This is a genomic window from Tessaracoccus pujii (assembly GCF_055326215.1).
In genome coordinates, this window is the sequence record NZ_JBUZNP010000006.1 from 1 (window position 1) to 57,671 (window position 57,671).

Genomic DNA, 57,671 nt, shown 5'->3' on the forward strand with positions numbered 1-57,671 from the left:
TGAGTATTCGGTCTTCTGAGCGCCAGCGGTATTGCGGTTGAGCGCCATCCGTCGCCGTGCGGGTTCGTGGGGTTGAGCGCCACCGGTTCGTGTCGGTGAGCGCCGGGTGCGGGGTTCGTAGGCTCCTCCTGCCGTGTGGCCTATCACGCGGCAGAAGGAGTGATTGGGATGGTACGCAAGATCAAAGCGAAGCTGGTGCTTCGGCTCCGCGAGGAGGGGTTCTCGGGCAGGCAGATCGCCGCGCAGGGCATGTCACGCCATAGCGTGACCGCGGTCATCGAGGCCGCCGAGCGGGAGGACGTCGGCTGGGACGACGTCGCCGACCTGGACGAGGCGCAGGTGTATGCCCGTCTGTTCCCGGGCCGCGGGGAGCATGAGAGCGTCCATGCGCAGCCGGACTGGCCGTCGGTGCATCGCGAGCTCGCCCGGGTCGGGGTGACGTTGAAGCTGCTCCATGGCGAGTACGTCGACCGATGCCGCGTCGAGGGGTCGACGGCGATGGGCTATGACCGGTTCTGCAAGAACTATCAGCAGCATGTCCTGGTCAGCGGGGCCGCGTCGCGGATCGGTCACAAGGCCGGGCAGAGCATCGAGGTCGACTGGTCCGGGCCGACGATGCAGCTGACCGATCCGGTGACCGGGCAGCAGCAGCGCGTCTACTTGTTCGTGGCCACGTTGCCGTTCTCCCGCTACGCGTTCGTCGAGCCGGCCCTGGATATGCGGCAGGACACGTGGCTGCGGGCGCATGTGGCGATGTTCGACTGGTTCGGCGGCTCCGTCCCGCGGATCGTTCCAGACAACCTGAAGACCGGCGTGATCAAACACCCCGCCGAGGGTGAGGTGGTCCTCAACGACGCCTACCGGGAGTTGGCTGCGCACTACTCGGCTGCGGTGCTACCCGGCAGGGTCCGGAAACCCAAGGACAAGGCCAGCGTCGAAAACACCGTCGCGCATGTCGCGACGTGGGTGATCGCCGGGCTCCGGGACCGCCGCTTCGCCACGCTGCCCGAGCTGCGCGCCGCGATCTACCAGCGGGTGGAGGCCTACAACCGTGAACCCTTCCAGAAACGCCAAGGCTCCCGGCTGAGTGTGTTCGAAGCGGAGGAGAAGCCGCTGCTGCGGCCGCTGCCCGCGGTCGCGTTCGAGATCAGCCGCTGGGTCTACGGGCGACGAGTCCAGAAGAATGGGCATGTCGTGTGGGAGAAGAACTTCTACTCCGTGCCGTATTCGCATATTGGTCGCAGTGTCGATCTGCGGGTCACCGACACGATGCTCGAGGTGTTCACCGGTCACACGCGGCTGACCAGCCACCTGCTCGCACCACCAGGCGTGTTCAACCAGTACCGCACCCACGACGCCGATCTGCCCGAGGGGCCGCGCTACCGGCAATGGGACGCGGCCAGGGTCCGCCAGTGGGCGGGCCGGGTCGGGGAGAACACGCTGACCGTGGTCAACCGGATCTTCGAGTCCGTCCCGGTCGATGAGCAGGGCCTCGATGCCGCGCTGGCGGTCCTGCGGCTCACTCGCCGCTACTCGACTGAACGCCTCGAAGCAGCCTGCCAGATCGCCTTGGCGTCCAGGGTCCGCTCGCCCCGCTACGCCCATCTGAGGCCGATCCTGGAAACCAACCAGGACCACACCCGCAGCCGAGGGCCGGGGATCGAACCGGAGAACGGCGGCGGTGGGCCGGTCGGGTACGTGCGTGGGGCCGACTACTACGGAGGCGCACGATGACCCGGATCGATACCGAGACCAAACGCAAGCTCCGCGAGATCGGCGCCACCTGCCTGGTCGACGCCCTGGAAACCCAGGACGACACCCTCACCCTCGGGATGGTGTTCGAAGAACGCATCAAGCTGGCCGTCGACGACGCCCACGCCACGTTCACCCACGGCAAGGTCGAAGGCCTGATCCGCCGGGCGGGGCTGCGTTACCCGAACGCGGACTTCCGCCGCCTCGACCTGGTCGAACAGCGTGGCCTCGACCGCGGGGTGATTGCCCAACTGGGCACCTGCACCTTCATCACCAGACAGCAGAACGTCGTGTTCCAAGGCTTCACCGGATCCGGGAAGTCCTACCTCGGCTCCGCGCTGGCGAAACAGGCCTGCCAGCACCGGTATCGGGCGCACTACATACGCATGCCCGACCTCGAAGAGGCCTGGGCTGCGGCCAGGGACCGGCCCGCCGGGAAGGAGAAGTTCCTCCGCAAATACGCCGCGTTCACGCTGCTCGTGATCGACGAATGGCTCCTCGACCCGCCCGACGACAGCACCCGCAGCATGCTCCTGGAACTGCTTGAACGCCGCTACGACGCAGTCTCCACCGTGTTCTGCACCCAGTACGCGAAGAAAGACTGGCACCAGCGCCTCGGCTCCGGAGTCCACGCCGATGCGATCATGGACCGCATCGTCCACAACACCATCTGGATCGAAACCGGCGGCACCAACATGCGCGAACACACCGCCACCGCATAACCCAGAGCCGGTGAGCGCCACCACGACCCCCGGTGGCGCTCACCGGCACTACCCCCGGCGCTCGACCCCAATATCCAGTGGCGCTCAAGCGCGATAACCAACGGCGCTCACACGGTCAAATACTCACCTGAACTGGCAGGAGGCAAAGTTCACCGAGCAGGAGATCCTCGAACGGATCGAATTCCGCCACTACGTCGAAGTGCAGTTCGACCGAGGGGATTTCGGTTGGGTCGCCGAGGAGGGCAGCGTTCCTGTGGGGGTGGCATGGGCCGTATTCCTCCCCCGCGACGATGCGGGCTACGGGTTCGTCGACGAGCGGACTCCGGAAGTCAGTTTGTGGGTGAGCGCAGGTCATCGTCGCATGGGGATCGGCAGAAGCCTGCTACAACGCCTTCGAGCAACAGCCTCGTCTCGGCACATCGCCACGCTCAGCCTGTCGGTCGAACCCGATAACTACGCCCGAAAGTTGTACCTCTCGGAGGGCTACATCCCGGTGGCAGGGCGCGAAGACGATGGCGTCATGGTCTGCCCCACGCTTCCTGCAACCCGAGCCTGAGACGCATTCAATCCGGCAGGATGGACCGCGCTCGCCGCGGCATGTGCGGATGTTCGGCAGTCCCACGGCCGACCGGTTCGGAGCCCAGCGAGCGTGCCGTCGTGTCAGTCGGATGCCCGCAGCAGCGCCTACACCTTCGGAAGTCCGTGTGACCAATCGGCATCGAGGAGTTGGCTGATCAGACCTACGTACTGCGCCCGATCGAAAGCCAGATCCCGATCCCCAGGCCAGTCCTGCCCCGGATCATAAGGCGCGTACGGCTTGTAGCTGACCTGCCATCCGATGTCGCGCCAAAGGACACTCTCTGAAGTCACGTCGATCCAGGTGCTGAGCGCTCCGCAATCGAGGTCCCCGCAATAGCAGTAGAGCAGGCCCACCCGACCGTCCTCGAATGCCGTACCTGCAGGAGCACAAGGCGTGCCACGCAGGTGCAGGAACCGATCGAGCCTCGTCCGGTGGAATCGGGGCTCGAACATCGGAGGCGCGATGGCGTCTCCCCGAAGTCGGAGCAGGTTCTCGGTCCGCATGTGCTCGTCCTCGGCATCCCGGGCCTGAAGCATCGTGACAACCCTGTCATCGGCACTGGGCGAGTACAGGCGACGCAACGGCACCCCGTCCACCGTCCACTCCAACCACGGGTACGTCGGCTCCAGCAGACCGGACTCAACTCCACGAGAGTCAAGCTGCGCCACCCGCACGCCCAAGGTGCTCATGGCCAAACGATATGCCTAGGCGCACAACAGCACAGTCTGCGACCCGCCTGTCTGGACGCCTCGAGTCGGCCTCTGAGGCCGAGACGGGACAAGACCTCGTGCTGAAGTCCGGCTACCGGCGTTCGTAGATGTAGCGGCGGTGGCCCACGGCAACCACAAGGACGAGCAGCACACTGTCGTGGACCTCGTAGACGATCCGGTAGTCACCGGTCCGGACACGCCATTCGCCGTCACCGCCAACCAGCTTCTTCGCACCGCTCGGGCGCGGTTCGCTGGCAAGGAGTTCGATCGCCGCCTGGACCCGCCGCTGGGCGGCGCGGTCCAGCTTGCGTAGCTGTCGAACCGCAGCGGGCGCGACCTCGATCCGATAGCTCATGCCAGGCCGAGGTCGGCCTTGACCTGCTCCCAGGGGATCGCCGACCCACCATCGCCGATCTCGACACGTGCCGCGCGGACAGCCTCGAGATCGGCCAGGTCTTCCGCGGCCGCAATCAGCCGATCCAGATCATCGGCATCGATGACCGCGGCCACCCGCTGCCCCCGACGAGTCAGGTACACCGGGTCGTGACCGACGCGTGCCGCGTCCACGACATCGGCGAGGCGTGCGCGGGCGTCGCTCACAGTCATCTCAGTCATGCCACCCATGGTAGCCGCTGGAACAGCCGAAACGTACAATTCAGCATCTCCATTTGTCACGAGACGAACGCGCGACTCTCGGCATGAGCGTGAAACTGGCCCTGGCGCATTCGGGCAGCACCCCGGAACGAAAGCCGGTCATTCGCCTTGAGTCGACTGTGGCGGATCCGAGAGGGCCACCACGATCGCATCGCGGACATCGCGCGTTCGTCGCGGCTCCCGGTTCCCGACCACGCCGACCGTCACGCCCCGCACCTCCGCCGTAGCCGGGGTCCACGCCGAACCGCCGCGGGCGTCGTCGGCCCGCACGCAGAACGTGTGCCTGAGCTCCGCGCCCTCCGCGACCTTCGCATTCACCTCCGGCGAATCCGTGGCCGCCATGACGTACCAGGTGCCGTCGAGGTCGGCGTCGGCGAACTCCCGTGCCAGCCACGTCACGCGTCCCGCCGCGACCAACGCCTCCAGCGCCCCCGTGATCTCCGGCGAGACCACCCTGACCCGGGCGCCCGACTCCACCAGCCGCGACACCCGCCGGCTGGCCACCTTGCCGCCCCCGACGACGAGCACGTCACGCCCACCGAGCATCAGACCCGCCAGGTAGGCCGGCGACCCGCCCTCCGACACCGGCAGCGTCTCCCGGTACCGCTCCGCGACCACGTCGGCCAGTGCCGCGCAGGCCCCGATCACCTCGGCCACCCGCACCTCCGCGTCCGGGTGCGCGCCCTGCCACTCGGCGGCCTGCTCGCGCGTCCAACCCTTGAGCCGCCCCGCGAACAGCCAGTGCCCCATCACGACGATCCGCCGCGCCCCGTGCGCGTACGCCCGGTCCAGCACCTCCGGCAGCGAGGGCCTCGTCACCTGGATGAACGCCGCCTCGACGTCGGCCCACCCGCCCCGCTCGAAGAGCAGCCGCGCCACCCGGAGGTGGTCCGCGTTCGCCTCGGGCACCAGCGCGCCGCGGCCAACGAACACCACCGTCGTCTCCCCCGGTGCCCACTCCCCCGCCGCCTCCACCAGCCGCGTCTCGACGGCCTCGATCAGCCGCGGCTCCGGGCCGAGGTGGCGCGCGTACTCCACGCGGCTGCCCGGCACCCGCGCCGTCGCCTCCGCGATGAACTGCGGGATGTCGGAGCGGACGTGGCCGCCGGTGCCGAGCATGAGTGGCACGACGACGGCGCGGCGCCCGCCGTCGGCCAAGGCGTCGACCAGGGCGTCGGGGATGGTGGGCTCGGCGAGCTCGACGTAGCCGACCGTGACCGGGACGCCGGGCAGCCGCTCCGCGACCAGGCCGGCCAGCTCCTCGCACTGCGCCACGCCCTCCCCCAAGCGGGTGCCGTGGGCCGCGATGATCAGCGGCACGCTCATGCGTCCACCTCCTCCGCCGCGTCCGGCATCCACTGGTAGTCCCGCGGGGTGACGATCAGCCGCCTCCCGCCGCCCGAGGTGACGAACCTCGTCGTCGACGATCCCACCACCACCAGCGAGTTCATGTCCACCCACTCGGGCTGGAACTCGGCCAGCGTGCTCATGATCACCTTCTGCCGCGGCCGGCACGCCTGCTGCACCACCGCGACGGGGGTCTCCGGCGAGCGGTGCGCGCCGAGGATCTCCAGCGCGCGCGGCAGGTGGGCCGTGCGGGTGCGGGAACGGGGGTTGTAGAGCGCGACGACGAAATCGCCGACGGCCGCGCCCTGCAGCCGTCGCTCGATGTTGGGCCACGGGGTGTGGAGGTCGGACAGCGAGATGGTGGCGTGGTCGTGGCCGAGGGGGGCGCCGAGGATCGCGGAGACGGCGAGGCTGGCGGTCACGCCGGGCACGATGTCGACGTCGATCCCGTCGGTGCCCTGCTCGAGGACGGGGCTGGCCATGGCGTAGACGGCGGGGTCGCCGCCGCAGACCAGGGCCACGTTCTCGCCGGCACGCGCGGCCTCGATCGCGGCGGACGTACGCGCCTCCTCCGTGCCCATCTTGGAGGCCATGACGCGGACGCCGGGGCGGATGAGGTCGCGGATCTGCTTGACGTACGGTCCATAGCCCACCACGAAGGTGGCCTGCTGCAGGCGCTCCTTGGCGCGCGGAGTGAGGAGGTCGCGGACGCCGGGGCCGAGGCCCACGACGCTCAGCCTCCCGCGGGCCGGAATGCGGCCGACGGCGCACGTCGCGTCGGTGCTGCGCTGCTTCTCGACGATCAGCTCGGCGCCGTGCGCGAGGACGGACGCCTCGGCCACCGACGGCGTGCCGACGTGCCCCTCGACGATCGCGCTGGGCGTCGGCACCGGCTGAGCGGCCAACTCCTCGGCCGGGTAGTCGATCAGCTTCACGCCGAGGTGTTTGACGAGCTGGAGCAGCCCGATCTCGCCGGCCTTGAGGTCGACGGTGGTGATCGCCGCGACGGATTCCAGGGCGAGGCCGTGGTCGGCGAGGGTGCGTTCGAGGAGGTCGCGGAGGTGGGCCACGTCGGTGCCGCGGTTGCAGCCCATCCCGACGACGAGGCTCTTCGGGTGGAGAACCACGGTCGAGGCTGCCGCGGGTGCGATGGTGTCCGTCACGACGATCCGCGCGACAGCGTCCTCAGCGTCCGCCGACACGTTGGAGGGCAGCGGCGGCAGGGGCCACGGCTGAGATTTCTCCAGCCGCACGGGGCGACCGTCGAGGATCGCGCGGGTCACACCCGCGACATCGCCGCTGTACGCCCAGCCGAGCGTGTCGAGGGCAGGGATGTTGAGCGCATCGGTGGCGGTGGTGAGCACCGGCGTGCCCCCCGTCGCCTCGGCGATGCGCCTGGCCAGCTCGTTGGCGCCGCCCGCGTGTCCGCCCACGAGCGGGACCGCGAACCTGCCCGCCTCGTCGACCACCACCACGCCCGGGTCTTGACTCTTGTCCGCGAGCAACGGGGCCAGGATCCGGGCGGTGGCGCCGAGCGCGAGGTGGGAGACGATGAGGTCGCACTCGCGCCAAGCCCGCACCAGCCCCTCTGCGGCGGGCCCGTCGTATCGGCGAGTCGGTGCGCCGAGGGCGGCGTCGATCGCATCGGCGTGCCGGCGAGCAGCCGCTGAGTTGGTGAGCTGCCCGACCACCGGCCCGTCACCGTCGCGCTCCGCGGGGGCGGAGTCGTCGAGGATGAGCACCACGTTCGGCTCCACCACCTCCGCGATGGCGGCCTCATCGGCGGTCAGCTCGCGCACCCGCTGATCCGGTTCCCCGAGGCGCTCCGCGACCACGTAGCGTCGCGGCCACCCGGCAAGTGCCGCGGCCAACTCGCGGACCCCGGCGCCGGGCCCGGTCAACACCGCGACCTTCGGATGCCGCCGGGCCGCCGCCACGGCGTCGTCGACGGGGCGGCCGTGGGCGGAGACCACGACGGCGTCGTCCCAGGGCAGCGCGACGGCGGCGAACGCGGCCGCCACCGAGCTGACAGCCGGTGTCACCGTCAGGGCAAGCCCTTCCTCGCGAAGGCGGCGGACGATGCCGTGGAAGCCCGGGTCGCCGCTGGCCAGCACCAGCGCGTCGTCGCCGTCGGGCAGTGCCTTCAGCCGTTCGACGGCGGGGCTGAGCGCGCCGAGGACGACCCGCCGCTCGTCGGGCACGCCGAGGGCGTCGAGGTGGCGCCGCCCGCCGACGACCAGCGCGACCCGTCCGGCGAGACTGCGGGTGGCCGGCGAGATCTCGCCGAGGTAGCCGTGGACGTGGATCATCGGTCCTCCTCCAGGACGCCGCGGGTTCCGTGAGCGCGCAGGTCGGCCTGCGCCCCGGGTTCGGCCGCGCGGTACTCGTGCCGGAAGCCGGGGTGGTAGAGGTGGCTGCGGGTGGCGAGCGGGCCCTCCGCGAGTGCCGGTCCGACGAGCACGACGGTGTGCTTCCACAGCTTGTGCTCGCGCATGGTCTCGGAGAGGTCCTTCAGCTCGCAGCGCAGCATCAGCTCGTCAGGCCAGGAGACCTGGTAGCCGACGATGCACGGCGTCCCGGGCGGGTAGCCGCCGGCGAGCAGCTCCTCCTGGAGCGCCTTGTTACGGGCGGCCGACAGGTAGAGGGCCATGGTGGTGCCGTGGGCGGCGAACCCGCGGACGGTCTCGCGCGGCGGCATCGGGGTGCGGCCGCCCTCGAGGCGGGTGAGGACGAGGCTCTGCGACACCTCCGGCACCGTGAGCTCCACCTCCATCCGTGCGGCGGCGGCCGAGTAGGCGGAGACGCCCGGGATGGATTCGAACTCGAGGCCGAGGCTCCGGATGAGGTCGCGCTGCTCGGCGGTGGCGCCGTAGATGGCCGGATCGCCGGTGTGGACTCGGGCCACGAGGAGGCCCTCGTCGCGGGCCCTGCGGTAGAGGGGCTCGATGTCCTCCAGCGCCGCCGACGCCGAGTCGACGAGCTCCGCGCCCGGCTTGGCGCCCGCGACGATGCCGGGGTGGACCAGGCTGGAGGCCCAGATGATGATGTCGGCCTCCGCGATGACGCGGGCGCCGCGGACGGTGATGAGGTCGGCCGCACCGGGGCCGGCGCCGACGAAGACCACCCGGCCGGTCACAGCCGGCCCCCCGTCGTCGCGCGGGTGGGGGCCGCCAGGACGGTGGAGAAGTAGGGGGCTGATTCGCCGTCGGCCAGGTCCGAGAGGCGGACGAGGCGCTGGTTCGGCAGCGATACGTCCACGCCCATGATGGCGTCGCGTTGCTCGCCGCGCAGCAGCTCCGCGACCTCCGGCAGCCGGCGTCCGCCCTTGTAGGCGACTGTGGAGTCAGCCACGGCGAGCACCTCGCGGAGGCGGTCCAGCCCGGCCGTGACCGGCACGAGCGCGAGCACCTCCTGGCCCTCGACCAGCGGCGTGCGGCTGGCTGCGGCCAGCGCCTGCATCGCGGTGATGCCGGGGATGACCTCCACCTCCACGTCGGGCAGCTGCTCGACGACGTGCGCGGCGAGGTAGGAGAACGTGGAGTACACGCTCGGGTCACCGACGGTGGCGAACGCGACGGTCGCGGCGCCGTCGGCAAAGGCGTCGACGGCGGCCTGGGCGGAGGTCAGCCACGCCTGCTTCCGTCGAGGGGAGATTCCCGACTTGTCGGCCATGGAGAAGGGGACGCGCACGATCCGTGTCGCGGCGTCGGGGCAGGCCGTCGCGACGATCCGCTCCGCCCGTCCGGGCCCGTTGCCGGACTCCTCTGTCGCGGGGACGAGGATCGCGTCGGCGGCCTCGAGTGCGCGCACGGCCTTGACCGTGATCAGCTCAGGGTCGCCGGGGCCGACGCCGACGCCGATCAGTCGTCGCGCAGGAATAGGGGGAATGGTGGGTACGGACATCTGCCGTGGCCTCCTTGGGATCGCTCGCCCGAATGGTTGGCCGCGCAGGCTCGAGTTCCTGACTCCCCCGTCGGGGTCACAGTGGCGGCACCGCCCCGGATTCCCACCGGGTTCCTCGACGTCGCCTGCACGCGGAGTCAGTCTGTCAGAGGCCCCCCGGGGGTCCTGTTCTGGGGTCGGCTACGCCCGTGGTCCGCCCTGGTCAGCCGCCTATCGGGGCTATACGCGGTTTCTGTTCCTCGAGCTGGGTCCTCAAGCACATAGATCGGTCGAGATCGCACCTGGAGGAACAACAGCCGCACGACTAGTTCACGAGCTCGGAAGAACGTCAGCGTGCCAGGCGGAACAGGCCCTCAAGGTCGGCGTGCGCCTCAAGCCCGTCGGCGACCGTCTCGATCATCGACTCCCGCCGCGCCGCGAAGCCGGGCGCCTCCGTCGGCGTCCACCCAATCCCGGCCGCAGCCGCGACCTCCGCGAGCCACGCCCGACGGAACCCGTCGGATTCCAGGGACCCGTGCCACATCGTCCCCCACACGGCACCGGACCGGACGCCCTCGAGGAACTCCTCGTGCCCGTCGTCGGCCCGCACCCGCCCGTGGTGGATGACGTAGCCCTCGACGTCGTGGCCCCGCCACCGGCCAGCCGGTCGGCCCAGCACCTTCTCAGGATGGAACACCGTGTCCGCGGGCAGCAGCCCAAGCCCGGGCACCGCACCCGGATGGCCTGCCTCGACCGGGTCCGTGATGGTGCGCGTCAGCATCTGGAAGCCGCCACAGATGCCCAGCACCGGCTGCCCCGCCTCGGCCCGCGCCTCGATCGCCGCCGCGTTCCCCGTCTCCCGCAGCCACGCCAGATCCGTCAGCGTGGACCGCGACCCCGGCAGCACCGCCAGGTCCGCCGCGGCCACCACCCCGGGATCTGTCGTCACCACGACGTCGACCCCCGGCTCCTGCGCCAGCGCATCGACGTCGGTGGCGTTGGAGATGCGCGGCAGCCGGACGACGGCGACCCGCAGCGTCGCGCTCCCCGCTGGCGTGGCGGGCCGGGCGTCGCCGCGCCACCGTCCCACCTCGAGCGCGTCCTCGCCGTCGAGCCACACGCCCGCCAGCCAGGGCAGTACCCCGAACGAGGGCAGCCCGCAGCGGCGGGTGAGCTCGGTGAGCCCGGGGTCGAGGATGGCCTGGTCGCCGCGGAACTTGTTGATCAGATACCCCGCCAGGAGCGCGCGGTCCTCGTCATCGAGGAGGCCCCAGGTGCCGTAGATGGAGGCCAGCACCCCGCCGCGATCGATATCGCTCACGAGCACCACCGGCAGGTCAAATGCCCGGGCCAGGCCCATGTTGGTGTAGTCACCCTCGCGGAGGTTGATCTCCGCCGGGGAGCCGGCGCCCTCGCAGATCACCAGCTCGTGCGCCGCGGCCAGCTCCCGGTACGCCTCGTGCGCGGCCTCGGCCAGCAGGCGCCGGCCCGTTGCGTACTCCCCCGCTTCCAGGGCGCCCGCGGGCTCGCCGCGGAGGACGACGAAGGAGCGCCGGTCGCTGCCGGGCTTGAGCAGTACCGGGTTCATCGCCGACGTGGGCGTCTTGCCCGCCGCGATCGCCTGCAGGTACTGCGCCCGGCCGATCTCCGCGCCGTCGGCGCACACCATCGAGTTGTTGCTCATGTTCTGCGCCTTGAACGGCACCACGTCGATCCCGCGACGGCGCGCCGCCCGGCAAAGGCCGGTCACCACCAGCGACTTGCCAGCGTCCGACGACGTCCCCGCGATGAGGATCCCGGTCATCTCTGTCTCCTTGCTGCTGCCAGGGCGGCCAGTCCCGTCGCCATCGCCGTCACCACGCCCACCAGCCGCGCGGCCCTCCGCACCTCGGCCGCGCGGGGGCGCGGGCCGTCGCCGAGGAGGCCCCGCTCCTCGACGCGGGAGAAGTAGACGTTGCGGCCGCCGAGCTGCACGCCGAGGGCGCCGGCCCAGGCCGCCTCGCACCAGCCGCCGTTGGGCGAGGGGTGGTTCCGCGCGTCACGGCGCAGCACCCGCCACGCCTCCGCCGTCGACCCTCCGACGACGGGCGCGGCCACGCAGGCGAGCACGCCGGTGATGCGGGCCGGCAGGTAGTCCAGTGCGTCGTCGAGCCGGGCGGAGGCAGTGCCGAAGCGGGCGTAGCGGTCATTGCGGTGCCCGACCATGGCGTCGAGCGTGTTGACCGCGCGGTGGGCGAGGAGGCCGGGGATGCCGGCGACCGCACCCCAGAACAGCGACGCGACCACGGCGTCGGCCGTGTTCTCCGCCATGGATTCGACGGTGGCGCGGGCGAGTTCGGGCTCGTCGAGGCCGGCCGGGTCGCGGCCGCAGAGGTTGCCGAGCCGGGCGCGGGCGCCGTCGAGGTCGCCGTCGTCGAGGCGGTCGGCCATCAGCCGACCCTCGCGGGCGAGGCTGCGGGCGCCGAGGACGGCCCAGGTGGCGAGCGCGGTCGCGGCGACGTGGGCGACAGGGTGTCGGCGCGTGGCGCGCTCGGCGACGACCCCTGCCGCGACGACCGGCGCCACCGTCGCCGCAGTGAACGCGGCGCCGCGGGCGTGGTCGTCGGCGTACAGGGACTGTTCGACGCGGCCCGCGAAGGTTCCGAACCACGCGACGGGGTGGTGCCGGGCCGGATCGCCGAGCACGGCGTCGGCGGCCACCCCGAGGACGATGCCGAGCGCGCGCGTGATCACGGCGCCGACGCTAGCAGTAGCCAGAGGCGGCCCGGGCGGGCGCCTCGGCAAGGCCCCCGGAGACCGCTACTCCAGGAACTCCAGGAAGGCGTCCATCGCGCGCGGGCCGTAGACCGTCGCGGGGCCACCGCGCATGAGGATGGCCACCCCGAGCGCCTCGGCCACCTCGTCGGCGGTCGCGCCCGCGCGCGCCGCTCCGCGGGCGTGGCTGGCGATGCACCCGTCGCACTTCTCCGCGACCCCGATCGCAAGAGCGATGAGTTCCTTGGTCTTCGTGTCGAGCGCACCGGGGCCGAGCACCGCCTTGTGCATGGCCGAGTAGCCGGCGTAGACCTCGGGGATCCTCGAGCGAAGCTCCTTCGCCGGCGCCTGGAGGTCCTGCAGCACCTTCGTGCCGTATTCGTGGGTGGTCATGTCTCTCCTGACTGCCGTAGTGCATGGATGAGCCTTGACCAATTATCTGCCTGCGGGGGCACCTACGCCCACGGCCGGCGAGAATTCTGCCGCGGCTTCGGCGGTCAGCAAGACTGGGCCCATGACAACGCTTGCTCCCCAGATTCCCCTGACCGGCGGCACTGCGATCCCGGCGATCGGCGTCGGCACCTGGCCGCTCAACGACGACGAGGTCCGGGCCATGTGCCTGACCGCGTTCGAGCTCGGTTACCGCCTCGTCGACACCGCCGAGAACTACCGCAACGAGGCCGGCGTCGGCCAGGCGGTGCGGGAGTCGCACCTCCCACGCGAGGACCTGTTCGTCACCAGCAAGATCAACAAGAAGTGGCACGCCGACGCCGTCGCGGGCGTCCAGGGCAACCTCGAGCGGCTGCAACTCGACTACGCCGACCTGGTCCTCATCCACTGGCCCAATCCGGACCAGGACCTCTACGTCCGCGCGTGGGAGGGCCTTATCCAGGCCCGGGAGCAGGGCCTCACGAGGGCGATCGGGACGTCGAACTTCAAGCCCGAGCATCTGCAGCGGCTTATCGACGCGACGGGTGTCGCGCCGGAGGTCAACCAGATCCAGTGCAATCCGTTCACCGACCGCCTCGCCGAGCGGGCGTTCCACGAGACGCATGGGATCGTCACGGAGTCGTGGGCACCGCTGGCCGCCGGCACCGGGTTGATCGGGCATCCCAGCGTCTGGGAGGTCGCGGACGCGCACGGCGTCTCGTCCGCCCAGGCCGTCCTCGCCTGGCACATCCAGCAGGGCCTGCTGCCGATCCCGAAGTCGTCGAACCGGGAGAGGCTGGCCGAGAACTTCGCCGCTCTGAATCTCCGCCTGACCGACGACGAGGTCCGGACCCTGACCGCGCTCAAGAGCTCTGAGTACCACCTGATGGACTCGGACCACTTCGGCCACTGAACCCCCACCCGCGGGCGGAGGAGCGAGGAGCGCAGCGACGCGCCTCGACGAAAAAGTCCCTTGTCAGCCGATGTTTCTTAGGCTTCGAGGCCGCTTCGCAGCACCTCCTTCAGCGGTGGGCGACACTGGTGGGGGGGCGCCACGCGGCGCCTCAGCCAGCGGTAGGGTCGCGCAGATCCGAGGGTTCACGCAGAGCGGTGGGTGAGGGGGACCGGTCGCGGTGGGTCGGGCGTTGGGCAAGGCACGCCGCGTTTGGGCGTGCCGAGGGAGCCCATGGGCGAGGCCGGTCCCCCTCAGCCGCCGCGGGACCGGACCCAGGTCCCTGGGAAGTCACCCTCAGTTTCGACGCACGCTGCGCCGCTGCGCGGCTTGGCGTGGCTCAACCAGCGGGGGTGGCTTGGCCCGGCTCAACCCGCGGGTGGGCGAGACTCAACCCAGGTTCAGCGAGACCGCGTCAGATGCGCGACAACAGGTCCTGGACCGCCGCCCTCGCCTCCATCGCGTTCTGCCCGCTGATCTCGCGGAACGCCTCAATGATCTCCTCGGTGAGGTCGAAGTCGCGGCGGATCAGCCAGCTCTGCTGCAGCCCGTCCCACACGGCGACGAACTGGCGGGCCATCCGCACCGGGTCGCGGTCCGGATGCGCCAGACCGGCCTCCTGCCGGGCCTTCATGAGGTCCACCATCTCCGCCATGACCCGCTCGTAGTGCCGCTGGAAGAACGCGTGGGCCGGATGAGCCGGATCCTGCGCGGCCGACGCCAGCGCCACCTGCAGCCGGAGCCGCTTGTCCTCGCCCGGCGAGCGGTGGGCAAGCTCGTCGATGAGGTCGCGGAACTCGTCGGGCGGTGCCAGGGGACGCTCGGCCTCAGGCCCGGACGCCCCAGGCACCATGTACCCCTCGAAGTACTCGATGGCCGCCACCAGCAGGTGGTCGCGGGTAGGGAAGTGGTAGAGCATCGTCCGCTCGAGCATCCCCGCCTTCGCCGCGACCGCGGCAGTTGTCAGCTGCGGATGCCCCACCTCCATCACCACGTCGTAGGCGGCCTTGGCGATGGCCGCCCGCTTCTCCGCGGACTTCGCGTACGGTCCACGCTTTGCCGGGGTCGTCGACATCGCCACCTCCTCAAATCTTTCCCCTCCCCAAACCTTGAACCCTCGACCCGCCCCGAGTCAACCCTTGACCGATCTTGAACTATGCTGTTCACTACGAATTGAGATCACCGTCGACGCAGACCCCGAAGGACCCCCATGACCACCAGTCCCGCCTACCGCGACCCTGCCCTCCCCGTCGAGGAGCGCGTCGAGGATCTCCTCGGCCGCCTCACCCTGGAGGAGAAGGCCGGCCAGTTGACGCAGTACTTCTACTTCGGTCAGCTCGACACCCCGAAAGTCTCCGCCGAGGATCTGGAGGCCATGGCCACCGAGCAGCGCCAATTCCTCGACTTCCCGAGGATGGTGGACAAGGAGATCGACGCCGGCCGCGTCGGCTCCCTGCTGTTCGTCCGCAGCGCAACCCTGGCCAACCACCTGCAGCGCAAGGTCATCGCCGGCAACCGGCACGGCATCCCGGTGCTCTTCGGGTTCGACGTGATCCACGGCCTGCGCACCACGTTCCCGGTGCCGATCGCGGTCGCGGCGAGCTGGGACCCTGAGGTCGCGGAGAGGGGCCAGAAGATCGCGGCCCGCGAGGCGCGCGCCGCCGGCATCCACTGGACGTTCGCGCCCATGGTGGACATCGCCCGCGACCCCCGCTGGGGCCGCATCATCGAGGGCGCCGGCGAAGACCCCTGCCTCGGCGGGGCGATGGCGGCCGCGCAGGTGCGCGGGTTCCAGGGCGACGGCGGCGCCGAGTCCGTCATCTCGGGTCCGAAGCACTTCGCCGGCTACGGCGCCGCCCGAGGCGGCCGAGACTACGAGGACTCCGACATCTCCGACGCCGAGCTGCACAACATCTACTTCCCGCCCTTCAAGGCGGCCATCGACGCCGGCGCGAGGAACATCATGAGCGCCTACATGGACCTCAACGGCGTGCCCGCAAGCGGCAACCGCTGGCTCCTCACCGATATGCTCCGCGACGAGCTCGGCTTCGACGGCTTCGTCGTCTCCGACGCCAACGCCGTGCGCTCACTGGAGACCCAGCACTTCGCCCGCGACCTCACGGACGCCGGGGCCCGCGCCGTCTACGCCGGGCTCGACATGGAGATGGCCATGGTCGACGCCGCCTACACCCGCCTGCCACAGGCCGTGGCGGACGGGCTGGTGGACGAGGCCACCGTCGACCTGGCCGTGCGCCGCGTCCTCACCGCCAAGTTCACCGCGGGGCTGTTCGAGCAGCCCTTCGTCGACGAGGACGCATCCGCCGGCATCCTCGGGGACGTCTCGCACCGAGATGCCGCGCAGGAGGCCGCCGAGCGCACCGCCGTCCTGCTCAAGAACGACGGCGCCCTGCCGCTCGAGGCTCCGGCCTCCATCGCGGTGCTCGGCGATCTCGCCGACTCCGCCCGCGACATCCTCGGCCCCTGGATCTTCGACTTCGACGCCTCCGAGTCGGTCACCATCCTCGACGGCCTCCGCCGCCGCGCCGGGGTCGCGACCCGCGTGGAGTACGCGCCGGCCACGGCCTGCGCCACCCGCGTCTACCCCTCGATGTTCGACAGCCACGAGGCCGGCACCCTGCCTCAGACCCCCGAGGGCTTCGACGAGGACGCCGAGCTGGAGCGCGCCGTCGCGCTGGCCGCGGAGTCCGAGGTGGCCGTCGTGGTGGTGGGTCAGCCGCAGAACATGATCGGCGAGAAGGCCTCGGTCTCCACCCTCGACCTCCCCGGCCGCCAGTTCGAGCTCCTGCAGCGCGTCCACGCCACCGGCACGCCGATGGTCGTGCTCGTGATGTCCGGCCGCCCCCTTGACCTTCGATGGGCCGACGCGAACGCCGACGCCATCGTCGAGGTCTGGTACCCGGGCGTGCGCGGCGGAGACGCCATCGCGCGGGTACTGTTCGGCGACGTCTCCCCCGCCGGCCGCCTGCCCTTCACCTGGCCGCGGCACGTGGGCCAGGTGCCGATGGTGCATTCGCACTACCGCACCTTCCAGCCGGAGGACGCGGACAAGCGGTACTGGGACGAGGAGAGCACCCCGCTCTACCCCTTCGGGTACGGCCTCTCGTACGCGACGGTGGAGTACTCGGACCTGCGGGCGCCGTCGATCGTCGCCGTCGGGGAGACGGCCACCGTCTCGGTCACGCTCACCAACACCTCCGAGGTGGACTCCGACGAGGTGGCGCAGTTCTACATCCACCAGCGCTACGGCACCTCCACCCGGCCGGTGCGCGAGCTCAAGGGCTTCCAGCGCGTGCACCTGCCCGCGGGCGCGACGGTGGACGTCGAGTTCGCGCTCGGGCCGGACCAGCTGCGCTACTGGAGCGCCGCCACCCGCACCTGGGTCCAGGACGCGACCGTGATCGACGTCTTCGTCGGCGGCAGCTCCGCCTGCGACCTGACCACCACCCTGGAGATCACCGCCTGATCGGCCTGAACCGTCTGCAACTTTCTACCCAGAGAGCGGCATCTGTGTATATGCACAGATGCCGCTCTCTACGTAGGAAGTTGCAGCGTGTGACGGGTGGCCTACCCCCGCGACACCGTCGCGGCGTCCTTCACCTCGCCGATCAGGCGTTCGACGACGTCCTCCAGCATGGCCGCGCCTACCGTCTCCTCGCCCTCGGTGACGAGCGCGAAGTGCGTGCCGCCGGCCTGCATCGCCGCGAGCGTAGCCTCCAAAGTGGCGTCCTTGGCGATGGTGGCCAGCGGGCGGATGACCCGCTCGTCCAGCGCCGAGCCCATCTCCGCGTCCGTCAGCCCCAGGAAGTCCTTGAGGTGGACGTACCCGTCGATCTGGCCATCGGCCTCCGCGACGGGGAACCTCGAGTAGCCGGTGCGGACGAAGGCCGCCTCCACGTCCGCCGGGGTGGAGCTTCGGCGCACTGTCGCCAGCTGGTCCAGCGGCACCATGACCGCCTCGACGGCATCCGTGCCGATGCTGACCGCACCGCTGAGCAGCCGGTGCTCGCGATCCTCGAGCAGCCCCTCCTCGCGCGACTCCGCGATGAACGCCGCCACCTCGTCGGCCGTGAACGCCGAGGTGACCTCCTCCTTCGGCGCCACCTTCAGCAGGCGAAGCACCGCATTGGCGATCCAGTTGAGCAGCCAGATCAGCGGCCGCAGCACGAAGACGATGCCGAAGAGGATGGGTCCGAGGATCATCGCCGAGCGCTCCGGGCCGGAGATGGCGATGTTCTTCGGCACCATCTCGCCCAGCACCATGTGGAGGAACACGACGATGGCCAAAGCGATGATGAACGCCACGGTGTGCAGCGCGGTGCCGCTGATGCCGATCGCGGCCAGCGGGATCTCCAGCAGATGTGCGACGGCGGGCTCGCCGATGGCGCCCAGGCCCAACGAGCACATGGTGATGCCCAGCTGTGCGCCGGCCATCATGAGGGAGACCCGCTCCATGGCCCGCAACGTGATCCGCGCGGACCACGAGCCCGCAGCCGCCCGCGGCTCGATCTGGGAGCGGCGAGCCGCGATGAGCGCGAACTCCGCGCCGACGAAGAACGCATTGCCGATGAGCAGCGCGACGGCGATGAGAATGGCGGTGGAATCAAGCATCGGGCTCACCCTCCTCGACGCCGGCGAGATCTTCGATGGTCAGCACGAGCCTGTCGACGCGCCAGCCGTCGAGCCGCGTGACGTGCAGCCGGGCGACGGCTGGAGAAGGGAGCCCGTCGTCGTCGGTTCTGGACTCGTCTCGAACATGCAGCAGCACCTCGTCGCCCACCCGTGCAAAGCGGCCGAGCTGCTCGGTGATCAGGCCGCCGAGGGTGTCGGATTCGCGTCCCTCCGGCAGTTCGATGTGCAGGGTCTCGCCGGCCTCGTCCGGCCGGAGCAGACCGGACAAGGACCAGCGCCTCTCACCGAGCTGACGGTGGGCGCGGGTGGGGCGGTCCTGCTCGTCGTCGATCTCGCCGACGATCTCCTCCACCACGTCCTCCAACGTCACGATGCCGTCGGTGCCGCCGTACTCGTCGACGACCACCGCCATCTGCACGCCTAGGCGCAGGACGTCGAGCACCGAACCGAGCGGCATCGTCGACGGCACTGCGCGGATGGGCCGGATGAGGTCCTCGACGGACCTGCTCGCGCGCTCTGCCGCCGGGATGGCGAGGGCGTCCTTGAAGTGGACAACGCCGCGCACCTCGTCGACGCTCTCACCGATGACCGGGAACCGGGCGTGACCCGTGGCGCGGACCGCGTCCAGGACATCGACCGCGGTCTCGTCGAGCTCGAGGAACCGGACGCGGGGTCGCGGCGTCATGGCGTCGGACGCGGTGCGCTCGTCGAGCGCCACGGAGTGCTCGAGCCGGCGGGCGAGGTCCTCGCCCAACATGCCCTGCTGCGCGGAGCGCGCCGCCAGCGACCCCAACTCCTGCGCGGACCTCGCGGAGGCGAGCTCCTCCTGAGGCTCCATGCCCATCGCGCGCACGATGCCGTTGGCGGCGCCGTTGAGGAACCAGAGCAGCGGCCCGCTCACCCAGGTGAAGCCCCGCTGGAACCCGACCACCGCACGCCCCACCTTGAGCGGCTCGGCAATAGCCCAGTTCTTGGGCACCAGCTCGCCGAACACCATCTGCACCATGGTGGCGATCAGGAAGGCTGCGGTGAAGGCCACCACGGAGGCGGTCTCCGCGGGCAGGCCCGCAGCACGGACCGGGACCTCGAGCAGCGCCGCGATCGAAGGCTCCGCGATGAAGCCGACCACCAGGGAGGTGATGGTGATGCCCAGCTGAGCGCCGGAGAGTTGCGTCGACATGGTGCGAAGCGCCTCGCGCAGCGACGTCGCCTTCGGGTCCGTCTCGGCGAGCCGCGCGACGGTGGGGCGGTCAACCGTCACCAGTGCGAACTCCGCGGCCACGAACATGGCGTTCGCGGCGATCAGCACAACCACGGCAAGGAGTAGTAGCCACTCGGCGATCATCGTCCCCTCACCCCCGTCGGGGGGTTCGGCGACTTCTGGGCGGCCCCTGAGGGCAAAGGACTATGGCCTTCTCTCACGCGTCGATAGTACGTGACCCTCGGTGGAGGAACGCTCGCCCGAGACACGCACCGCCGTCCACGCCCCACGCGCCCACCCCAGGCCGACCAGCGCCACACCCACCAACACCGCCGCCACACCCGGCAACCCCAGCTGGGCCCCCAGTAGCCCCGCGAGCGGATAGGTGACGAGGAAGCACGCGTGCGAGAGCGAGAACTGAGCGGCGAACACCGCGGGGCAGGTCTGCTCCGTCGAGTTCCTACGCAGGAGCCGCGACGACGGCGTGAGCACTGCTGAAGTCGCGGCCCCGATCACGAACCAGAGCCCGAGCAGCAGCGGCCAGGCGAGGCCGCCGTCGACCCAGGCGAGCACCACGGCAGCCGCCCCCAGCCCCACGGGGAGGACCGACGCACCCACCAGCATCACCCGACGATCTGGCAGCCGGTCGAGGAGCCGCGGCACGGCCAACGCCACGACCATCGATCCGGCGCCGTACGCAGCCAGCATGACGGCCAGGTCACCCTGTTCCCGCCCGAGGTGCATGCGCACGATCACCACGGTGTTGACGATCACCATCGCCGTGGTGGCCGCGACGACGAGGTTGATCCCCAGCAGGCCGCGGAGTTCCCGGTTGGCCCAGAAGTGCCGGGTCCCGCTGGTGAGGCGATCCAGGAACGGCGCCGGGCCAGGCGGCCGGACGCTCGGCACCTGGGCGAACGCAACCAGGATCGCCGAGCCGATGAAGCCCACAACGGTGCCGACGAAGAGATCCTGGTACCCCACCACCGCGAGCAGGGCTGCAGCGATCATGGGGCTGACGAGGGCCTCCATGTCGTAGGCCAGCCGCGACAGCGACAGCGCCAGCGTGTACTCCCGCTCCGCGGGCAGCACCGTCGGTATGAGGGCCTGGAAGGCTGGCGTGAACGTGGCCGACGCCGACTGAAGCAGGAAGATCAGCGCGTAGATCTGCCACGCCTCGCTGACGAACGGCAGGCACAGCGCGACGCCGGCGCGGACGAGATCGGCCGTGATCAGGAGGGGCTTGCGCGGCACCCGGGCGACGACGGCGGACATCACCGGGGCGACGGCCACGTAGGCCACCATCTTGATGGTCATCGCCAGCCCCATCACCGCGCCGGCACTGCCGGGCGAGACGTCGAACGCCAGCAACCCCAGGGCCACGGTGAGCAGACCGGTGCCGAGAAGCGCGATCACCTGGGCGGAGAACAGGTTCCGGTACGTGCGGTTGCGGAGAACGCTGAGCATGTTCGGACCCCCTCAGTCGACCGGGCCGGCTGCGTCCGGTGCAGCGGCCGCCGCCGAACGGTCCCCCCGCAAGGCGGCCTCGCTGTGGTGGAGCGGCATCTGCCCAGCTGCGGCGACGGAGTGCTCGGCCTGCTTGACCGCCTCCAGGATGACGCGGAGCGCATGTTCGTCGGAGAGTTTGTAGAGCACCCGCGTGCCGTCCTGCCTGGTGGTGACCATGCGCGCCATCCGCAGGCGCGCCAGGTGCTGCGAGACCCCGGACGGATTCTTGCCCACGGCCTCGGCCATCTCGCCGACAGACAGCTCTGTGGCGGCTTCGAGCTCGAGGATGAGCCTGATCCGCGTGGGGTCCGACAGCAGCCCGAGCACCTCGGCGGCGAGGTCGACGAATTCCGAGGGGACGTCGCGAGTCTTCTTATCCGCATGCATACGCAGATTCTAATACATTCCGCCTCAGGAGTCCCGCCCCCGAAGCGGCGGGCACCACCTCCCGGGGTCGACTCGAGAGCCGGCAGACAGATCCGCCGTCGACGGAGCTACAGCAGCTGCAGCGTCGTCAGGCAGGTGGGTCCTTCGGAGTCGGAGGAGAAGCGACTCTCCGCGCGCTGGCCGTCCTTCGTCACGACGACGGTGCCTTCGACGTCCTTCGGGATCCAGAAGCCCACGAACCCGTTGGCGTACGTCGTGGCATCCTCGTCGACCAGGACCTCGCCGTCGTCGGTGGTGATGGTCACGTGCACGTCCTCGTCGGCAAGCTCCCCGCGACACGTGCCGAGGTTGTGGAAGTAGCACTCGTGCGTGGTGGTCTCGTACGGCGCCATGGAGAGGTAGAACCCGTCACCGTCCAGCGGCATCGCGGCCTCTGTGGTGCCGTCGCTGAGCAGCACCTCGTCGTAGCGGACGGATGCGGCCAGCGGCAGCGGGCGTGGCGCGTCGAGCTGGTCGAGCGCCTCCACCACCTCGCGGCCGCTCTTCCCCTCCAGGCCTTGGGCGGCGAGAAGCGGGGCCGCATCCCCAGCTGCGACGCTCGCCACCGTCGACGACGGGCGCGGAGACTCGGCGGCCTCGGGCACGGAACACGCCGAGAGGGTGACCGCGGCGAGCGGGACGACCACGAGGGCAATCGGGCGGAAGGGGCGCATGGTGTCTCCTGAGATGGTGTGTGATTTCTGTCAAGTTCGGCCGCCGCGGCTCAAGATCCGCGCCGCCACGGTCGAGGACGGGGCAAGGTTGCGTCAGGAACGGCCGCTCACACGTAGCGCATCGACGTCATCATGCCAACTTCCGCGTGGTAGATGTTGTGACAGTGCAGCATCCACTCCCCGGGGTTGTCGGTGAGTAGGTCCGCCTCGATCGTCTGCATGGGGGCCACCAGCACCGTGTCCTTCCGCAGCCCGCCGCTGGCCGGCAGCCCCCACGTGTGGCCGTGGATGTGCATGGGGTGGGCCATCATCGTCATGTTGGTCATCGTCATCCGCACCCGGCGGCCGGCGGACACCTCGAACGGCTCGTGGTCGCCGAACTTGCGCCCGTTGATGCCCCATCCGTACGGGTCCATCTGGCCGTTGAGCTCCACGTCGAAGGCGGTGTCGACGTCGCCGTCCGCCAGCCGTGCCCCCTCCGCCGCACGCAACTGTGTGCCCAGCAGGGCGTCGCCGTCCAGCTCGGGCACCGGCGTGCCGGCGGTGGGCGCGGTCCCGGCCGCGGTGCGCACGACGGCGAGCGCCAGCCCGCGCTTCCCCTCCGGCCTGGCCACCAGCGGGAATGCGCCATCACCCAGGGTGATGAGGGCGTCGTATCGCTCCCCCATCGCCAGAAAGAGCGCCCTGGTCTCGCGTGGCTCGACGGCGTAGCCGTCGGAGTGCGTCACGGTCATCGTGTGGCCGCCGAGCGCCAGCCTGAAGATGGTGTCGGAGCCGGCGTTGATGATCCGCAGCCGGATCCGCTGCCCAGGCTTGCCGTCGAACGTCACGGGCGCGTCGGGAATGCGCCCGTTGATGAGGTAATGCGGGTACTCGATGTCGCCCGCGTCGCCGAGCGGGGACCCGGCGCCGGGCATGCCTCCCATGTCGTGGCCCCCCATCCCCATCCCCCTGGACACCGAGCCGTTCTCCGCGGCCAACTCCTCGACGATGTCGTCTGGGTTGCGGCCCACACCGTCGGTCCAGTCGTCCAGGACGATCACCCACTCGTCGTCGTAGGCACCAGGCTCGGCCGGGTCGTCGATGATGAGCGGCGCATACAGCGCGCGGTCCAGCTGCACGCCGGAGTGCGGGTGGAAGAAGTAGGTGCCGGGGTCGGGCGCCACGAATTCGTACCGGAACTCCGCCCCGGGCTCGATGGGGTCCTGTGACACGCCGGGGACCCCGTCGGCCGCGTGGTGGAGCCGGATCCCATGCCAGTGCACGCTGGTGGAGGCGGGCAGTTCATTGGCGACGGTGACACGGAACAGGTCACCGGCCGTGCCTCGCAGGACCCTCGGGCCGGCGTCGTCGTACCCCCAGGTGTTGGCGGTGACGCCGCCGAGGTCGAGCGTGAGCGGTCGCGGGCGAAGCGCCGCCTCGACAGTGGCGCGCCCTGGCGCAGGCGTGAGCGCAGGAGTCGGGTAGACCGGGGGGGTGCCGCCGTGGCTGGACGGCGCGCCGGGCGGCGGTCCGGTGCACGCGGAAAGCAGCCCCGCGCCGGCGATGCCGGCTCCGCCGAGCAGGATGTGTCGTCGAGTCAGTGCGCTCATGACTCCAGCCTGCCCCGGGAAATCGCGGCAACCCAGGGCGCGACCATGAAGAAACGGTCAAGATCGGGTCACCGAGCCTTGATTAATACCCCCCGGGGGTATATAACGGGGTCATGGAGCCACACCATGATCACCACGCCTCACACGACCCGCACGCCGGCCACGCCGACCGCGGCGGGGTGGTGGTCGACGAGAAGCACATCGGTCACGCCACCCATGGGCAGGCAATGCCCCAGGGTCACGCGCACTCCGTCGTCGACGACCAGCAGGTCCACTCACAGGGCGAGCACGCCGGGCATTCGACGGCGATGTTCAAGAACCGCTTCTGGGTGTCCCTGGCTCTGACCATCCCGGTGGTGATCTTCAGCCCGATGGTGGCGCACCTGCTCGGGTACCACCTGCCCGAATTCCCAGGGTCCACGTGGATCCCACCCGTCCTCGGCACAATGATCTTCGCCTACGGCGGTGCCCCGTTCCTCAAGGGCGGATGGCGCGAGCTGAAGTCGCGGCAGCCGGGAATGATGCTGCTCATCTCGCTGGCCATCACCGTCGCGTTCGGGGCCTCCTGGGTGACGACGCTTGGCATCGGCGGCTTCGAGCTCGACTTCTGGTGGGAGCTGGCGCTGCTGGTGACCATCATGTTGCTCGGCCACTGGATGGAGATGCGGGCGCTCGGGGCTGCGTCGTCGGCGCTTGATGCATTGGCGGAACTGCTGCCCAACGAGGCGGAGCGGGTGACGGACGACGGGACGGTCGTCATTCCGATCGCAGACTTGGCGGTCGACGACGTGGTACTCGTCCGGGCGGGCGCCCGGGTGCCGGCGGACGGCACCATCGTCGACGGCGCGGCGGAGTTCGACGAGTCGATGATCACCGGTGAGTCGCAGCCGGTGGCGCGTGCTGAGGGCCAGCGCGTCGTCGCAGGCACCGTCGCCACGGACAACACGGTGCGGGTACGGGTCGACGCCACCGGCGACGACACCGCGCTGGCCGGAATCCAGCGGATGGTGGCAGACGCGCAACAGTCGTCGTCGCGTGCGCAGGCCCTGGCAGACCGGGCCGCGGCCCTGCTGTTCTGGTTCGCGCTGGGCGCGGGCATCCTCACAGCGATCGCCTGGACGCTACTGGGCCGCCCCGACGAGGCCGTGGTGCGGACCGTCACCGTCCTGGTGATCGCCTGCCCCCACGCGCTCGGGCTGGCGATTCCCCTTGTCATCGCGATCTCCACCGAACGTGCCGCCAAGAGCGGCGTGTTGATCAAGGACCGGATGGCGCTGGAGCGCATGCGCACTATCGACGTGGTGCTGTTCGACAAGACCGGCACGCTGACCGAGGGTGCCCACGCGGTGACGGGGGTCGCGGCGGCTCCCGGGACCTCGGAGGCGGAGCTGCTCTCGTTCGCCGCGGCGGCTGAGGCCGACAGCGAACACCCCGTCGCGAGGGCGATCGTCGCCGCCGCGGCCGGGCACTCCGGGGCCTCGGGCATGCGACGGCGCGGAACCGACTTCTCCGCCGCCACCGGCCGCGGGGTGCGGGCCACCGTCGACGGCGCGTTGATCCAGGTGGGCGGGCCGACCCTGCTGCGCGAGCTCCGGCTGGAGACGCCGTCGGCTCTCACGGAACAGACGGAATCGTGGTCGGGGCGGGGGGCCGGCGTGCTTCACGTGATCCGCGACGGCGAGGTCATCGGCGCGGTCGCCGTCGAGGACAAGGTGCGCGCGGAGTCGAAGGCGGCGGTCAAGGCGCTGCAGGATCGCGGCGTGCGGGTGGCGATGGTCACCGGCGACGCTCGGCAGGTGGCCGACGCCGTCGGCGCCGAGCTGGGCATCGACGAGGTCTTCGCCGAGGTGCTGCCGCAGGACAAGGACACCAAGGTGACGGAGCTGCAGGGTCGCGGGCTGACTGTGGCGATGGTGGGCGACGGCGTCAACGACGCCCCCGCCCTGGCGCGCGCCGAGGTGGGGATCGCCATCGGCGCGGGCACGGACGTCGCGATGGAGTCTGCCGGCGTGGTGCTGGCGGGCAACGACCCGAGGGCGGTGCTGTCGATGATCGACCTGTCTCGGGCCAGCTACCGCAAGATGATCCAGAACCTGGTCTGGGCTGCGGGGTACAACGTGGTCGCGGTGCCGCTGGCCGCCGGTGTGTTGGCGCCCGTCGGCGTCGTGCTGTCCCCCGCTGCGGGGGCGGTGCTGATGTCGCTGTCCACGATCATCGTGGCGCTCAACGCGCAGCTTCTGCGCCGGCTGGACCTCGACCCCGACCGCATCACCCGGGGCGCTGGTTAGCCCGCGCTCTACGGCGGTGGATCTGGCGGCGTAGTCGCGACCAGATCCACCGCCGTAGGTGTTCGTGCGTCAGGCGAGGCGGAGGGCCCGCCCCTCCCGGACCACGGGGATCGGGTCCAGGATCTCGCCCTGGAACACTCCGCCCACCTTGTCCGAGAACCCGACGATCACCCAGTCCTCAGGCGACCTCTCGATCAGCCGGGCCGCGTAGAGGCTCGGGTGGTCGAGGGTGCCGGCCGCTTCGAGGTCCCACGGTCCCAGGAGGGACTCCCCCGGCGCGAACCACATCCCACCGGTGGCCTGGCCGCGACGGCGGTCGTCCTCGAGGTCGGTCCAGCAGCAGAAGACGAGGAACGGCATGCCGTCGACGACGACCACCTGCGGCACCTCCATCTGCCCCCAGCCGGCAGGCGCCGACAAGGGGGGACGCACCTCCCACGAGTCAAGGTCCGCGCTCACCGCGTGCCCGATCACGGACCGCGTGGCAGCCTCACCCGAGGCGGCCCGGGCGGTGAGCAGCATGTGCCAGAGCCCGTCGTCGCCCCGGAGCACCCACGGGTCACGCCAGGCCTCGTCGAACCAGTCACCGGACGAGAGCTTCTCGTACCAGCGAGGGTCCGCCTCGCAGACCGGCTGGTCGAACCGTCGGCGCCACGTGATGAGGTCGTCTGATTCGGCGACCCCCACCCGTTGCACCTTCCAGTCCTCCGCCCGCGACACTCCCGTGTAGAACAGCCGCCAGGTGCCGTCGTCTGCTTGCACGACGGAGCCGGTCCAGGTGGAGCCGTCGTCCCAGGCGGGCTCGTCGGCGGTCACCAACGCGTCGGGCAGCACCTCCCACGTCACAAGATCAGAGGACCGGGCGTGACCGATCGAGGCCCGACGATGCCGCCGTTCCGGGTCGATCAACGCCCGCGACGCCCGCAGGAAGAACAGGTGGTGCTCCCCGTCGTCGCCGCGGACGGGCCAGCTGTCCCACACCCAATGGTCGGCAAGTCTCAGCACTGGATCACCCCTTCACGCCGCTGGAGGCGATCGAACTGACGAACGCCCTCTGGAACACCAGGAACACCAGCAGCACTGGCAGCGTGATCAGCGACGTGTACGCCATCACCTCGCCCCAGGCGGTGTTGAGCTGGAAGAAGTACTGCATGCCCACCATGACGGGCCGCAGCGACTCCTGTTGCACCACCATCAACGGCCACAGGTACGAGTTCCACGCCGGGAGGAAGGTGAGGATCGCGACGGTGGCGAACGCCGGGCCGGACAGCGGCACGATGATGCGCCAGTAGATCCCGAACCAGCCTGCGCCGTCGATGCGGGCCGCCTCGTCGATGGAGACGGGGATGGTGGAGAAGTACTGCGTGAACAGGAAGATGGAGAACGCATTGGCGATGAACGGGACGATCATCACCTCGTAGGTGTTGAGCCAGCCGAAGTCGTACTTGAGCAGCCCGCCTTCCCACACCAGCGTCGGCAGCTTGCTGACCCAGTAGACCATCGGCACCGCGATGGTCTCGAACGGCACGATGAGCGTGGCGATGACGACCGTCAGCACCAGCTTGCGGCCCTTCCACTCCATCCGCGACAACGCGAACCCCGCCAGCGAGTTGACCACCAGGCCGAGCCCGACGATGAGCACGGTCACGATGATCGAGTTGAGGAGGAACTGCCAGAACGGCACGCGGTCGAACACGTCGGAGTAGTTGTTGAACGAGATGTCCCCGACGGGGAGGAACGCGCGGATGTTGTCGACGTCGGCGAGGATCTGGGCATCGGGCTTCAGGCTGGAGACGAACATGAAGATCAGCGGGAACATGAAGATCACCGCGAGGATCACCATGGGGATGTAGATCAGGATCTTGCGGCGGCGCTTCTCGGCCGCCAATCCAACGGTCTTGGCCATGTCAGTCCTTGTCTCGGGTCAGGAAGCGCTGGATCATCGCGATGATCAGCACCAGGACGAAGAAGATCAGCGAGATCGCGGCGCCGTAGCCGGTCTGCTGCTCACGGTAGCCGCGGCGGACCGCGTGGAAGACGAGCGTGGTGGTGGAGTCGACGGGGCCGCCCTGCGTCATCACGTCGATCTGGACGAACAGGCCCAGCGCGGCGATGGTGATGGTGACCAGGATGAAGATCATCGTGGGCCGGAGTCCGGGCCAGGTCACGTTCTTGAACTGCTGCCAGCCGTCGGCGCCGTCCATGCGGGCAGCCTCGTACAGCTCCTCAGGGATGGTCTGGAGGCCGGAGAGCCAGATGATCATGTGAAAGCCGACCGCCTGCCAGATCGACAGCACGATGATGGCCGGCAGAGCGGTGGTCGGCTCGTTCAGCCAGGCGATGTTCTCCCACGCCCCGAAGGTGAGCATGTCGATGAACGAGTTGATGATGCCGTCGGGCTGGTACATGAACCGCCACAGGATGGACACCACGACGATCGACGTCACCACCGGGATGAAGAACACGATCCGGAAGAACGTGGTGCCGCGAAGCTTCTGGTTGACCAGCACCGCAAGCACCAGCCCCAGACCCGCCTGCACCGGAACGACCACGATGGCGAACAGGAACGTGTTGATCAGGGACCGGATGAAGGTGGGGTCGGCTGTGAAGGCGCGGACGAAGTTGTCCAGGCCCACGAAGCGGGGCGGGTTGGGCGAGATGAGGCGGGCGTTGGTGAACGACAAGCCGAACGCGAGCCCCACGGGGATGATCAGGAACATGAGCAGCAGCAGAGCTGCCGGTGCGATCATCGCGTAGGCGGCGCCGTGGCCCTGGCGCTTGGGCTTGCGCTTGACGGGCGTTTCGGCTTGAGTTTCGGCGGCCGGGACGGCGGCCGCGGGCGCGACCGACTGAGGAGTGGTCATATCAGGTCCTCCAGTTGATGGAAGGCCGGGGCCCGGAGGCCCCGGCCGGAGTGCATCAGAAGCCGTAGCCGTCGTTGTTGGCGATGTCGGCGTCGATGTCCTTGACCGCCTGATCCAGCGTGGTCTGGACGTCGGCGCCGTTCATGATGTCCATGGCGGCCGTGGTGAAGGTGGTGGAGATGACCGCGTAGGCCGGGGTCTCCGGGCGCAGCACCGCGAACTGGGTGAGCTCGGTGAACGGCCGCAGCACGCCCTCCTCGCCGAAGTACTCGCTGAGCGCGGTGCCCTCCTCAGTGGCCGGAATGACGATCTGCTTGTCGGCGAACGCCGCCACGTACTCGGGCGCGAACGAGAACTCGAGGTAGGCGCGGGCGCCGTCGAGGGCCGCACCGGAGCACTCGGAGGAGATGCCCCACTGCCACGAGCCGCCGCCGATCTTCGGGCCCTGGCCGAGATCCGGCGGGGGCAGGATCACGAGGTCGTCGCCGACGGCCTCGATAGAGCCGAGCGCGTTCCACACGCCGGTGTAGCTGAGGCCCACCTCGTCGCGGTTGAACTCCTCGTTGCCGATGGTGCCGGTATTCGAGGCGAGGCCCTGTTCGAACAGGCCCTGGAACCACTCGCCCCAGGCCACGGCCTCGGGGCCGTTGAGGGCGCCGTCTGCGGAGAGGAAGGTGGAGCGATCGATCAGGTCACCACCGAAACTCTGCAGCATCGGCGAGTACGCGTAGGGCCACCACTCGCCGGCATCCTCGGCGCCGATGTCGAGCGGGGTCTCGTAGCCGGCGGCCTTGAGCGTGGTGAGCGCGGAGTCGAACTCCTCCTGGGTCCAGGGCTGATCGACGGTGGCCACGCGGATGCCGTTGGCCTCGAGCACCGACTTGCGGGCGAAGATGGCCAGCGCGGCGTCCCAGTAGCCGGCGGAGTAGACCTCGTCCTCCCACATGCCGACGGCGGTGGGCAGCAGGGAGTCGGTGATCTCAGACGAGATCCCCAGCGGCTGGATGTAACCGGCCCAGGCCCAGTTGGGGACGATGGGGCCGTCCATGTCGAGGAGGCAGGGCAGGTCACCGGAGGTTGCGGCCGCCACGATGGCGTCGTTGTAGGCGCCCTGCGGGAATGACTCCGAGACCACCTCGTAGTCGTCCTGGGACTCGTTGAAGTCCGCCATGATCTGGTTGTAGACCTCGAGCTCGGCAGGGTTGCCGGCCGAGTGGGTCCACAGCGTGACCTGCGTGGGTCCGTCGCCCTCACCCTCGGGGGTCTGGCCCGCCTGCCCGCAGGCGGAGAGTGCGAGGGCGGAGACGATGGCCATGGCCGCGAGTGCTCGTCCTGTGCGCTTCATTGCTGGTCCTTCCAAGTGCTGACCGCCGGCGTTGGCGGTGCGGTTCCTGAGGTTCCCTAAATCGAATTAGGTGACTACACTATGCGTAGAGAACTTGCCTCCTGTCAACCCCCAGCGTTCGACCGTGACCAATCTGTGACATTCCACCCCAGTAGACGGTTTGGGCCCACGGGCAAACTAAATCGAATTAGGATCCGAGGATGAGCGTGACCACAGAAGTTCACAGCACCTACCACCTGCGCCCGGCCGCCGGCGGCTGGCTCAACGACCCCAACGGCATGACCAAGGTGGGCGACGTCTGGCACGTCTTCTACCAGCACAACCCGGCCGGCCCCTGGCACGAGGCGATTGCGTGGGGCCACGCCACCTCCCGCGACCTCGCCACCTGGCAGCACCACGCGATAGCCTTCTCCCCCACCCCGGGCGGGCCGGACGAGTTCGGCTGCTGGTCCGGCTGCTTCGTCCCCGGCGGGGACCGCCCGACGGTGGCCTACTCCGCCATCGCGGACGCGTCGCACCGCAGCACGATCTGCCTGCGCTACGGCTCCGACGACCTGCTCACCTGGGGTGACCCCGTCGTCGTTGCCGAAACCCCGGATGCCGACGGCATCGCCGTCATGCGCGACCCCTTCGTCTTCGAGGTCGACGGACGGCGCTGGGCGCTTCTCGGCGCCGGCCTGCGCGACGGCTCCCCCGCGGTGCTGCTGTTCAACCGCGACGACGAGACGGCCTGGACCTACGAGGGCCTGTTCGCCACGCCGTCGGATCCGGCGTGCGCCGCAGCCGATCCCGCCGACATCTGGGAGTGCCCCCAGCTGGTGCGGGTGGACGGCCGCTGGGTGCTGATCCTCTCGCTGCAGCATCGCGGGGTGCTCGGCCGGGTGGTGGCCGTCGTGGGCGACGTCGCTCTGGTCGACGGCCGCCCGCGGTTCGCCGGCGACCATCTGAACGTCCTCGACGACGGTCACGACTTCTACGCGCCACAGGTCACCGAGGCGGACGGGCAGCCCCTGCTGCTGGGCTGGATCCGCCAGATGGACCAGGAGCCCGCGGTGATCGACCACGCCGGGTGCATGACCCTGCCCCGGCGGCTCCACCTCCACGGAGACCTGGTCTCCAGCTCAGTGGATCCGGCGGCCGCGGAGGCCCTCGCGGGCGGGCCGCGGCGCCCCCTCGTCTCGGGCCACGCCACCATGGGGGGGTGGCAGGCACGCCTGAGCTTCGACGGCGACGGCGCCACCCTGACCCACGACGAGTTCGGGCGGGTTGCAGTCCACTCGGGCGCCGACGTGTGGGTGGACGGTCCGGTCCTGGAGGTCTATCCCCGTGACGGCGTGCCGGCCGTATGGCGCAGCGATTCGCCCTGGCGGCTGGACGCGCCGGAGGGCGTCACGGTCGCGGTGTGCGAGGTGGCGCCGTCGACTCCCTGAGAATCAGTTCGCAGGGCACGGCTCGCCGGGGGTGCTCCACCGGCTCGCCCGCTGCGGCGGCGATGGCCATGGCAACCGCCTCCGCCCCCATGCGCGCATGCGGGAGCGCGATCGTCGTCAAGGGCGGCACTGTGCATTCGGCCATCTGCTCCTGATCGTCGAAGCCGACGAGCGACAGGTCCTCCGGCACCGCGATCCCCAGGCGGGCCGCCGCGAGCATCGCGCCGACTGCAACCCGGTCGGTGATGGCGAAGAGTGCCGTCGGGCGCTCGCCGGCGGGACGGTCGAGGACCTTCATCGCCGCGTGGTAGCCGCTGTCGATCTGCCAGCCGGCCTCCACGTACGATGCGTCGACGCCCCGACGCCGAGCTGCGGCCAGGAAGGCCTCCCGACGGATGGGGCCCGAGATGTTGCCGGCGTCCTCCTTGACCAGGGGGTCCCAATGGCCGCTCAGCATGACGACGCGCTGGTGACCGAGATCCGCCAGGTGCTCGAGTGCCTGGGTGGCACCGTAGGCGTCGTCGGGGTAGACGCTCAGCTCGTCGTCGCGCTCGCTGGTGCAGTTGGCCAGGACAAGGGGGAGATGGGCGCGCGGGGGGCGGTTCAGGACCTGGAAGCCCATGCTGGCGTAGATGAGGGCATCCACCTGGCGACGTTCCAGCTCCTTGATGGCCCGGGTCTCCGCATCCTCCCCCGCGTGGAGGTCCATGACCAGCAGCACGTGCCCGAGCGCGATTGCCTGGTCGCTGGCCCCCGCCAGCAGGCGGCCGGCGAACGGGGAGCCGACGGCGTCGGTGAACAGGCCCACGGAGTGAGTGGTGTTGCTGCGCAGGGACCGGGCGACATGGTGGGGCTCGTAGCCCAGGCGCTCTGCCGTCTCGAGGATGCGCTTCGTGGTCTCAGGCGAGATGTTCCCGCCGTCGCGACTGTTGAGCACGAAGGACACCGCCGTCGGCGACACTCCCGCCGCCGCGGCCACGTCGGCGGCGCGGACCCGGCGACGAGGCTGGCTGACCATGCCTGCCATTGGGCCACCTTGGCGGCCGCGGTGTCAAGCGCGGGCGCCCTCCATCGGCGGCACACTGAACGCGGCAGGGCCCCGCGTCCGCTGGGTCAGGCCGAGGCCACGCGATCCAGAGCCGCCTTGAGGGCGTTGCGCACCTCGTCGGCGATCGCCTCCATCTCCGGGTTGCCGGTGAGGGCGACCATGGTCTCCGGGTCGATCGTCTCCACGACCGTGACCCCCGCGCTGTGCCGAACCACCACGTTGCACGGGAGCAGCAGGCCCAGCGACGGCTCCACCTGGAGTCCGCGGTGCGCGAAGCGGGGGTTGCAGGCGCCGAGGATGATCTGGTCGTCGATGTCGACGTCGATCTTGTTCTTCAGCGTCTTCTTCAAGTCGATCTCGGTGAGGATCCCGAAACCGCTCTCGGCGAGCGACTCCTTGATCTGGGCCAGGGCCACGTCGAAGGGGCGTTCCAGGTCGATGCGCAGTGCGTAGTTCATGGGTAAACCTCCTGAGTGCATCATGCCGCCCACCGGGGCAGCGCGAAGGAAGTTGCCGAGACTGCCCTCGCCCCACCTGACTCGTCGACTCCTACCGATCCCGGTGAAGCGTCGCCCAGTACAGGACGGGAACCAGCAACAGTGCGAGGAACCCGCCCAGGAGCGACAGGAACGCGTAGTCGGTGGCAGCCATCACCACGCCCGACATCACGCCGCCACCCGCGCCCGCCAGTGCGATGAGTACGTCGATACTCCCCTGCACCCGGGCGCGGTTCTCCTTGTCGGTGGCCTCGATGACGAGCGCCGTCCCCGAGATCAGCCCGAAGTTCCAGCCGAGGCCGAGCAGGATCAGCGCCAGGATCAGGAACCCGAGCGAATCGGGCGGGGAGAGTGCGGCAACCAACCCGGCGGCCAGCAACGTCACCCCTGCCGCCACCGCCATCCGGGTCCGCCCTACCCGGTCCACCAGGATCCCCGTGAGTGGAGACGGGAGGAACATGGCTGCCACGTGCAGGCTGATCACGAGGCCGACGGCTCCCAGCCCGTGCTCGTGGGCGCGCATGTGCACAGGGGTCATGGTCATGACAGCCACCATCGCGGTCATGGTGAGCACCATGACCGTCGCGCCGACGTACACCCCGACCCGCACACGCGACACCCGGTTCGGGGTGCCGGAGGCCTCGGCTGCCGACGCGTCCAGCGCCCGGGCGAGAAGATAGGGGTCCGGCCGCAACATCACGACCAGCACGCAGCCTGCCGCGAGGTAGGCGACGGCCGCGAGCATGAACGGTCCGGCGAGGGCCGGAATGCCCAGGGATGTCGCGAGTCGGCCCAGCGGTTCGATGAGGATCGGTCCCCCGACGGCGCCGAGCGTGGTGGACACCATCGCGACGCTCACCGCGGCACCGCGCCGTTCGGGGAGCGCGAGGTCGGTGCCGGCGTAGCGGGCCTGCAGAGTGGTGGCGGACCCGGCGCCGTAGACGAACAGGGAGGCGAACAGCAGGGCGATGTTGCCGGTCACCGCACCGATCACGACGCCGACGGCGCCCAGCCCACCGGCAGCGAATCCGAGGCCGAGCCCGGTCCGACGCCCCCACCGGTGGGTGGTCCGCCCGACGATGTACGCCGTCAGCGCCGAACCGAGGGTGAACAGGGCGATCGGCACCCCGGCGAGTGCGTCTGAACCGAGCACGTCCTGCGCGAGCAACGACCCGACGGTGATCCCGGAAGCCAAGCCGGCGCCGCCGAACAGTTGGCTGACCACGACGACACGCAGTGTGCGGCGTTGGACCCGGGCTCGATCGAGTTCCCCGAGCCCTTCGGTGGTCCTGCCACCGCTGTGGCCAGCGATGGAGAGCCCGTCCTGCCCACTCGTCATGGGCCCACTATGCCCCTTCGTTCGTCAGGTCACAGTCAGTGTCAGGACCACCGGCTCCAGTCCTTCTGCCGCGACCCTGACCGCAACCTCCCCACCGCCCTTGGGACGGACGACGGCGAGAGCACGGCCGTCGAAAGTACGCCAGGAGCCTGAGTCGAAGCGCTCCTCAGTTCTTGGGTTCGCACTGCACATACCGGCCAGGATGCCGGCGCCGGACACCTCGACGGTGACCGCACGTTCCTCCGACGTGACCAGTACCCCGTCGTCGTCTCGCAGTTCGATGGCGACGAACGCGAGGTCGGCGTCGTCGTCCCGCAGCTCCGCGCGGTCCGCCGTCGCTGTCAGCCGTGCAGCCGTCCGCGCCGTGGACATGCTCGTGCGTCCAACCTCACCCCCACCGCGGTACGCAACCGCGGTCAGTTGGCCGGCGCCGTAGACAGTCTCCAGGGTGGCCCTCATCGGGTGTTCCTCCCCCACGGTCGCGCGGGCCACCTCGTCGCCGTCGAGCAGCAGCGCCACCTCCTCGGCGTCGGCGTACACCTCGACGACGACCGGTTGCCCCTCGAAGCCCGGCCACGTCCACGACGAGACCGAATCGCTCCACCCCCACGGCGACTGCATGGTGATCGTGTGGCCGTGGTGCTCCGGTCGCTGGACCGCGACGTAGGGCTCGGAGCGCAGCCCGAAGACGATCTCGCGGTAGTAGGACACGGGGCGGCGCCAGCCGGTGATGTCGAGGTCGCCGCACCACGCCGTGAGGTACGGGTACTCGCGCTCCAGCCCTGCGACGGCCTCCGGGTCCTCCGCGTACGCCGTCGCGCCGATGCCCACCTCACCGAGATAGTCCCAGCCGGTCCACGTGAAGTCGCCGATCACGTTCGGGGCGGCCTCCACCATCGGCCACAGCCGGCCGATCTGCGACGGGAAGGTCTCGGACCCGACGATCACGCGGTGCGGGAACAGTTCGGCGTCAATCGAGTACCGCGACTCAGCGTAGTTGAGCCCGAGCACGTCGAGTGGGGCGCTGGACTCCGCGGTGCGCCTGCTCGCCGACTCGCTCGCGCTGACGACGGCGAACGGCCCGCCCTCGGCGGCCATCATCTCGTTGAGCCCGCCAGCCTCCTCGGCGATGGCCGGCACCTCGTCGATGACGGCGAGGAACGGGTTGATGCCGTTGGCGACCAGCCGGGTCGGGTCCAGGGAGCGGACGTGCTCGGCCATCCGCCGGGCCCAGCGCGCCCCGTGCGGGGTGCCCACCTCGGCGATCTCGTTGCCGATCGAGTACATGATCACGCTCGGGTGGTTGCGGTCCTTGGCCACCATGGCCTCCAGGTCCGCCGCCCACCACTGCGGGAACTCCGCCGCGTAGTCGTAGGGCGTCTTGAACTTCGTCCACATGTCGAAGGCCTCGTCCATGACGAGCACGCCGAGACGGTCGCAGGCATCGAGCAGCGCGGGCGAGGCGGGATTGTGCGCCGTGCGGATGGCGTTGAAACCGGCCTCCTTGAGCAGTTCGATGCGCCGCTCGTCCGCGCGCCCGATCGCGGCAGCGCCCAGCGGCCCGTTGTCGGAGTGGATGCAGGCGCCCCGCAGCAGAACGGACTCGCCGTTGATCCGCAGCCCCTTGCGGGGGTCGACGGTGACGGTGCGGATGCCGAAGGTCACCTCCGTGGCCTCCCCCTCGCCCAACGAGACCAGCGCCTTGTACAGGTGCGGGTGGTCCGGGCTCCACAGGCGTGGCTGCTGGACGTAGAACCGCTGCCGGACCAGCGCGGTTTCTCCTGGGGCAAGGGTCGACGGCGTGGCGTCGCGCTCGGCCTCGCCGTCGTCGGCAGCGCTCAGGCTGGTCTCCACCGACACGGTTGCCGTGCTCAGCCCGGCATTCCGGATGGTCGTGACGATGTCGACCACCGCCTGGTCGTCCTCGACACGCACCGTCGTCACCGCGACGCCGTCGGGGACCACATGGGAGGGCCGGTCAACATGGAGGACGACGGGACGGTGCAGGCCGGCGCCGGAGTACCAGCGGGAGTCCTGGCCGGAGCGCACCTCGATGCGTAGCGTGTTGTCCTCGCCGTGGCGGAGGTAGGGGGTGAGGTCGACGAAGAACCGGGCGTAGCCGTCGGCGCGGTTGCCGGCGAACTCGTCGTTCAGGAAGACCTGGGCGCGACGGTAGGCGCCCTGGATCTCGAGGCGGACGATCCGGCCGCGCCACTCCTCCGGGACGGCGAAGGTCTTGAGGTAGCTGAAGGCGCCGTGGGAGTGGTAGGCCCCGGCGCCCTTGCCCGGCGCGTCCGCGCTGCGGTCGGCGTCGCGGAGGGCGTCGTGCGGGAGTCGGACGGCGGTCGGCTCGGCTGCTTCGCCGTTGGCCGCGGCGAAGGGACCGAGCGGAAGGCGATAGGTCCAGCCGTCATTGAAGGGGATCGCGCTCATGGGTCTTCTCCTGGTCAGGGGCCGGCCGGCGGGTCGGCGGGGGCGGGGATCAGTGCGGCGAAGACGCGCCTGACGTCGTCTTCGGTGACCTCATCCGGCGCCAGCCAGCGCTGGAGGCCGAGGCCCTCCTGGATCGCGTCGACGACGCGGGCGCTGATGCCCTCCACCCGCCGGGCGATGGCGTCGCGCGACCGGCCCATCCACTGGCGCATCAGGTCGGCGTAGCGGGGGTGCCGGAAGGCCAGGACGTAGAGCTCGGCCAGGAGGATCTTGGTCCGGGCGTCGTCGTCATCCTCAAGCACGAGGCGGGTGAGCGCCTCTCGAGGATCTGCGCCGGAAGCATCCATGGCGCGGTCGAGTGGCGAGAACGACTCGTCGGCGAAGCGCTCAAAGGCCGCGAAGATCAGATCGTCGCGGTTGGGGAAGTGATACGTCATCGAGCCCAGGGGGACGTCCGCGGCGACGGCGATGGTGCGGTACGTGGCGCCGGCGACACCGTGCTCGGCGATCAGATCGAGTGTCGCGGCGATGATGCGGTCCCTGCGCTCGGGGTCGTGCCGACGCGCGGTGCTGCGCTCCATGCTGCTCCCGTCGTGGCCGTCGTTGACTGACGCAGCTTATCAGAACGTACGTATATGCGTTCCGGCTACCTCCACCGCCGGGCACTCTCCGGCGAATCTGGCGGCGTAGTCGCGATCAGATCCGCCGGAGAGCTCAGCGACCGTCTCGCGCACACCCGCCTGCACCGTCATCCTCCGGAACGGCCCAACTGGTAGGCCCGGTCGTGGCGCATGGACCGCGGCGCGAACCCGGTCTTGGCCAGCACATACGCCACAGCGTCGTTCTCGAACGCCGCGCTGGCCATCTGGGCGTACCGGCGCTCGACAAGACGAGCCACCACGCGCTCCCCCACCGAGCTGGCCCTGAGCCTCCGGGTAGTCACCGAGGAGCCGCAGAGGGCCGGGGACGAGACCGACGGGGGGCGCACCTCCGCCAGATCCAAAGCGTGCCAGGTTCCCCGGGTGGTGAACTCCGACGCCTTCAGACACGGCGAATAGCCCAGCGCCGCGGCGTCACTCCAGATGACGTCCAGATCCTGCGGGCGGTAGGCGCCCTCAAAACCGATTCCATAGCGGTACGAGACGACGAACACCGGTTTGCCGTAGTCCATCAGCGGCGAAAGATGGGTATTGCTGATACCCGACAAAGTGAGCGAGTGATTCTCGATGAGCAGATAATCGAGCAGCGGGGAGACATCCGCCAGACGGTATCCGAAGAACACGTCTGCAGTGTGCTTGAACGGATCATAGAGATTCACCCCGAAGCTCTTGCCGTGCTCTCGGCAGACCTCTGCAACCTCCTCCAGAAGCGCCATGACGCTGCGACTGCGGAAATCCAGATAATCGGTGATGACCCGGTGGCCCCACTTCTCCTGCGCAGGCAACGAATAGCCGTATCGGGCACCGAAGACCGCGCCGCAGTGCCGGCACGAGCAGCCGAAGAAGGAGATGTAGTCGCGGCGGACGAAAAATGGTGGAATCCCGAAGACGATGTTGTCCAGGAACACGCCGTCGAAATCCTCACGACACGCGGCACGAACCCGGTCCAGGATGATCCGGCGAGCCGCGGGATTGTTGGGGCAGGTGAGCGAGCGGCCACGGCTGTAGGGAAGGAGGCGGCCTGCGCCGTCCCGGCAGAACACGTCCTGGCCAACGAATTCCCTCGTCACCACGTTCAGCCCTTGAACGTAGGCGTGGGTCCTGATGCCCTGTTCGCGAAAGCCGCGCAGACGCTCGACGATATAGCGTCGGTCCGGCTCCTCCGTCGCGTCGGAGAAGCCCCAGGAATACGTCACCCACATATCCGTGACGCCGAGTTTCGCACGCGCATCCGCGAGATAGTCGGGCTCGTAGAGACGCATGAAACTGTGCGCGTCGATGCGCGGTGAGCGGTACTTCACGTTGAGCAGCCGAATGGTGCCCGGACCGCCCCAGGCATATAGACCGATAGGCTGGACCATGCTCCTCCCGGGTCGATCGACGAAAACCTCAGATTATCACGCAGCCCTATCGCGAGGCGCTGAACCGGTCGTGCTGCGGCACGGGGAAACCCACGCTTCCGGCCCTGGCATCGGGCGCCCATAGAAGCCGGTCGATCCTGCAGAATGGCGCCATGGTGAATCCACCGAAGACCGATGACCTGGTGTGCGGGATCGTCGCGGGCGAGGTGGCCGCGGAAATCGTCTACCGCGACGCACACGTGATCGCGTTCCTCGACCACCGGCCGTTGATCAAGGGCCACGTGCTGGTCTGCCCGGTGGCGCACGTCCCCACCCTCATCGACCTTCCGCCAGAACTGGTCGCGCCACTGTTCGGCGTGGTCCAGCGGGTGGCGTCCGAGGTCGTCGAGGCGTTCGGCGCCCAGGGCACCTTCACCGCCGTCAATACGGTGGTCAGCCAGTCCGTCCCTCACCTGCACGTGCACGTGGTCCCGCGCACGAAGGGCGACGGGTTGCGCGGGTTCTTCTGGCCCCGCACTCGGTACGCCGACGGCGAGGCGGCCGAGTACGCGGCACGGCTGCGCGCGGCCCTCGCGGCACACACGGAAGCACCGGGCGGGTAGCCTCGCGGGGGTGAGGATCGCCACCTGGAACGTCAACTCCGCCAAGCAACGGCTGCCGCGGCTGCTGCCTTGGCTCGTGGAGCGCCGACCCGACGTCGTCTGCCTCCAGGAGACCAAGCTGACCGACGCTGCCTTCTCGGACCTGTTCACCGGCCCCCTGCTCGAGCTCGGCTACGAGGCGGCGCATCATGGGGCCGGCGGTTTCAACGGGGTGGCGCTCCTGTCCAGGGTCGGCTTGTCCGAGGTCGAGCGCAACTTCCCCGGCCAACCGGACTACGTGGGTGCGGCGGAGGCCCGAGCCATCAGCGCCACCTGCGGCGGGGTACGGGTCCACAGCCTCTACGTCCCGAACGGGCGCGAGGTGGCCTCGGACCACTACGCCTACAAGCTCGACTGGCTCGACGCGCTCGCCGCGGCCGTTGCAGCGGGGCCTGCGGAGGTCGCGCTGTGCGGGGACATGAACGTCGCGCCCGCTGACGCCGACGTGTTCAACCCTGCGGCCTACGTCGGCCACACCCACGTCACGGCGCCTGAGCGCGAGCGGATCGCCGCCTTCGGTCTGGTCGACGTCGTCCGCGCGCGCTGGCCCGAACACGACCGCCTGTTCTCGTACTGGGACTATCGCGCCGGAATGTTCCACCAGGATCTGGGCATGCGGATCGACCTTGTACTGGCGTCGAGGCCGGTGGCCGACCGTGTCAAAGCCGCGTGGGTGGACCGCGCCGCCCGCAAGGGCAAGCTCCCGAGCGATCACGCCCCCGTCATCGTGGACCTGGACGAAGCCCCCGACGGCGACATCGGCCCCGTCGTGCCCCCGCCGTCGAACCCCAAGCGGGGCGGACGGACGAGGCTGCCGCAGTCGCGGGAATGACCGGCCCCGGTTCAACGGCCGTGCTGCACTGGGACCTAGCCCTTGACCGCCCCTTCCGTAATGCCGGAAATGAACTGCTTGGCCCCGATCATGAAAATCACGAGCAGCGGAATGACCGCAATGAGCGAGGAGGCCATGAGCATGCCGTAGTCGGTCCCATGCGCCGTGTTGAGCTGGCTCAGCGCCACTTGCAGCGTGAGCTTGGCCGGGTCGTTCAGGACGATCAACGGCCACATGAACTCGTTCCACGAGCCGATGAACGTGAACATGCCGAGGAACGCCAGCGCCGGGCGGATGGTAGGCAAGCAGACGTGGATGTACTGCCGCCAGAACCCGCACCCGTCGATCGTGGCAGCCTCCATCAGGTCCTTCGGGATGGCGGAGGTGGCGTACTGCCGCAACCAGAAGACGCCGAACGCGCTCGCCAGTGACGGGAAGATCAGCGCTTTCAGGTCCCCCACCCATCCGAGCCAGCTCATCACCAGGAACTGCGTGATGGTGGCGAGTTGGGCGGGCAGCAGGAAGGTTGCCAGCACGATGCCGAAGAGAAAGTTCTTGCCGGGGAAGTCGAACTTGGCGAACGCGAATGCGGCCAACGAAGCGATGAGGAGGACGAGGATCGTCACTGAGCTGGCGACGACGGCAGTGTTCGACATCGCTCCCCAAATGTTGATCTTCTCCATGATCGTGCCGACGTTCTCACCCATCCGGTCACCAGGGGTCAGCACCGGGGGGTACTCGTAGATGACCGCTGACGGGTGCGTGGACAACACGAACATCCAGTAGAACGGGAACAGTGAAACGAGACCACCCAGGATCAGGAGGACGTGTCGCACGAGGTCCCGCGGACGGACGCGAGGGCGGCGGCGGGGCGTGCGTCTCATGCCACCGCCAGTCTCGATGGCAGCACCGGCGAGGGCCGCCGGAACGGCTCTTGAGGACAGGCTCACGTCTCGCCCCTATCCTTACGCTCCCTCGTGACGATCCAGTTGATCGCCGAAAAGAAGATCACGATGACGAAGACCCCCCACGAGATAGCTGCCCCGTAGCCGAAGCGGTTCTCCTGAAAGGCCACGGCGTAGAAGTAGAGCACCATGGTCATGCCGGAGTTGCCCACCCCACCGGAGGAAGCCGCGCCCGAGGACATGGACGACGTGAGGACTTGCGCCTCTGTGAAGCTCTGCAGTGAGCCGATGGTCGACATCAGTGTGATGAACAAGACGATTGGGCGCAACTGGGGCAGAGTGACGTGAAAGAAGGTCTGCCAGCCGTTGGCACCGTCAAGTGCGGCGGCCTCGTACTGCGTCTTGTCGATGGCTTGGAGCCCGGCAAGGATCAGCAGCGAGTTGTACCCGACGAAGGACCAGACGGTCAACGCCGAGATGGCGACCTTGATGCCCCACTCGTTCTGGAGCCACGCGACGTTGTCGAAGCCGAGCAGGTTGGCGAGGGCGTTGGCGAGGCCGAACTGACTTGAGAAGAGGGAGCTGAAGAGAATGCCCATTGCCACCAGCGAAGTGACATTGGGGATGAGGTAGATCACTCGATAGGTCGTCGAGAAGCGCAGGGTGGAGTTCAGCATCAATGCCACCACCGTGGCCAGTACCAGCGTTGGGATGGTGGCCATCACCCACAGGATCAGCGTGTTCACCAACGCCTTGTAGAACAGGGGGTCCGTGACAAGGTACCCAAAGTTCTCGAAGCCGATGAAACTGATCCTGCCGAGCCCTGACCAGTTCGTGAAGGCCAGCACCATCGTGAAGAGCATCGGCATCGCGCCGAAGGCGAGGAAGAAGAAGAAGTAGGGGCCCACCGCCCCGTACAGCGGAAGGGCGTTGCGCACCCTCTGACGTGTGGACAGCGTCCGGTAGATCTCGATCGGCGGGGAGGTTGTCACCCCTCCCCGCCGCTTCGCGATTCGGCTCATTGCACCGTGAGGCCGACCTGCTTGGCGATCCGTTCGGCCGCGGCCACGGCGTCATCCCATGCCTGGTTGGGGTCCTTGCCGGACAACTCAACCAACTCCAGCTCCGCGAAGAACGGCGCGTTGACGGTGTTGGAGTTGGGATCTTCGTACAGGGGGCGGACGGTTTCTGCGGCGCGACCGAAGACCTCGCCTGCAACTTGACCACCGAGGAACTCGACGGGCCCAGACACCTCTGGCAGGGTGAACGCGGCCGGGGTGGCCGGGAAGTTGCCCTTGTCCTCGAACTCGAAGGCCTGATTCTGCGGGTTGAGCAGGAACTTGATGATTTCGAAGGAGGCGGCGGGGTCCGCAGCGCCCTCCGGGATGGTCAGGAAGGAGCCGCCGTTGTTGGTGGCGTCGCCTGGGTGCTCGGTTACGTGCCACTTGCCGGCGGTGGCCGGGGCGTCGACGATGAGGTCCGAGAGATGCCACGACGCACCGAAGTCAGCGGGAAGCTTGCCCTCGTTGACGGCGGCGGCGGAGTCCGCGGTGTTCGACTGCAGGGTGGCGACGATGCCGGCGTCCAGCGCACGCAGGGTGGTCTCCCACGCTCCACGGATGTGATCCTGGGCGCCGATGAAGACGCCCTTCTCGTCGACGAAGCCTTTGCCGCTCTGCTTCCAGACTGTGTCGAACAGGCCGGCGCCGTTGCGGATCAGGTACGTGTCGGGATCGTAGGAGATGAGCTTCTTGCCCAACTCGAAGTACTCGTCCCAAGTCCGGATGGCAGCCGCGACCTCCTCCGGCTCCCACGGCAGGCCGGCCTGCTCGAAGACATCGAAACGGTAGAAGAGGGCCGTCGGGCCGATGTCGATCGGGATGCCGAGCTGCTTGCCGTCGCCGGTGGTGGCTTGGGCCCACTTCCAGTCCAGATAGGTGGCCTTGATGTCGTTGGCGCCGACGGTGTTGAGGTCGACGAAGTAGTCCGCCTGACTCTTGAAGTAGGCGATGTCTTCGCCCTTCACGCCGGTGATGTCGGGCAACCCCGAGCCAGCGGTGAAGGTCGTAGTGAGCTTCTGCTTGGAATCACCACCGATGACGTCCTGGCGCAGCTTGTATTGCGGGAACTGGGCGGCCACCGCATCGAGCGCCTTCTTACCGAAGCCCTCTGGCCAGGTCCAGAGGATCAGGCTGGCCACGCCACCGGCGCCGCCTGAGGGATTGGTAGTTGCGTCGGGGGCCGCTGTCGAGCAGGCAGAAAGGCCGCCCAGGCCGAGCATGCCAAGGCTGGCCGCGCCGCCGGCGACGAGTGTGCGTCGGTGAATCAACATGTCGAACTCCTTCGTTCGGAACTTGTTCTGGTGCTGAAAGACTTTTTCCAGCATTCGTGCGACTGATCAAACTTGATCATGAGTGGGTCAAAACCGTGCGACAAGACCACCATTGAGCGGCGTGACGGTGCGGCCGGCCCGGCCGGCCCAGCCACGATCGGCTCACGGCAATTGCCCAGTCTTACGGTTGACACCAGCGTGATCCACCTCGATCTCTCTTACGGCCGCCAATCTAGCAGCCATCGGCGGCAGATGACAATCAATGATTGAATTGACTGAGTTTGAGCGAGTGGCGCTCCCGTGCGCTACTGTGTGGTGATGCTGAAGTCCGTGCGACATGATCAACTCCTGCAATTGCTGCAGGCGCAGGGCGCTGCCCCCATCCAGGACATCTCACGGCACCTCGGGGTCAGCGCAGCCACGGTGAGGCGCGATCTGGCCGAACTGGAGAGCAAGGCTCTCGTGGAGAGAACCTGGGGCGGCGTGAGGCTCGCGTCTCACGTGGATGATCCGTTCCAGGTGGCATTGGCCAGGGCGGGCGCCGGCAAGCTCCGCATCGGGGATGCGGCCGCGCACCTGATCCCGGAGGGGGCCACCATCATCCTGGACATCGGCACCACCGTCCATCACGTGGCCATGGGGCTGCGGGACAGGAGTGTGACAGTCCTCACCGCGTCGCTGCCCGCGTTCGAGGTTCTCCGGGCGGGTGGCCGGGCGGACATCATCCTTCTGGGGGGGCACTGGTCAGAGCAGTACCAGTGCTTTGACGGGGAACCGGTCATCGACGCGCTCGCGCACCAACAAGCCGACATCGCATTCATCGGCTGCTCCGGAGTCTCGGACACCGGCAGGGTCTGCGACACGTCCTACTCGCAGAACGGGATCAAGCGAGCCATCCGAGCGGCCTCCACCCGCGCCTACCTACTGGCGGACGCCGAGAAGTTCCCTGGCAAGGGCGGCAGTTCACCGTTCGGCGTTGACGAACTCGACGGCATAATCACCGACGCCTCCAAGTTGTCGGACCAACTCCTTGAGACGTGCACGGCTCACCAGACAGAGGTCCACTTCGTATGAAACTCACACTCATTGGCGGCGGCGGTTTCCGTGTCCCCTTGGTCTACAAGGCCTTGCTAGCCGACTCCGCACCAGGGGGCGTCACCGAGCTCCGGCTGCTGGACACCGACGCCGACCGACTGGCAGCCATCGCATCGGTGCTGGAGGAATTGAGCCACGGCGTGCCGGACGCCCCGCGGCTGGTCGTCACTCAGAACGTGGAGGCTGCGTTGTCGGGGACCGACTTCGTCTTCTCCGCCATCCGTGTCGGCGGCGCCCATGGTCGCGCCCTCGACGAGCAGATCGCGCTGCGCCACGGCCTCATCGGCCAAGAGACGGTCGGCGCGGGAGGTATCTCCTACGCTCTGCGCGGCATCCCGGCGGCGCTGGAGCTCGTGAAACATATCAAGCGATTCGCGCCGGACGCGTGGGTGATCAACTTCACCAACCCAGCCGGCGTGATCACCGAAGTGATGCAGCGCCACCTCGGGGACAAGGTCATCGGCATCTGCGACTCGCCCGTCGGACTCGCCCGGCGCATCATCGACACGCTCAAGGGAGCTGGCATCGTCGCCGCCGACGTACCAGCACCCGTGGCCGGCTCAGATCGGATCCGCCTCGAGTACGCCGGCCTCAACCACCTCGGCTGGCTGACCGGCCTGCGCGTCGACGGGAAGGACGTGCTGCCGCAACTATTGGCGCGCCCCGACCTCATCGAGAGCTTCGAGGAGGGCCGGCTCTTCGGCGCTCCCCTCATTCAGGCACTCGGAGCCGTGCCGAACGAGTATTTGCACTACTACTACTACCAGCGCGAGGACCTCGCGATCGACAAGTCGACGGTGGACACGCGCGGCGTGTTCCTCGAGGCTCAGCAGCGCCGCTTCTACAACTCGGTCCACAGGGTGTCCTCCGGTGTCCTCGACCTCTGGGAGAAGGTGCGCCTGGAGCGCGAGGAGACCTATATGGCCACCAACCGGGAGGCGGCCGGAAACTTCGAGCGTGACGCCTCGGACCTGGAGACGGGCGGCTACGACAGGGTGGCCCTGGCCATCATGCACGCGATTTCCGGCAACGAGCCGGCCGAACTGGTGCTCAACATCGCCAACCGCGGCCTCCTGCCCGACCTGGACGATGCAGCGGTCATCGAGGTCCCCTGCCGCGTGGATGGCACTGGGGTCACCCCACTGCCAGGAGCCACCCTTCCCGAACACGGCCGCGGCATGGTTGTCAACGCGAAGTACGTGGAGCGCCGGACCATCGACGCCGCCATCGAACACTCGCGCCAAGACGCGTTGCTCGCACTCAGCCATCACCCCCTCGTCGACTCGTTTCGGGTGGCCGGGGACCTGTTGGACGAGCTCATCGACAACTTCGACGAACTGAACTACCTCAAGGGGCCCGCCCGTGCATGACGACAGGTCCCTCGTGGAGGACCGGATCGAGAAGTTGCGGGAGCGAGTGTCCGCGCGAACCCACACGGTCATCGCCCCCCTCTCGGTCACGGCATGGCGCGCCCCGGGAGAACCGGTCGATTTCGAGGAGGCGCGAGGGGCCGACTACGTCGACTTCCCAACGGGCACCTGGTGGGGCCCGGCGTGGAGCACCTGGTGGCTCCGGGTTCAGGGGAAGCTCCCCGCCTTGCCGGCCGGCCAGCCACTCGAACTGCGCGTGGACCTCGGGTTCGTCGGCGACTGGGCCGGCAACCAGTCCGAGGGCATGGTCTTCACCTGGGCCGGCCGCCCTCTCAAGGCGGTCAACCCGATGAACCGTACGGTAGCCCTCAACTTCGGCGCACTGGCCGACTCGTGCGCCGAACAGTCCGAACCGCTCATCGGCGACGACGGCTCGATAAACCTCTACATCGAGGCGGCCGCAAACCCAGACCTGGCAGGGCTGATCGGCTCGGTGACCCAGTTGGGTGACCGCCTCACCGCCCCGGACGAGCCCGTGTGGTGCTTCCGGGGGGCCGACGTGGTCACGCGCCACGACGACGTTTGGGCGCTGGGCCTGGACCTGGAAATCCTCGACGGGCTCATGCGGCAATTGCCCGAGAACTCCACCCGTCGAGCGGTCATCCTCCGCGCCTTGGAGAAGGCGGCCGACGTCCTCGACTCCGGCGACATCGTCGCCAATGCTGCGCGTGCCCGAGAGGTGGTGGCACCGCTCATAGCGAGCCGCGCCAACTCGTCGGCCCAGCACATGACGGCTATCGGGCACGCCCATATCGACTCCGCATGGCTCTGGCCCATCCGCGAGACGAAGCGAAAGGTGCTGCGGACCTTCTCCAACGTGACGGCGCTGGCTGAGGAATACCCCGACTTCCACTTCGCCTGCACCTCGGCCCAGCACTACGAGTGGCTCAAGGAGGCCTCACCCGAGGTGTTCGAGCGGGTGCGTGACGCCATCGCGCGTGGTCAGTGGCACGTCGTGGGCGGCATGTGGGTGGAGTCAGACACCAACCTGCCTGGCGGTGAGGCCCTGGTGCGCCAGTTCACCTCCGGCCTTCGATGGATGCGTGACGAGCTGGGCGTGCGGCCCGATTGCCTCTGGCTACCCGACTCCTTCGGCTACACCGGCGCGCTGCCGCAGATCGCCCGCCTGGCGGGCATGAAGTGGTTCTTCACACAGAAGCTGTCCTGGAACCGGACCAACTCGCTGCCGCACCATACCTTTTGGTGGGAAGGCATCGACGGCACCCGCATCTGGACCCACTTCCCCCCAGTGGACTGCTACGACAGCATCGTCAGCCCCGAGGAGGTCATCCGCGCCGAGCACAACTTCAAAGAGAAGGGCCGCGCCAGGCACTCACTGCTGCCATTCGGCTACGGCGATGGTGGCGGCGGGCCGGTCCGTGAGATGGTGGAGCGAGTCCACCGCCTCCGCGACGTGGAGGACTCGCCGGTGGTGACCCTCGCCGGCCCGGACGCGTTCTACGAAGCTGCTCGCGCCGAATACCCGGATGCGCCCACCTGGGCGGGCGAGATGTATCTCGAGTTCCATCGCGGCGTCTACACGACACAGGTGGAGCTCAAGCAGGGGAATCGCCGCAGCGAGGCCCTGCTGGCCGCGATCGAGCTTGTGGCGAGCATGGCCGCACTCTCCCCGAACGGCTACAGCTACCCCCATGCGCGGCTCGAGCAGCTGTGGCGGCGGGTCCTGCTCCTGCAGTTCCATGACATCCTCCCCGGCAGCAGCACCTCGTGGGTCAATCGCGAGGCCGCCCAGGAGTACACCTCCCTCGCCGGCGACCTGGAGGATCTGCTCCGGGAGGCGTGGGAGGGGCTGAGCGCGGACGACACCTCCTCATCCGTGCTCAACGCCGCGCCGCTGGAACGCCGAAGTGTGGTGGAGGTGGACGGCCGGCTGCAGCTCGTGCACGTCCAGGGCCACGCCGCCGCGCCCCTGGCCGAGGTGGGCGTTACCCCCGAGCACCCCGTCGAGGCCCGCCGTCACGACGGCGCCATTGTCCTGGACAACGGGCTGGTGCGGGTGGAGATCGGCACCGACGGCACCGTCTCCGGGCTGCGCGACCTGGGCGCCGAGCGCGACGTCCTGATGCCCGGCGGCCGCGCGAATCTCCTGCGCCTGCACCCCGACCATCCCAGTGCCTTCGATGCCTGGGACCTCGAGGCCCAGTACAAGCATCAGGGAACCGACCTGGACCAGGCCGTCTCCGTCGAGCTCGTGGCACAGACCCCGCTGCGCGCGCGTGTGGAGGTGACCAGGGAGTTCGGCTCGTCCCGCGCGGTCCAGACGATCAGCCTGGACGCCGACTCGCGCACGGTCGCCTTCGAGGTCTGGGTGGACTGGCGCGAGCGGGAACACGTCCTGAGGGTGGGGTTCCCGCTCGCGATCCGCGCCTCACGGACCGCCGCGGAAATTCAGTTTGGCCACGTCGAACGTCCGATCCCCGTCAACACGTCCTGGGACGCCGCCCGCTTCGAGACCAGCGGCCACCGCTGGCTGCTGCTCTCCGAGCCGGGCTACGGCGTCGCCCTCGCCAACGACTCCAGCCACGGCCACGACGTCACCCCGGCCGGGGGATCGTCGACCTCGCCCACCTCGGGTGTGAACGCCGGTCTCACCCTGCTGCGATCGCCCCAGTCTCCGGATCCGACGGCGGACCTGGGCGAACACACGATGCGCTACAGCCTCACCGTGGACGCCGACCCGACGGCGGCCTACGCGTCCGGACTGGCCTTGAACCAGCCGCTGCGGGTGCTGCCCGGGACGGTTCACCTGGAGCCGTTCACCCGCATCAGCAGCGCCGGACGGGGCGGTCAGGCGGTCGTCGACGCCGTCAAGGCTGCCTTCGACGGCTCCGGCGACATCGTCGTGCGGCTACACGAGTCGTCCGGCGCCCACAGCCGGGTGCAGCTCCGGGTGAACCTGGCCGCCGCTGGCGTCGCGGAGGTGGACCTGCTCGAGGACGCCGTCGACGAGCCCACCCAAACCCTCCCTCAGGGGGAGGTGGCCGCAGGCCAGTCGCTCCAGCTCACTCTGCGCCCATTCCAGATCCTCACGCTCCGGTTCCGGAACAGCCCATGAAGCTGTTGCTGATCTGCCTCGACGGCGTGCGCGCGGACCTGGCCCTGCCGGATGCAGTGGCCGCGAACCCTCTGTTCGGGGCTCCCGACCATGTCGCCGATCCGCGGTTCGCCGCCGACGGGGCCGATCACACCGTATCGCTGGGCGAGGCTCTGGCGTTCGGTCGCATCGCGCCGACGCTGGCCCGACTTGCCGCCGGGGATGAGCAGTCTGAGGGGGCGGTCATTCCGATGTGGATGACCCCGCCCACCGACTCCGGGCCTGGGTGGGCCTCCATCCTCACGGGTTCCACGCACGAGGAATGCCACGTCTGGTGGAACGAGTTCGTCGGTCACCACCTCGCCAAGCGGCCGGACGTGCTCTCACGGGTGTACTTCGCCAACCCAGCCGCACGCACCCTGGCGGCAGCCACCTGGGATGCATTCACGGCGGCTTCAGGGCCGGGCCCTATCATCCACCAGCGTACCGACCAGCAGCGCACCGGCCAGCACAAGCTCTTCCAACCGGACCTCTCCAGGGGCGTGCACGTGGCCGATTCGGAAGTGGCTCAGTGGGCGGCGTGGCACCTGCTGCATGAGGGGCCCGACGCCGCCGTCGTCTACTTCGAGGGCGCCGATGCGGTGGGGCATCGCCACGGTGCGCACTCCCAGCAGTATCGCGAGGCCATCAACCGGGTCGATGAACTGACCCGGCACCTGGTGAAGGCCGTTTCCGAGCGGCACGAGCTGCTGGGCGAGGATTGGCTGATCGCGGTCACCACCGACCATGGGCACAAGCCCGAGGGCGGCCACGGCGAGGACGAGGTGGAAGTTCGCCGGAGTTTCCTCGTCACGCATCGGGTGGGTGGACGGTTGCCGGACCCCCTGACCGAGGCGACTGCCCTGCGTAGCCACCAGGTGATGGACCTCCTGCTGTCCGCCATCGGGGTCCATCAGGGGCGGATGGACGCCGTCGGCGTGGGCGAGCTCCGCGACATCGACTCAGTGGGTCCCACCCGCGACCCCCGATTCGAGTGGTAGGGGCTCAGGCCCAGAACCGGACCCGCGTCACCACGCCGTCAAACTCGTCGCAGTACCGCCCCGCATATTCACCGGCGCCCACGCGCCAGCGCCACGGGCCGGGCACGAGGCGACGTCCCAGGTGCGGGTCCACTCGCCCTACCGCGTCCCCGTCGATCCACATGCCCGCCGCGTCCGGGTCGTTGGACAGGACCACCTCCACGTGGGCGGCTAGGGCGACCTCGTGCGACGTGGCCCACGTCTCGCCGCCGTCGACGAAGGCCTGCCAGCCGACGAAATTCTCCGTCGAGAGGCTCAGCGCCGCCAACGGCTCAGGTGAACCTCCCGGCGCCTGACCCAGCCGGGCCAGGAGGACCCGCCAGTCCCGGCTCGGGGCCGCGGATAGCGTCGCCTCCACGGCGAGGACGAAGCGTTCCGCCACCGGCGTCTCGAACTCGACCGGTCCGTCGGGGGTGATCTCGACGGCGAGGCCGAGCCCGTCAGCCTGCCACGGGGAGGGTCGGCCGCCGAGAGCAGGCGGCAGCCGGAACGTGAACTGATCCTCAGCCCCGGACAGGGCCAGTGCCCGGCGGGCGGCGGTGCTCCCGAGCACTTCTGCGAGCCCGAGGGCCGGACAGAGCGAGATGACTCGACACTCGCCGCGGGCGGGGTCGAACTCGTAGATGCGGGCTGCGCCGGCTCCACCGAAGGGCAGCTGCTGGTAGTTGACGGCGTGGTACTCGCGCCCGGCAGCGGTGACGCGGGTGCTGGGCCATTGGTGGCCCCCGAGGACGAGGAAGACTTGAGGCTGCGGTTCCAGTAACCCCTGAACCAGGAGGCCATGCGGGGTGAGGGTGCCGTCCTTCGCCACATCGTGGCTGACCACAACGGTGGGGGTGGTCGAGTGGCAGGTCAATATGCGACTGGCCCAGTCCAGGCCCTCCGCCCCGGACCGCCAGTACAGGGCGAGGACTCCGATCGTCGAGCCATCGGGCAGCGACACCAGTCGCCACGACGAGTAACCGCCCGGCCCGTGCTCGACTGGGGCGCCCAGGTGTGCCCCCCTGAGGAGCGCGCATCCCGGACCGAAGGTCTTCAGGAACGGCGTGGGGCCGCGGGTGTCGTCGGATTGGTGCGCCACGTCGTGGTTGCCTGTGGCGATCGTCATCGCGGGCTTTCCGAGCCGCGCTGCGCCGTGAGCGAGGGCCTCGAGTGCCATGGCGCACTCCCCGGGCCAGCCGTGCTCGGTAACGTCGCCGACGTGGATGACGTGCCTCACCGAGGCGATGGCGCCGCTGGCTTGCAGGGCTGCAACCCCGTCGAAGGTGGCGGCCAGCAGCGCCGGGTTGGTGCGCACCCCGTCGAAGAGGTACTGGGTGTCCCCGACGACGAGGAAGGCGAAGCGTTCGGTCACGGCCGTGCCGCCGCACGGAACACGTCGCGGAGGAACACCAGGCGCGGATCCGACGTGCGTGACTCGGCGCGGGCCAGCAACTGCCCTGGGGTGAGGGGGTTGGCCGCCCCGCCGGGCAGCTCTATGGTGCTCGCCCCGATGAACGCGGCCACGTCCAGGCGTTGCGCGAGCGTCAGTCCCGGGATCTGGCTGGCAAAGATAAACGCTGCCAGGGTGGTGTCCCCAGCCCCGGTAGTGCTCAGCGGTTCGACGGGGAAGCTCGCTGCACGCGCCTCCTCGCCCTTGGCGCCGTCGACCGCCACCATTCCGTGCGCCCCCAGCGTGACGATGACCAGCGGCACGCGGGCCGTCAGCATCCGCGCAGCGGCGACCGGGTCCTCCTGTCCCGTGAAGGCACGCGCCTCGAGCTGGTTGAGCATCCACACGTCGCAGCCAGCCACTGCGGCCAGCGCGCCTTCGCCCCACTCGCCGGTGGGGTCGAAGCCGCGTGAGGCGAAGACGGTGGTACCGCGTTCCCTTGCGCGCTGGAGCCACGGCGCGGCCGGGTCGCGCATGTCCACGACGATCGCGGCCACCTGGGGGTCCTCGTCGTCGAGGTGCGCGGCGATCCCCCCAGGCGGGCTCTCCTCCACGGTCACCATGGCGCGGTCCCCGGACACGGAAAGCGCCACCGTCACCGGCAGGCGCCAGCCTGCGTGACGGACGGTGAGCGTGGTGTCGATGCCCTGAGTGGCCATATCCCGCAGGAGAGCCTCGCTGATGTCATCGTCCCCGATCGCGGTACACAATCCGGTCTCCAGGCCCAGTGCTCGGCAGACCCTGGCCATCGTGGCAATGCCTCCCCAGGTCTCGTGAAGGGCTGCCGCGTAGTTCTCCTCGCCGAGCCGGGGCAGGGCGGACATCCCGGTCAACACGAGGTCGCGATAGGTCATCCCCACCGCCAGGACCTGGGCAGGTGTGTGCAATCGGGGGGCGGTCACCAGTACTCCTCGCTTTCGACGTCGCCATTATGCGCAGAATTGCGTGAACTTGTTCAACTTCGTCACGCTTTAATCATCTGCCTTGCTTGAGTTGCGCATGTTCGGCCGTTCGCAGCATATGATTCGTGCCGGGGGCGCCCATGCTCTGTCGGCCAACGCCCTTGCCTCCTCCGACACCGAGGTGATCCCATGACTTCCCGCTTTCCGTTCCGGCCTACGCAGCTGCCGCGTCGCGTGGCGGCCGTACTGTTCGACATGGACAACACCCTGGTTGACTCCGAGCGGGCCTGGGTCGCGGCCGCAGCGGACATCTGGACCGAGGCGGGCGGGGATCCCACGGGCAAGGGCGTCGTCGGGGGCACGCTTCAAGGGCTGGTCGACGAGTTCATCGGAGACTACCCGGATGCGGATGCTGTCGCGGTCAGCGAGCGGCTGATGGTGATGCTGGCCGGCCACCTCCGAACCGCACTGGCCCCCATGCCGGGCGCTCCACCCCTCCTCCGCAGGCTCAGCGCTCGGATGCCGATCACCATCGCCTCCAACTCGCCCTCCCAGATCGTCACGGACGTTGTGACCGCTTTGGGATGGGACGACCTGTTCACCGCCGCGCTGGGAACGGAGCACGTCGTTCACCCCAAGCCTGCACCGGACCTCTATCTGGCCGCCGCCGCGCAGTGCGGGGTAGACATCACCGACTGCGTCGTCTTCGAGGACTCCCCGCTCGGGGCCCAGGCCGGCCGGGCCGCGGGTGCCTTCGTCGTCACCGTCGGCAACATCTCTTCGGGGTTGGGGAACGTGAACGTGTCGTCGCTCGAGGATCCACTGGTTACCGCGTGGGAGCCAGAGGTGATCCGATGAGGCTCCTGCCCACGCCCAGCGCAGTCCAATGGAACGAGGGGGAGTTCCAGCTCACCGATCCGCTGCCCGTGCAGGGCGGGGGGCGGGCCGCGGACGTGCTGGCTGGCAGGCTCCTGGTGGCCGCCGGCATCCGCACCGTTGCCCGTGCCGGTGTCGGTGGTGTGCTCTTCGAGGCGGACACCTCCCTGGCATCGGAGGAGTATCGACTCACCGTCGACGCTGAAGGGGCGCGGATCTCCTCGGCCGACGATGCGGGTGCCGGCTGGGCGGTGCAGACCCTCCTGCAGCTGTTGCCGGCCGCGGTGCACGGTCCCGGCCCCATGGAAATCGCCGACCTTCGGGTGCCGTTCGTCACCATCACCGACAGGCCGAGACATCCGTGGCGCGGCTCGATGATCGACGTCGCCCGCCACTTCCTGCCGATCGACGGGCTGCTCAAGCACCTCGACCTGATGGCGATGCACAAGCTGAACGTCCTCCACCTCCACCTCACCGACGACCAGGGCTGGCGGCTCCCCGTGGCGAAGTACCCACTTCTGGCCGCAGTGGGGGGCTGGCGCCCCGGCACCATTCAGGGCCACCAGCCTCCGCCCGACGAGAATGACTGCGATGACTTCCCCCAGCACGACGGACGCCCGCACGGTGGCAGCTACACCGTCGAGGACATCGGCCTGCTGGTCCGCCGCGCCTCCCAGCTCGGAATCACGGTCGTGCCCGAGATCGACATGCCGGGGCACATGGAGGCCGCCATCGCCGCGTACCCTTGGCTCGGGGCCTGCGACCACGTGATCCATCCCCGCACCTGCTGGGGGATCTCCGAGCATGTGCTGCGGCTGGGCGAGCACCAGGTGCAGTTCTGCCGCGACGTGCTCGACGCCACGATGGAGCTCTTCCCCGGCTCCCCGATCCACATCGGCGGCGACGAGTGCCCGGGCTCCGAATGGCTGCTGGACCCCGTCTCACGAGAGACGATGGCCACCATCGGGGCCGACGACCCCGTTGCCGCGCAGGCGTGGTTCGAATCTGAGATCTGCGAGCACGTGACTGCCGCAGGGCGCAGGGTCGTCGCATGGGACGAGGTGCTCGAGGGTCACGTCCCCGAGGGGACGATCGTCATGGCCTGGCGGGACAGCCACGCCATCCGGCGCGCCGCCGAGCGTGGCCACGACGTCGTCGCCGCCCCCGCGGAGTACACCTATCTCGACCACGGCCAGTACCCGGGCGCCGATCAACCCCTGAGCATCGCGGGCCCAACGACGCTCGAGAAGGTCGCGGGGATGTCCAGCGAGTTGGACGAAGTCGTCTCCGACCTGCCGCAGCACGTGCTCGGCGGCCAGCTGCAACTGTGGACCGAGTACATCCGTACCTGGGCGCAGGCCGAGTACAGCCTGTGGCCGCGGGGCAGCTCGATTGCGCAGCAACTCTGGGCCGGCGGGCCAGCGGAGAGCGGAAGCATCCGCAGGCTCGGACCGCACCTGTCAAGGCTGACGGCCGCCGGCGCAAACTGGTGCCGGCCACCACTGGAGGAGGATCCGCGATGACCGTGGACACAGCGCATGGTCGGCCGCTCACGAATCCTGTCTCCGACGAGCTGCGGTCCGAGCTGCGGCTCTGGGCGTCACGGATCGCGGGAATGGTGGGGCAGGTGGCGGCCGACAGGTTCGAGCAACTCATGCTGGACACCTGGTGCACCACCATGAGCCCCACCGGCGACGGAGTGTTCGTGATCACCGGCGACATCCCCGCCATGTGGCTGCGTGACTCTTCCGCGCAGGCGCTCCCGTTCCTCCGCCTGGTCAACGTGCCCCAGGTGGCCGAGACGCTGCGCGGGATCGTGCGGGAGCAGTGGCGCTGCATCGCGCGCGATCCCTACGCCAACGCCTTCAACGCCGACGACTCGGGCGCGCACTTCGACGACGACGACTTGGACCTTCACCCAGGGGTCTGGGAACGCAAGTACGAGATCGACTCGCTGGCGTTTCCCGTCCAACTGGCCCATCACCTGTGGCGGGCCACCGGTGACCCGGCTCATCTCGACGGCCTCGTGCACCAGGGATGCCGCGGCATCGTCGACCTCTGGCGCAGAGAGCAGCGTCACGTCGAGCTGTCGGAATACCGCCACGTGCGCCCTTCCGAGCCCAGCGACACGCTCGGGGACGACGGACGCGGGACACCCGTCGCCGTCACCGGCATGACGTGGAGCGGCTTCCGACCCTCCGACGACGCCTGCGTCCACGGCTACAACATCCCTGCGCAACTGATGGCCGTGAAGACGCTTCGGCTGATGACCGAGTTCGCGGGTGTGTGGGGCGACGAGGCCCTCAACCGTGACGCGCGGGAGCTTGAGCGGCAGATCTGCGCAGGCGTCGAGCGGTTCGGCATGGTGGGCGATCGGTTCACCTACGAGGTCGACGGGCTGGGGGCCCAGCTGTGTATGGATGACGCGAACATGCCCTCATTGCTGTCGTTGCCGCTGGTCAGCGACGTAAGCGCCGACGACCCACGCTATGTGGCGACGCGGAGTTGGGTCCTGAGCGACCGTAACCCGTTCTTCTACAAGGGGAAGTTCGCGCAGGGGGTGGGCAGCCCACACACACCCGAGGGTCACGTCTGGCACATCGCGCTCGCGGTACAGGGTCTGACCGGAACCCCCGCGGAGGCGCACGCCTGCCTCGAGACGATCCTGGCCACCGACGGCGGCACCGGGTGGACGCATGAGAGCTTCGACCCGGATGACCCGACCACGTTCACCCGGCCCTGGTTCAGCTGGTCCAACGCCATGGCATGTGAGCTCATGATGACGCTGGCCGGGTAGCCCCCCGACGAAGCGCGTCGGTACCGGATGCGCGACTTCCGCAAGGCTGCGGCCACGAGCTGGGAGACCGTGAAGGCGCTCGGCTCAGCCAGCCGAGAATTGGTATGCCGCGGCCAACGACGTTGGGACGACGCTCACGCCGTCCCAACGTCGCAACCGTCAGAGGCGGGAGCGGAACTCCTCGTGCTGACGAATCACCGCATCCGGCACCTTGGCGCCCATCCGGGCAAGGAACACGTCGGTGTCGTCGGCCTCAGCGCTCAGCGCCTCAGGATCGATCGCGAACAGGGCCGCCCAGTCCTCATGGCTCACGCCCGCGGCGGCGTAGTCGATGGAACCCTCCACCGGCACCAGACCGAACGGCGACTCCACGGCGTCCGTCGTCCCCTCGATGCGCTCGGTGATCCACGCGAGGGCGCGGGAGTTCTCCGAGAACCCGGGCCACAGGAAGCGGCCGTCCTCGCCGCGGCGGAACCAGTTCACCTGGAAGATCAGCGGGGCGTTCGCCGTCTGGTTGAGCTTCTCGCCCACGTTCAGCCAGTGCTGCCAGTGATCGGCCATGTGCGTGCCGGAGAAGGGCAGCATCGCGAACGGGTCGCGGCGGAGTTCGCCCAGGGTTCCCTCGGCGGCGGCGGTCCGCTCGGAGGCGAGCGTCGCACCCATGTAGACGCCGTGCTCCCAGTCCCGGGCCTGCGCCACGAGCGGGACGTTGGTGGCGCGGCGCCCGCCGAAGATGATGGCGTCGATGGGCACGCCCGCCGGGTCGTCCCAGGTGTCCGCGATCGACGGGCAGAGATGGGCGGCCACGGTGAAGCGCGAGTTGGGGTGCGCCGCCGGGGTCTCCGATTCGGGCGTCCAGTCGCGGCCCTGCCAGTCGGTTAGGTGCGACGGCGCCTCGTCGGTCAGGCCCTCCCACCAGACGTCGCCGTCGTCGGTCAGGGCGACGTTGGTGAAGACGGTGTCACCCTCGATGGTCGCGATGGCCGTGGGATTGGTGGCATGGCCGGTCCCGGGCGCCACGCCGAAGAAGCCGGCCTCCGGGTTGATGGCACGCAGGCGGCCGTCCGGACCCTGAGCCATCCAGGCGATGTCGTCGCCGATGGTCTCGACCGTCCACCCAGGGATGGACGGACGCAGCATCGCGAAATTCGTCTTGCCGCACGCGCTGGGGAACCCGGCGGCCACGTGGAAGGAGCG

At 69.2% G+C, this 57,671-nt stretch carries 47 protein-coding genes, 2 pseudogenes and 1 riboswitch (1 of these 50 running past the window's edge); of the genes and pseudogenes, 16 read left to right on the forward strand and 33 right to left on the reverse strand.

What is annotated here, in order from left to right; all coding sequences use genetic code 11:
• The first annotated feature begins 168 nt into the window (after positions 1–168).
• From istA to ACZK5N_RS09780, 3 genes are all read left to right on the forward strand, one after another.
• Complete coding sequence (gene istA, locus ACZK5N_RS09770; RefSeq protein ID WP_459017646.1) at positions 169–1,734, forward strand: IS21 family transposase; 1,566 nt, start codon at positions 169–171, stop codon at positions 1,732–1,734.
• A complete protein-coding gene (locus ACZK5N_RS09775; protein WP_459017647.1) occupies positions 1,731–2,474 on the forward strand; it encodes an ATP-binding protein in 744 nt (247 codons plus the stop codon). Before istA ends, ACZK5N_RS09775 begins: the two co-directional genes overlap by 4 nt.
• 163 nt (positions 2,475–2,637) lie before the next feature.
• Entirely contained in the window at positions 2,638–3,030 is a 393-nt protein-coding gene (locus tag ACZK5N_RS09780; RefSeq protein ID WP_463624933.1) for a GNAT family N-acetyltransferase, read from the forward strand.
• Positions 3,031–3,158: 128 nt separating this feature from the next.
• Here the strand turns inward: ACZK5N_RS09780 and ACZK5N_RS09785 are convergent, their stop codons facing one another.
• From ACZK5N_RS09785 to ACZK5N_RS09830, 10 genes and pseudogenes are all read right to left on the reverse strand, one after another.
• Positions 3,159–3,743: a hypothetical protein gene (locus ACZK5N_RS09785; RefSeq protein ID WP_459018818.1), complete on the reverse strand. Its 585-nt coding sequence runs from the start codon at positions 3,741–3,743 to the stop codon at positions 3,159–3,161.
• Positions 3,744–3,855: 112 nt separating this feature from the next.
• Entirely contained in the window at positions 3,856–4,119 is a 264-nt protein-coding gene (locus ACZK5N_RS09790) for a type II toxin-antitoxin system RelE family toxin (RefSeq protein WP_459018817.1), read from the reverse strand.
• Complete coding sequence (locus tag ACZK5N_RS09795) at positions 4,116–4,379, reverse strand: type II toxin-antitoxin system Phd/YefM family antitoxin (RefSeq protein WP_459018816.1); 264 nt, start codon at positions 4,377–4,379, stop codon at positions 4,116–4,118. The genes ACZK5N_RS09790 and ACZK5N_RS09795 overlap by 4 nt, the downstream gene beginning before the upstream one ends.
• 138 nt (positions 4,380–4,517) lie before the next feature.
• Positions 4,518–5,744: a siroheme synthase domain-containing protein gene (locus tag ACZK5N_RS09800; protein ID WP_459018815.1), complete on the reverse strand. Its 1,227-nt coding sequence runs from the start codon at positions 5,742–5,744 to the stop codon at positions 4,518–4,520.
• On the reverse strand, positions 5,741–8,074 hold the full coding sequence (cobJ, locus tag ACZK5N_RS09805; RefSeq protein ID WP_459018814.1) for a precorrin-3B C(17)-methyltransferase: 2,334 nt from the start codon (positions 8,072–8,074) through the stop codon (positions 5,741–5,743). Before cobJ ends, ACZK5N_RS09800 begins: the two co-directional genes overlap by 4 nt.
• Positions 8,071–8,932: pseudogene (cobM, locus tag ACZK5N_RS09810) on the reverse strand (precorrin-4 C(11)-methyltransferase); the annotation flags it as partial. The pseudogene cobM and the gene cobJ, both read right to left, overlap by 4 nt.
• Before the next feature lie 61 nt (positions 8,933–8,993).
• A pseudogene (gene cobI / locus ACZK5N_RS09815) lies at positions 8,994–9,668 on the reverse strand (precorrin-2 C(20)-methyltransferase); the annotation flags it as partial.
• Positions 9,669–9,698: 30 nt separating this feature from the next.
• Positions 9,699–9,812: riboswitch (cobalamin riboswitch) on the reverse strand.
• A gap of 184 nt (positions 9,813–9,996) precedes the next feature.
• Positions 9,997–11,451, reverse strand: coding sequence for a cobyric acid synthase (locus ACZK5N_RS09820; RefSeq protein WP_459018813.1), 1,455 nt, complete (start codon positions 11,449–11,451; stop codon positions 9,997–9,999).
• Entirely contained in the window at positions 11,448–12,380 is a 933-nt protein-coding gene (locus ACZK5N_RS09825) for a cobalamin biosynthesis protein (RefSeq protein ID WP_459018812.1), read from the reverse strand. The genes ACZK5N_RS09820 and ACZK5N_RS09825 overlap by 4 nt, the downstream gene beginning before the upstream one ends.
• Positions 12,381–12,446: 66 nt before the next feature.
• Entirely contained in the window at positions 12,447–12,794 is a 348-nt protein-coding gene (locus tag ACZK5N_RS09830) for a carboxymuconolactone decarboxylase family protein (RefSeq protein WP_459018811.1), read from the reverse strand.
• 121 nt (positions 12,795–12,915) lie between these two features.
• Between ACZK5N_RS09830 and ACZK5N_RS09835 the strand changes: the two genes are divergently transcribed.
• Positions 12,916–13,743 carry an aldo/keto reductase gene (locus ACZK5N_RS09835; RefSeq protein ID WP_459018810.1) on the forward strand — a complete coding sequence of 276 codons (828 nt, stop codon included), beginning with the start codon at positions 12,916–12,918 and terminating at the stop codon, positions 13,741–13,743.
• 454 nt (positions 13,744–14,197) lie between these two features.
• On the opposite strand, the gene ACZK5N_RS09840 is transcribed toward ACZK5N_RS09835, so the two are convergent.
• Positions 14,198–14,857: a TetR/AcrR family transcriptional regulator gene (locus tag ACZK5N_RS09840; RefSeq protein WP_459018809.1), complete on the reverse strand. Its 660-nt coding sequence runs from the start codon at positions 14,855–14,857 to the stop codon at positions 14,198–14,200.
• 135 nt (positions 14,858–14,992) lie between these two features.
• On the opposite strand from ACZK5N_RS09840, the gene ACZK5N_RS09845 reads away from it, so the two are divergent.
• Positions 14,993–17,266, forward strand: a complete 2,274-nt coding sequence (locus ACZK5N_RS09845) for a glycoside hydrolase family 3 N-terminal domain-containing protein (protein WP_459018808.1) — start codon at positions 14,993–14,995, stop codon at positions 17,264–17,266.
• A 101-nt stretch (positions 17,267–17,367) separates the two neighbouring features.
• Here ACZK5N_RS09845 and ACZK5N_RS09850 read toward each other — a convergent pair whose 3' ends face one another.
• The 6 genes from ACZK5N_RS09850 to ACZK5N_RS09875 all read right to left on the reverse strand — a co-directional run bounded on the left by ACZK5N_RS09850 (position 17,368) and on the right by ACZK5N_RS09875 (position 23,834).
• Complete coding sequence (locus ACZK5N_RS09850; protein WP_459018807.1) at positions 17,368–18,411, reverse strand: hemolysin family protein; 1,044 nt, start codon at positions 18,409–18,411, stop codon at positions 17,368–17,370.
• A complete protein-coding gene (locus tag ACZK5N_RS09855; protein WP_459018806.1) occupies positions 18,404–19,777 on the reverse strand; it encodes a hemolysin family protein in 1,374 nt (457 codons plus the stop codon). The genes ACZK5N_RS09850 and ACZK5N_RS09855 overlap by 8 nt, the downstream gene beginning before the upstream one ends.
• Positions 19,778–19,837: 60 nt before the next feature.
• Entirely contained in the window at positions 19,838–21,100 is a 1,263-nt protein-coding gene (locus tag ACZK5N_RS09860; protein WP_463624829.1) for an MFS transporter, read from the reverse strand.
• A gap of 12 nt (positions 21,101–21,112) precedes the next feature.
• Entirely contained in the window at positions 21,113–21,529 is a 417-nt protein-coding gene (locus tag ACZK5N_RS09865; RefSeq protein WP_463624830.1) for an ArsR/SmtB family transcription factor, read from the reverse strand.
• Between the two features lie 107 nt (positions 21,530–21,636).
• Complete coding sequence (locus ACZK5N_RS09870; RefSeq protein WP_459018803.1) at positions 21,637–22,242, reverse strand: CueP family metal-binding protein; 606 nt, start codon at positions 22,240–22,242, stop codon at positions 21,637–21,639.
• 107 nt (positions 22,243–22,349) lie between these two features.
• Entirely contained in the window at positions 22,350–23,834 is a 1,485-nt protein-coding gene (locus tag ACZK5N_RS09875) for a multicopper oxidase family protein (protein WP_463624831.1), read from the reverse strand.
• Positions 23,835–23,947: 113 nt separating this feature from the next.
• Between ACZK5N_RS09875 and ACZK5N_RS09880 the strand changes: the two genes are divergently transcribed.
• Positions 23,948–26,122 (forward strand): heavy metal translocating P-type ATPase, encoded by a 2,175-nt coding sequence (locus ACZK5N_RS09880; protein ID WP_463624832.1) that lies wholly within the window; start codon positions 23,948–23,950, stop codon positions 26,120–26,122.
• Positions 26,123–26,191: 69 nt separating this feature from the next.
• Here the strand turns inward: ACZK5N_RS09880 and ACZK5N_RS09885 are convergent, their stop codons facing one another.
• The 4 genes from ACZK5N_RS09885 to ACZK5N_RS09900 are packed head-to-tail and all read right to left on the reverse strand — an operon-like array spanning position 26,192 to position 30,331.
• Positions 26,192–27,127 (reverse strand): glycoside hydrolase family 68 protein, encoded by a 936-nt coding sequence (locus ACZK5N_RS09885; protein ID WP_463624833.1) that lies wholly within the window; start codon positions 27,125–27,127, stop codon positions 26,192–26,194.
• 4 nt (positions 27,128–27,131) lie between these two features.
• Positions 27,132–28,028 carry a carbohydrate ABC transporter permease gene (locus ACZK5N_RS09890; RefSeq protein WP_459018799.1) on the reverse strand — a complete coding sequence of 299 codons (897 nt, stop codon included), beginning with the start codon at positions 28,026–28,028 and terminating at the stop codon, positions 27,132–27,134.
• Position 28,029: 1 nt separating this feature from the next.
• The gene (locus tag ACZK5N_RS09895; RefSeq protein ID WP_459018798.1) at positions 28,030–28,986 is read right to left on the reverse strand and encodes a carbohydrate ABC transporter permease; all 957 of its coding nucleotides are present in this window, start codon (positions 28,984–28,986) and stop codon (positions 28,030–28,032) included.
• A gap of 55 nt (positions 28,987–29,041) precedes the next feature.
• Positions 29,042–30,331, reverse strand: coding sequence for a sugar ABC transporter substrate-binding protein (locus ACZK5N_RS09900; protein ID WP_459018797.1), 1,290 nt, complete (start codon positions 30,329–30,331; stop codon positions 29,042–29,044).
• 206 nt (positions 30,332–30,537) lie between these two features.
• Between ACZK5N_RS09900 and ACZK5N_RS09905 the strand changes: the two genes are divergently transcribed.
• Positions 30,538–31,761 carry a glycoside hydrolase family 32 protein gene (locus ACZK5N_RS09905; protein WP_463624834.1) on the forward strand — a complete coding sequence of 408 codons (1,224 nt, stop codon included), beginning with the start codon at positions 30,538–30,540 and terminating at the stop codon, positions 31,759–31,761.
• Here ACZK5N_RS09905 and ACZK5N_RS09910 read toward each other — a convergent pair.
• The 6 genes from ACZK5N_RS09910 to ACZK5N_RS09935 form a co-directional block, all read right to left on the reverse strand.
• Complete coding sequence (locus ACZK5N_RS09910; RefSeq protein WP_463624835.1) at positions 31,721–32,788, reverse strand: LacI family DNA-binding transcriptional regulator; 1,068 nt, start codon at positions 32,786–32,788, stop codon at positions 31,721–31,723. The genes ACZK5N_RS09905 and ACZK5N_RS09910 overlap by 41 nt on opposite strands.
• An 86-nt stretch (positions 32,789–32,874) precedes the next feature.
• Entirely contained in the window at positions 32,875–33,267 is a 393-nt protein-coding gene (locus tag ACZK5N_RS09915) for a DUF302 domain-containing protein (RefSeq protein ID WP_463624836.1), read from the reverse strand.
• A gap of 91 nt (positions 33,268–33,358) precedes the next feature.
• Positions 33,359–34,645, reverse strand: a complete 1,287-nt coding sequence (locus tag ACZK5N_RS09920; protein ID WP_463624837.1) for an MFS transporter — start codon at positions 34,643–34,645, stop codon at positions 33,359–33,361.
• Positions 34,646–34,669: 24 nt separating this feature from the next.
• A complete protein-coding gene (locus tag ACZK5N_RS09925) occupies positions 34,670–37,078 on the reverse strand; it encodes a glycoside hydrolase family 2 TIM barrel-domain containing protein (RefSeq protein ID WP_463624838.1) in 2,409 nt (802 codons plus the stop codon).
• A gap of 14 nt (positions 37,079–37,092) precedes the next feature.
• Positions 37,093–37,659, reverse strand: coding sequence for a TetR/AcrR family transcriptional regulator (locus ACZK5N_RS09930; RefSeq protein ID WP_463624839.1), 567 nt, complete (start codon positions 37,657–37,659; stop codon positions 37,093–37,095).
• Positions 37,660–37,826: 167 nt separating this feature from the next.
• Positions 37,827–39,098: a hypothetical protein gene (locus ACZK5N_RS09935; protein WP_463624840.1), complete on the reverse strand. Its 1,272-nt coding sequence runs from the start codon at positions 39,096–39,098 to the stop codon at positions 37,827–37,829.
• A gap of 152 nt (positions 39,099–39,250) precedes the next feature.
• Between ACZK5N_RS09935 and ACZK5N_RS09940 the strand changes: the two genes are divergently transcribed.
• Complete coding sequence (locus tag ACZK5N_RS09940; protein WP_459018789.1) at positions 39,251–39,700, forward strand: HIT family protein; 450 nt, start codon at positions 39,251–39,253, stop codon at positions 39,698–39,700.
• A 10-nt stretch (positions 39,701–39,710) separates the two neighbouring features.
• Positions 39,711–40,571, forward strand: a complete 861-nt coding sequence (locus ACZK5N_RS09945) for an exodeoxyribonuclease III (RefSeq protein WP_463624841.1) — start codon at positions 39,711–39,713, stop codon at positions 40,569–40,571.
• Between the two features lie 35 nt (positions 40,572–40,606).
• Here ACZK5N_RS09945 and ACZK5N_RS09950 read toward each other — a convergent pair whose 3' ends face one another.
• The 3 genes from ACZK5N_RS09950 to ACZK5N_RS09960 all read right to left on the reverse strand — a co-directional run bounded on the left by ACZK5N_RS09950 (position 40,607) and on the right by ACZK5N_RS09960 (position 43,808).
• Positions 40,607–41,455 carry a carbohydrate ABC transporter permease gene (locus ACZK5N_RS09950; RefSeq protein WP_463624842.1) on the reverse strand — a complete coding sequence of 283 codons (849 nt, stop codon included), beginning with the start codon at positions 41,453–41,455 and terminating at the stop codon, positions 40,607–40,609.
• Between the two features lie 62 nt (positions 41,456–41,517).
• Positions 41,518–42,414, reverse strand: coding sequence for a carbohydrate ABC transporter permease (locus tag ACZK5N_RS09955; protein ID WP_463624934.1), 897 nt, complete (start codon positions 42,412–42,414; stop codon positions 41,518–41,520).
• 80 nt (positions 42,415–42,494) lie between these two features.
• Positions 42,495–43,808: an extracellular solute-binding protein gene (locus ACZK5N_RS09960; RefSeq protein ID WP_463624843.1), complete on the reverse strand. Its 1,314-nt coding sequence runs from the start codon at positions 43,806–43,808 to the stop codon at positions 42,495–42,497.
• Positions 43,809–44,126: 318 nt separating this feature from the next.
• Between ACZK5N_RS09960 and ACZK5N_RS09965 the strand changes: the two genes are divergently transcribed.
• From ACZK5N_RS09965 to ACZK5N_RS09980, 4 genes are read left to right on the forward strand one after another with little or no spacing between them, the layout of a single operon-like run.
• Positions 44,127–44,882, forward strand: a complete 756-nt coding sequence (locus tag ACZK5N_RS09965) for a DeoR/GlpR family DNA-binding transcription regulator (protein WP_463624844.1) — start codon at positions 44,127–44,129, stop codon at positions 44,880–44,882.
• Positions 44,879–46,273: a 6-phospho-beta-glucosidase gene (locus ACZK5N_RS09970; protein WP_463624845.1), complete on the forward strand. Its 1,395-nt coding sequence runs from the start codon at positions 44,879–44,881 to the stop codon at positions 46,271–46,273. Before ACZK5N_RS09965 ends, ACZK5N_RS09970 begins: the two co-directional genes overlap by 4 nt.
• Complete coding sequence (locus ACZK5N_RS09975; protein WP_463624846.1) at positions 46,266–49,409, forward strand: alpha-mannosidase; 3,144 nt, start codon at positions 46,266–46,268, stop codon at positions 49,407–49,409. The genes ACZK5N_RS09970 and ACZK5N_RS09975 overlap by 8 nt, the downstream gene beginning before the upstream one ends.
• Positions 49,406–50,428: an alkaline phosphatase family protein gene (locus tag ACZK5N_RS09980; RefSeq protein WP_463624847.1), complete on the forward strand. Its 1,023-nt coding sequence runs from the start codon at positions 49,406–49,408 to the stop codon at positions 50,426–50,428. Before ACZK5N_RS09975 ends, ACZK5N_RS09980 begins: the two co-directional genes overlap by 4 nt.
• A 4-nt stretch (positions 50,429–50,432) precedes the next feature.
• On the opposite strand, the gene ACZK5N_RS09985 is transcribed toward ACZK5N_RS09980, so the two are convergent.
• Together ACZK5N_RS09985 and ACZK5N_RS09990 are read right to left on the reverse strand one after the other, a co-directional pair.
• Entirely contained in the window at positions 50,433–51,821 is a 1,389-nt protein-coding gene (locus tag ACZK5N_RS09985) for a metallophosphoesterase family protein (RefSeq protein ID WP_463624848.1), read from the reverse strand.
• Positions 51,818–52,801, reverse strand: coding sequence for a carbohydrate kinase family protein (locus ACZK5N_RS09990; protein ID WP_463624849.1), 984 nt, complete (start codon positions 52,799–52,801; stop codon positions 51,818–51,820). Before ACZK5N_RS09990 ends, ACZK5N_RS09985 begins: the two co-directional genes overlap by 4 nt.
• A gap of 189 nt (positions 52,802–52,990) precedes the next feature.
• Here ACZK5N_RS09990 and ACZK5N_RS09995 point away from each other — a divergent pair, with 189 nt between their 5' ends.
• Genes ACZK5N_RS09995 through ACZK5N_RS10005 form a run of 3 tightly spaced genes read left to right on the forward strand, consistent with a single transcriptional unit; the run spans position 52,991 to position 56,474 of the window.
• Positions 52,991–53,659 (forward strand): HAD family hydrolase, encoded by a 669-nt coding sequence (locus ACZK5N_RS09995; RefSeq protein ID WP_463624850.1) that lies wholly within the window; start codon positions 52,991–52,993, stop codon positions 53,657–53,659.
• Positions 53,656–55,200: a beta-N-acetylhexosaminidase gene (locus ACZK5N_RS10000; RefSeq protein ID WP_463624851.1), complete on the forward strand. Its 1,545-nt coding sequence runs from the start codon at positions 53,656–53,658 to the stop codon at positions 55,198–55,200. The genes ACZK5N_RS09995 and ACZK5N_RS10000 overlap by 4 nt, the downstream gene beginning before the upstream one ends.
• Positions 55,197–56,474 carry a glycoside hydrolase family 125 protein gene (locus tag ACZK5N_RS10005; protein WP_463624852.1) on the forward strand — a complete coding sequence of 426 codons (1,278 nt, stop codon included), beginning with the start codon at positions 55,197–55,199 and terminating at the stop codon, positions 56,472–56,474. The genes ACZK5N_RS10000 and ACZK5N_RS10005 overlap by 4 nt, the downstream gene beginning before the upstream one ends.
• 159 nt (positions 56,475–56,633) lie before the next feature.
• On the opposite strand, the gene ACZK5N_RS10010 is transcribed toward ACZK5N_RS10005, so the two are convergent.
• Positions 56,634–57,671, reverse strand: the 3' portion of a protein-coding gene (locus ACZK5N_RS10010) for a phosphoenolpyruvate carboxykinase (GTP) (protein WP_463624853.1). The gene runs 780 nt beyond the window's last position; the window shows 1,038 of its 1,818 coding nt (coding positions 781–1,818); its start codon lies off the right edge, out of view; the stop codon is at positions 56,634–56,636.

Bases quoted from the DNA above. Each gene is read 5' to 3' on its own strand.
- istA (WP_459017646.1), top strand. From the start codon at position 169: ATGGTACGCAAGATCAAAGCGAAGCTGGTGCTTCGGCTCCGCGAGGAG.
- ACZK5N_RS09775 (WP_459017647.1), top strand. From the start codon at position 1,731: ATGACCCGGATCGATACCGAGACCAAACGCAAGCTCCGCGAGATCGGC.
- ACZK5N_RS09785 (WP_459018818.1), bottom strand. From the start codon at position 3,743: ATGAGCACCTTGGGCGTGCGGGTGGCGCAGCTTGACTCTCGTGGAGTT.
- ACZK5N_RS09790 (WP_459018817.1), bottom strand. From the start codon at position 4,119: ATGAGCTATCGGATCGAGGTCGCGCCCGCTGCGGTTCGACAGCTACGC.
- ACZK5N_RS09795 (WP_459018816.1), bottom strand. From the start codon at position 4,379: ATGACTGAGATGACTGTGAGCGACGCCCGCGCACGCCTCGCCGATGTC.
- ACZK5N_RS09800 (WP_459018815.1), bottom strand. From the start codon at position 5,744: ATGAGCGTGCCGCTGATCATCGCGGCCCACGGCACCCGCTTGGGGGAG.
- cobJ (WP_459018814.1), bottom strand. From the start codon at position 8,074: ATGATCCACGTCCACGGCTACCTCGGCGAGATCTCGCCGGCCACCCGC.
- ACZK5N_RS09820 (WP_459018813.1), bottom strand. From the start codon at position 11,451: ATGACCGGGATCCTCATCGCGGGGACGTCGTCGGACGCTGGCAAGTCG.
- ACZK5N_RS09830 (WP_459018811.1), bottom strand. From the start codon at position 12,794: ATGACCACCCACGAATACGGCACGAAGGTGCTGCAGGACCTCCAGGCG.
- ACZK5N_RS09835 (WP_459018810.1), top strand. From the start codon at position 12,916: ATGACAACGCTTGCTCCCCAGATTCCCCTGACCGGCGGCACTGCGATC.
- ACZK5N_RS09840 (WP_459018809.1), bottom strand. From the start codon at position 14,857: ATGTCGACGACCCCGGCAAAGCGTGGACCGTACGCGAAGTCCGCGGAG.
- ACZK5N_RS09845 (WP_459018808.1), top strand. From the start codon at position 14,993: ATGACCACCAGTCCCGCCTACCGCGACCCTGCCCTCCCCGTCGAGGAG.
- ACZK5N_RS09850 (WP_459018807.1), bottom strand. From the start codon at position 18,411: ATGCTTGATTCCACCGCCATTCTCATCGCCGTCGCGCTGCTCATCGGC.
- ACZK5N_RS09855 (WP_459018806.1), bottom strand. From the start codon at position 19,777: ATGATCGCCGAGTGGCTACTACTCCTTGCCGTGGTTGTGCTGATCGCC.
- ACZK5N_RS09860 (WP_463624829.1), bottom strand. From the start codon at position 21,100: ATGCTCAGCGTTCTCCGCAACCGCACGTACCGGAACCTGTTCTCCGCC.
- ACZK5N_RS09865 (WP_463624830.1), bottom strand. From the start codon at position 21,529: ATGCATGCGGATAAGAAGACTCGCGACGTCCCCTCGGAATTCGTCGAC.
- ACZK5N_RS09870 (WP_459018803.1), bottom strand. From the start codon at position 22,242: ATGCGCCCCTTCCGCCCGATTGCCCTCGTGGTCGTCCCGCTCGCCGCG.
- ACZK5N_RS09875 (WP_463624831.1), bottom strand. From the start codon at position 23,834: ATGAGCGCACTGACTCGACGACACATCCTGCTCGGCGGAGCCGGCATC.
- ACZK5N_RS09880 (WP_463624832.1), top strand. From the start codon at position 23,948: ATGGAGCCACACCATGATCACCACGCCTCACACGACCCGCACGCCGGC.
- ACZK5N_RS09890 (WP_459018799.1), bottom strand. From the start codon at position 28,028: ATGGCCAAGACCGTTGGATTGGCGGCCGAGAAGCGCCGCCGCAAGATC.
- ACZK5N_RS09895 (WP_459018798.1), bottom strand. From the start codon at position 28,986: ATGACCACTCCTCAGTCGGTCGCGCCCGCGGCCGCCGTCCCGGCCGCC.
- ACZK5N_RS09900 (WP_459018797.1), bottom strand. From the start codon at position 30,331: ATGAAGCGCACAGGACGAGCACTCGCGGCCATGGCCATCGTCTCCGCC.
- ACZK5N_RS09910 (WP_463624835.1), bottom strand. From the start codon at position 32,788: ATGGCAGGCATGGTCAGCCAGCCTCGTCGCCGGGTCCGCGCCGCCGAC.
- ACZK5N_RS09915 (WP_463624836.1), bottom strand. From the start codon at position 33,267: ATGAACTACGCACTGCGCATCGACCTGGAACGCCCCTTCGACGTGGCC.
- ACZK5N_RS09920 (WP_463624837.1), bottom strand. From the start codon at position 34,645: ATGACGAGTGGGCAGGACGGGCTCTCCATCGCTGGCCACAGCGGTGGC.
- ACZK5N_RS09925 (WP_463624838.1), bottom strand. From the start codon at position 37,078: ATGAGCGCGATCCCCTTCAATGACGGCTGGACCTATCGCCTTCCGCTC.
- ACZK5N_RS09930 (WP_463624839.1), bottom strand. From the start codon at position 37,659: ATGGAGCGCAGCACCGCGCGTCGGCACGACCCCGAGCGCAGGGACCGC.
- ACZK5N_RS09935 (WP_463624840.1), bottom strand. From the start codon at position 39,098: ATGGTCCAGCCTATCGGTCTATATGCCTGGGGCGGTCCGGGCACCATT.
- ACZK5N_RS09940 (WP_459018789.1), top strand. From the start codon at position 39,251: ATGGTGAATCCACCGAAGACCGATGACCTGGTGTGCGGGATCGTCGCG.
- ACZK5N_RS09950 (WP_463624842.1), bottom strand. From the start codon at position 41,455: ATGAGACGCACGCCCCGCCGCCGCCCTCGCGTCCGTCCGCGGGACCTC.
- ACZK5N_RS09960 (WP_463624843.1), bottom strand. From the start codon at position 43,808: ATGTTGATTCACCGACGCACACTCGTCGCCGGCGGCGCGGCCAGCCTT.
- ACZK5N_RS09965 (WP_463624844.1), top strand. From the start codon at position 44,127: ATGCTGAAGTCCGTGCGACATGATCAACTCCTGCAATTGCTGCAGGCG.
- ACZK5N_RS09970 (WP_463624845.1), top strand. From the start codon at position 44,879: ATGAAACTCACACTCATTGGCGGCGGCGGTTTCCGTGTCCCCTTGGTC.
- ACZK5N_RS09980 (WP_463624847.1), top strand. From the start codon at position 49,406: ATGAAGCTGTTGCTGATCTGCCTCGACGGCGTGCGCGCGGACCTGGCC.
- ACZK5N_RS09995 (WP_463624850.1), top strand. From the start codon at position 52,991: ATGACTTCCCGCTTTCCGTTCCGGCCTACGCAGCTGCCGCGTCGCGTG.
- ACZK5N_RS10000 (WP_463624851.1), top strand. From the start codon at position 53,656: ATGAGGCTCCTGCCCACGCCCAGCGCAGTCCAATGGAACGAGGGGGAG.
- ACZK5N_RS10005 (WP_463624852.1), top strand. From the start codon at position 55,197: ATGACCGTGGACACAGCGCATGGTCGGCCGCTCACGAATCCTGTCTCC.